Origin of the sequence: Yimella sp. NH-Cas1, from assembly GCF_022359705.1 — a bacterium.
Lineage (GTDB): Bacteria > Actinomycetota > Actinomycetes > Actinomycetales > Dermatophilaceae > Yimella > Yimella lutea.
In genome coordinates this window covers 1,659,424-1,716,250 of the sequence record NZ_JAKSGG010000003.1, presented here as the reverse complement: position 1 = coordinate 1,716,250, position 56,827 = coordinate 1,659,424, and the positions used below count along the sequence as shown (strand labels likewise).

The window sequence follows — 56,827 nt, the reverse complement described above, 5'->3', positions numbered from 1 at the left end:
GTGCGCGTCACCGTCATCGCGGCCGGCTTCGACGGTGGTGCTCCTCAGAAGCGCACCGACGACCGTGCGCTCGGTCAGATCCAGGGTTCGCCGCAGCGGCAGGCTCCGGGACAGGTGAGCCAGCAGGGCGGGCAGCAGAACGCGCAGCAGAACGCGCAGCAGTCGGGCCAGCAGTCGGGCCAGCAGTCGGGCCAGCAGGGTGGTCAGCGGGTGCAGTCGCCGGCCGAGGCGGCCGGCGCGATCCCGGCGGGCCAGCAGTCCGGCGGCGCGCAGCAGGGCGGGCAGCGTCCCCAGCTCGGCCAGGGTGGCCAGCAGGGTCCGCAGGGCGGAGCCAACTCGGGCCAGCAGCGTGACGGTCAGCAGTCGGGTCAGCAGTCGGGTCAGCAGGGTGGAGGGCAGGGCCCGGATGGTCAGGGTCGCCAGCAGCCCGGTCACGTCCAGCAGTCCTCTACCTCGCGCCCGCCGCGTGAGGTGACGTTCGACGACGGTGACGACGACCTGGACGTTCCCGACTTCCTGAAGTGATCACCGCCATTGTTCTGGTGGCGTGAACGACGCGAGGTCGGCGACTGGTTCGTCGACCTCGCGTTCACTGATGTCGCCGGCGGCGTGAGCACCGGCGGATGGAGTTCGCTGAACCTCGCAGGACACGTCGGTGACGACGCGGACGCCGTGGCGACCAATCGCGCTCGAGCGGCCGACGCCCTCGAGCTACCGGCGTCCGCCCTGAACTTCATGGCGCAGGTTCACGGCGCGGATGTTGCGGTGCTGCCGTGCGACCCCGCGCCGAGCGCAGACGCCCAGATCGGGGCCGACTTCGACCAAGCGCTCGTCGTGCTCGTGGCCGACTGCACCCCGGTGTTGCTGTACGCCACCGATCGCCCGCTTGTCGCGGCGGTGCACGCCGGGCGGCCGGGCATGGTTGCGGGAGTCGTCCCGAACACCGTGCAGAAGATGCGTTCGCTCGGCGCCGCCGACCTGCGCGCCGTCGTCGGACCGTCGGTGTGCGGGCGTTGCTACGAAGTGCCGGACGAGATGAGAAGCGTTGCAGCGCAGCAGTTCCCGGCGAGTCATGCGGTGAGTTGGTCGGGCACCGCCGCGATCGATGTCGCCGGCGGCGTGGTCTCGCAGTTGCACGATCTGGGGGTGCCCCTCGACTGGGTGCCAGGGTGCACCCGTGAGGAGCAGAATCTGTTCTCCCACCGCCGTGACCACGGAGCCGGCCGCTTTGCCGGCGTGGTCGCGCTGCGCAGGAACGCCGCATGAGCCGCTCGGCGGAACTCCGCGACAACCTGACGACGGTGCAGCGGCGCATCGCCGGTGCCGCACGGTCGGTCGGTCGCGACCCGGGCGAGGTGGACCTCGTCGTCATCACCAAGTACTTCCCGGTCGACGACGTCCGTCGATTGATCGATCTGGGCGTTCAGCACATCGGTGAGAACAAGGATCAGGAGGCCTCGCAGAAGCTGGCCGACCTGCCGGCTGCGGAACGTGAAGGCGTGCGCGTCCATTTCGTCGGGCAGTTGCAGTCGAACAAGGCCGGCCACGTGTCGGCGTATGCCGACGTCGTCCAGTCGGTCGACCGCGCGAAGATCGTGAACGCGCTGGCCAAGGGCGCAGCCCGCCACGAACGCGATGTGGACGTCATGTTGCAGGTCGACCTCGATGGCACCGACCCCGGACGCGGGGGAGTCCTGGCCGACGATCTGCTCGATCTGGCGCAGTCGGTCGCCGATGCCGACCGCCTGACCCTGCGTGGGGTCATGGCCGTCGCGCCCCGCGGCGGCGACGCCGGAGATGCATTTGCCCGGCTCGCTGAACTCGCCGGCGCGGTGCAGGCGGTGCACCCGGGGGCAGACTGCATCTCCGCGGGTATGAGCGGTGACCTCGAAGCCGCGATCGAGCACGGCGCGACACACGTCCGGGTCGGCAGCGCGATTCTCGGGCCACGCCCGAGCCTCTGACCTGCCCGGCCGGGGCCTGCGCCGGGCGCATGCGAAGTCGTGTCCGCGTGTCGCAGTAGGTAATCCACGGCATCGGTGCGCCGCGCCGGTAGCGTCAGCCGCGACCACACCGGACGACCCAGCGGCTCACCGCTTCAAGGAGCATCTGATGGCAGGCGCACTGCGCAAGACCATGGCGTACCTCGGACTCGCCGAGGAAGACCGTCGCTACAAGGACGAATACGACGAGTACGGCCACGAATACCACGACGGCTACGACGACTACTCCGACTCGGGTTTCGACGTCGAGCACGAGCCCGAGGTCGAGGCGCAGCCTGCTGCGGTCACTCCTTTGCGTAAGAACATCGCTGCGGTCGCGGCGCACCCCAAGGCAGGCGACATGAGCCGTATCAACGCGATCCACCCGCGCACCTACAACGAGGCGAAGGAGATCGGCGAAAGCTTCCGCAACGGAATCCCGGTCATCATGAACCTCTCCGACATGGACGACACCGACGCCAAGCGCTTGGTCGACTTCGCCGCCGGTCTGGTCTTCGGTCTGCACGGCACCATCGAGCGCGTGACGGCGAAGGTCTTCCTGCTGTCGCCGTCGGGCGTCGAGGTGGCCACCACGGGCAGCGACGCCAAGGCCTCGCGCGGTCTGTTCAACCAGAGCTGAGATGATGATGCGGCGGGCCTTGTCCGGGGCTCGCCGCAATCGTCTGGAGTGGTAAGTGGAACAGCTGAGATCCGTACTCGCGACGATTCTGTACCTGTACTTCATCGTCCTGCTGGCTCGGCTGGTGTTCGACTGGATCCAGGTCTTCGCCCGTGAGTGGCGTCCCAAGGGCCCGGTGCTGGTGGTCGCCGAGGGCGTCTACACCCTGACCGACCCGCCGCTCAAGGCGTTGCGCAAGGTCATTCCGCCGCTGCGTCTGGGGCAGGTGCGGCTCGACCTCGCGTTCCTGGTCCTCATGCTGAGTGTGAGTTTGCTGCTCGGTGTCATAAGCTGACCGGCGACGTAATTTCGATCGTCGGTTCGTCGTGCCGTCCCGCGTGCGCACGTATCGACCTGATGGGCCCCAAGAGGTGACCACATGGCGTTGACGCCTGAGGACGTAGTCAAGAAGGAATTCACCAAGCCGAAGGGCTTCGGTAAGAGCGGCTATGACGAGATTCAGGTGGACGACTTCCTCGACGAGATCGTCGTCGAGTTGCGCCGGCTGAACGCCGAGAACGAAGACCTCGCAGCCCAATTGGCCGACTGCCGTCGTTCCTCCGGTCGCCCGGCGAATCTCGGTAAGAGCGATTCCGCGACGTCGGTCCCGGCCGCGTCCACCGATTCGCCGACGCAGGCGACCCCGGTCGTCACCCCGGCCTCATCCGCTCCTTCGCAGGACTCGCAGGCAGCGGCGGCGAAGGTCGCCGGCGCCGAGCGTGAGCTCAAGGATGTCGAGGGCCGTCTGAAGACCGCCCGGGAACAGCTCGCCGAGGCGCAGCGCGACACCCAGGCCGAGCAGAAGAAGCTGCAGGAGTTGCGGGCACAGGTCACGCAGGCCGAGCAGGAGCTGAAGGACGCCAAGGACCGCGCCGCTCAGGCGCCTGCCGCCGCTGCCGCACCGCAGCAGCCCGACGGTGGCGCTCACGGTTTCGCCGGTGGCGCAGCGGGTGGAGCCGCCGGCGTCATCGCGCTGGCCCAGAAGCTGCACGACGAGCACGTGCGCGAGGGCGAGACCACGCGCGACAAGCTCATCAGCGACGCCAAGAACCACCACGACAAGGTGGTCGGCGAGGCCAACGCCAAGCGCGATGACCTGATCAAGACCGGTCAGCGCAAGTACGACGAGTTCATCTCCACCGGTCAGGCCAAGCACGACGAACTGGTCTCCGCGGGTCAGGCCAAGCACGACGACCTGATCAAGACCGGCCAGGCACGCCATGACGAACTGATCAACACCGGTCAGACCCGTCACGACGACCTGATCAAGACCGCGACCGACGAGCGCACTTCAGTGCTGACCGATCTCGGTTCACAGCGCGACGGTCTGAACGCGAAGATTGAATCGCTGCGCGGGTTCGAGAGCGACTACCGCAGCAAGCTGCGCGGCTACATCGAGGGTCAGCTCGACCAGCTCAAGACCGTCGGCCTCGACGACGTCAAGGGCGACAAACAGGGCTGATTGGTCCTCCGTCCGTCGACGGGCAGCCACTCCACGTCGGAGTGGCTGCCTGTTTGCGTTCAGTACCAGCCGGATTCGCTCAATGTTCTGGCGTTTCGGCCCCAAACCTGCGAGTGATTCGCATATTCTCGGGCAATCCGTCGGTGTGGCGGATGTCTCGGTCGCCGGTGGGTGACCCACTCACGAAAGGCCGGCATGACGGCGTCAGACAAGCAGCAGGGTTCACGCGTCGGGTCGCTCCTTCGCAGTGCGGGCGGAGTCGTCGGGCGCGCGGCGGGGGTCGGTCGCGGTCGTGCGGCCTCGAACGGCACCGAGGAAGCACCGACCAAGAAGGCTGTCCCCGCGGCGAAGAAGACCACTGCCAAGAAGTCGGCCGCGAAGACGGCTCCGGCAAAGAGCGCTGCCAAGAATTCGGCTCCTGCCAAGAAGGCGACCACGGCACAGACCACCGCGAAGAAGACGACGGCGGCCGGGTCCGCCGCGTCGGCAGCGAAAAGCACGACCAAGGCTGCACCGGCGAAAGCAGCTGCGAAGAGCACCGCCAAGAAGACCGCTGCGAAGACGACCACCGCCAAGAAGACCACCGCCAAGAAGACCACTGTGAAGAAGGCACCCGCAAAGACCTCGGCGAGCGCGGCCAAGAAGGCGACGAAGAGCGCCCCGGCGAAGGCTGCAGCACACAAGGCGTCGTCCACGACGGCGGCAACCACCGAGGCAGCTGCCAAGACGACGCCCGCCAAGAAGGCGACGGCGAAGGCCGCGACCACCGAGAAGGCTGCGCCGACGAAGGCCACCGCGGCCAAGAGCGCGCCGACGAAGAAGGCCGCGTCCAAGGCTCCGGTCAAGACCGCCATCGAGGCACAGGCCGCGCCGGTGCCGGTGCCCCCGGCGAAGAAGAGCTCCGCGAAGGCGGCTGCCGATCTCGTCGTCCGCGAGGACGAATCGCCGTGGACCGCAGACGAGATCGCCGACGTGCGCAAGGAACTCACCGACGAGATCAACCACTTCGAGCACGAGCTGAAGTCGATCGAAGCCGACATCGCCGGTCTCCTCGACCACGGCAATGTAGGGGCGGGTGACGACCAGGCCGACGTCGGCAGCAAAGCCCTCGAGCGGGAGTACGAGTACTCGCTCGCCCAGACCAACCGTGCGTCGATGGAGCAGGCGGCGCGCGCGCTGGCCCGCACCGATGACGGCACCTACGGTCAGTGCGAAAGCTGCGGCAAGCCGATCGGCAAGCTTCGGCTGCAGGCCTTCCCGCGTGCGACACTGTGCCTGCAATGCAAACAGAAGCAGGAACGCCGCTGAGTCCATCCGTCCGTAGATCCCGCGTGACCCGTCGAGGGTCCGTCGGCCTGCTCGCAGTGGTCGCTGCGACCGGGTTCGCCCTCGACCAGGGCACCAAGGAGTGGGCCCTGGCGGCCCTCGAACCCGGGCAGCCACGAGAGTTGATCGGGACGCTGCTGCAGCTGCGGCTGACGTTCAACCCGGGCGCGGCGTTCTCCATCGGCACGAACGCGACCTGGGTGTTGACGATCATCGCGTGCGTCGTCATCGCGTTCACCATCTACTCGGCACGCAAGCTGCGCAGTCGGGTCTGGGCGCTCGGTCTGGGTCTGCTGATCGGCGGGGCGCTCGGCAACCTGACCGACCGTTTCTTCCGTGAGCCCGGCTTCGGCAAAGGGCATGTCGTCGACTTCCTCGAACTGCCGAACTGGCCGATCTTCAATGTCGCCGACATCTGCGTCGTCACCGCCGCCTGTCTGATCGCGTTGCTGTCGATCCGCGGCATCGGTCTCGACGGCACCAAAGTGACCGAGGATGCGCCGGCCCACAGCAGGCAGGTGTCCGACGATGAGTGAACTCAAAGCGCTGTCGATTCCCGAAGGTCTCGAAGGCGAACGCGTCGACGCCGCAATGGCTCGGATGCTCGGTCTTTCCCGGACCCGTGCGGTCGAACTGGTCACCTCAGGTGCGGTGACCCTCGACCATCGTCCGGTCGCCAAGTCCGACCGTGTGAGTGCCGGTCAGTGGCTCGAAGTCGACATCCCCGCGCAGGTCGACCGCACCCCGCAGGTCAAGCCCCAGAAGATCGACAACCTGCGCATCATCCACGACGACAGCGAAATCGTCGTCGTCGACAAGCCGGCGGGTGTCGCCGCACACCCGAGTGTCGGTTGGGACGGTCCGGACGTCGTGAGCGGACTGGCCGGGGCCGGTTACCGCATCTCCACCTCGGGTGCTCCGGAGCGGCAGGGCATCGTCCAGCGCCTCGACGTCGGCACGTCCGGTCTGATGGTCGTCGCCAAGTCGGAGCGGGCCTACACGGTGCTCAAGCAGGCGTTTCGCGACCGGACCGTCGACAAGACGTATCACGCTCTCGTGCAAGGACTTCCGGACCCTGTCGTCGGTACGATCGAGGCTCCGATCGGTCGCCACCCCAATCACGACTACAAGTTTGCGGTGATGCAGTCGGGTCGCGAGAGCGTGACCCACTATGAACTGCTCGAGGCCTTCCGATCGATGTCGCTGCTCGAAATCCACCTGGAGACCGGCCGCACCCATCAGATCCGGGTGCACTTCTCCGCGCTGCACCACCCCTGCGTCGGCGATCCGCTCTACGGGTCCGACCCCACCGTGGCCAAGAAGCTCGGCCTCGACCGCCAGTGGTTGCACGCGGTGAAGCTCGGCTTCGAGCACCCGGGTTCAGGGGAGTGGGTGACTTTCGAGAGTCCGTACCCTGCGGACCTGCAGCACGCGCTCGAGGTTGCTCGTGGCTGACCTCGGACGCCGAGCGTCACGTGCGACCGCATCCAACGAACGCCTGTCGTAGAAGATTTCACGACTGCTCTGCGTCGTGGCATTCATCTCTGCCGTCCTCGTCGGTGGCTTCGGGGTCATGCAGTTCGCCCTCGGACAACCGGTTTCGGACCTGCTGACCCTCGCCGGCTCGCTACTGGTCGGGTGCTTGTTCCTGTCATTCGTCGCCGTCGTTCACCGCGCCATTGCTGAGCACATCGAAGAGGACCGCTCCTGACCGGGGGACATAACACACGCCTCATTCGTCCCACCGTGCGCGCTGAGGAGGCGGCTGTCGCAGGTCGGACTTAGACTCGTCGCGATGTCCAGCCAGAGCCACACCCGCAGCGATTTCGTCCACCTCCACGTGCACACCGAGTACTCGATGCTCGACGGTGCTGCGCAGGTGAAACCGCTGCTGGCGGAGGTCGATCGCCTCGGCATGCCGGCCGTCGCCATGAGCGATCACGGCAACATGTTCGGCGCCTACGACTTCCAGGGCGCGGCCAAGGATTTCCCCGACGTGAAGCCGATCATCGGCATCGAGGCGTATGTCGCGCCGTCCGACCGGCGCAACCGCAAGCAGGAGTTCTGGGCCACCAGCGGTCAGCGCGACAACAACGTCGACGGCGAGGGTGGCAAGGACATCTCCGGTGGCGGTCGTTACCTGCACATGACGATGTGGGCCAAGAACGCGACGGGTCTGCGCAACCTGTTCGCGCTGAGCTCGCTGGCCAGCTTCGAGGGTTTCTACGGCAAGCCGCGCATGGACAACGAGATCATGGCGGCGCGCTCCGAGGGCATCATCGCCACCACCGGCTGCCCCTCCGGCGCGGTTCAGACCCGGCTTCGCTTGGGGCAGTTCGAGGAGGCCTGTGCGGCGGCGGCCGAACTGCAGGACATCTTCGGCAAGGAGAACTTCTACCTCGAGCTGATGGACCACGGCGTCGACATCGAGCGCCAGGTCCGCGAGAACCTGTTGCGGGTCGCCAAGCGTCTCGACCTGCCGCTGCTGGCCACCAACGACTCCCACTACGTCACCGAAGACCAGGCCGACAGCCACGACGACCTGCTGTGTGTCGGCGTCGGCCGCAACAAGGATGACCCCAGCCGGTTCAAGTTCAACGGGTCGGGTTACTACATCAAGTCGGCCGACGAGATGCGTGAACTGTTCCGGGAGTTGCCGCAGGCGTGCGACAACACGTTGCGCATCGCCGAACAGATCGAGAGCTACGAAGACGTCTTCAAGAACATCGACCGGATGCCGCAGTTCCCCGACGTCCCCGCCGAGCAGACCCAGTCGCAGTACCTGCGCGAACAGATCAAGATCGGCGTCACCGAGCGGTACGGCGACCAGGTGCCCGACGGCGTCTGGGAGCGCATCGAGACCGAGATGTCGGTCATCGAGCCGATGGGCTTCAGCTCCTACTTCCTCGTGGTCGCCGACATCTGCAAGTACGCACGGGACAACGGCATCCCGCTCGGCCCGGGTCGTGGTTCTGCCGCCGGTTCGCTGGTCGCCTACCTGACCCGCATCATCGAGCTCGACCCGCTCGAACACGGCCTGCTGTTCGAGCGGTTCCTCAACCCCGAGCGCATCAGCCCACCCGACGTCGACCTCGACTTCGACGACCGTCAGCGCGACAAGATGGTTCGCTACGTCACTGAGAAGTACGGCGCCGCCTACACAGCGCAGGTCAACACCTTCTCCACCATCAAGGCCAAGGCCGCCATCAAGGACGCGAACCGAATCCTCGGTTTCCCGTTCAGCCTCGGCGACCAGATCTCCAAGGCGATGCCGCCCGACGTCCAGGGCAAGGGCGTTCCGCTGGCCTCGACCTACGACAAGGACCACCCGCGCTACAACGAGGGCGTCGACTTCCGGTCGATGATCGAGGCCCAGCCGGAGGTGAAGAAGATCTTCGAGACCGCGCGCGGCCTCGAGGGCAAGATCCGTGGCACCGGTGTGCACGCGGCCGCCGTCATCCTGTCGTCCGAGCCGTTGCTCGACCTGATCCCGATGCATCGCCGCGACAAGGACGGCACGATCATCACCGGGTTCTCCTACCCTCAGTGCGAGGACATGGGCCTGGTCAAGATGGACTTCCTGGGTCTGCGCAACCTCGGCATCATCGACCAGGCGCTGAAGAACATCGAGGCCAACCGTGGCGAGCAGATCAGCACCGAGACGATCCCGCTGGACGACCCGAAGACCTACGAGCTGCTCGGTCGTGGTGACACGCTCGGTGTGTTCCAGCTCGACGGCGGCGGGATGCGGACGCTGCTGCGGCAGATGGCGCCGACCGGGTTCGAGGACATCACCGCTGTGCTCGCGCTGTACCGGCCGGGACCGATGGCAGCGAACGCGCACACCGATTACGCCGACCGCAAGAACGGTCGCAAGCCGATCGCCGCGATCCACCCCGAGCTGAAGGACGCGCTCGACCCGATCCTGGGTGAGACCTACCACCTGCTCATCTACCAGGAGCAGATCATGGCGATCGCCCGGGAGCTGGCCGGGTACACCCTCGGTGGTGCAGACCTGTTGCGTCGTGCCATGGGTAAGAAGAAGCCCGAGGTGCTGGCGAAGGAGTGGGACAACTTCTCCGCCGGAATGACCGCCAACGGCTACTCCAAGGAAGCCACCCAGGCGTTGTGGGACGTCATGCTCCCGTTCGCGGGCTACGCCTTCAACAAGTCGCACGCCGCCGGGTACGCACTCGTGTCCTGCTGGACCGCCTACCTGAAGGCGAACTACCCGGCCGAGTACGCCGCGGCGCTGCTGACGTCCGTCGAGGACTCCAAGGACAAGATGGCGATCTACCTCGCCGACACGCGCAAGCTCGGCATCAAGGTGTTGCCGCCCGATGTCAACGAGTCGATCGACGACTTCACCGCTGTCGGCGAGGACATCCGTTTCGGTCTGGCCGCTGTACGCAATGTCGGCGGCAACGTCGTCGACGGCATCGTGCAGGCGCGGCAGGAGAAGGGACGCTTCACCTCCTTCGAGGACTTCCTGCGCAAGGTGCCGGCGGTGGTGTGCAACAAACGCACCATCGAATCCCTCATCAAGGCAGGGGCTTTCGACGACCTGCAGCACAAGCGCCAAGGTCTGGTGCACGTGCACGAGACGTATGTCGACTCGCTGGTGGAGGAGAAGCGCAACGAGGCCCACGGCCAGGACAGCCTGTTCGGCGGCTTCGGGGACGACGACGCGGTCACCTTCGCGGCGCTGCCGCCGATCCCCGACATCGAGTGGGACAAGCAGACACTGCTGGCGTTCGAGCGCGACATGCTCGGCCTCTACGTGTCCGACCACCCGCTCTTCGGAATCGAACACCTGCTCGCCCAGCACGCCGACACCCCGATCTCGCGGCTGCTCGGCGAAGACCCGCCCAAGGATCGTTCCCAGGTGACGATCGCCGGACTCGTCACCAGCCTCACCCTGAAGCGCAACAAGAAGGGTGAGTTGTGGGCCATCGCCGAGGTCGAGGACCTCGAGGGTTCGGTCGAGGTGTTGTTCTTCGCCAAGACGTACATGACGGTCTCGACCATGCTCAACACCGACACCGTGTGTGTGATCCGGGCGCAGGTGATGTCGCGCGACGACTCGATCAGTCTCAACGCCCAGGAGATGACCATCCCCGAACTCAAGGGCGACCTGCGCGGGCCCATCGTGCTGACTATGCCGCTCGCCCGGGCCAACAACGGTCTGGCGCTGAAGCTCAAGGGCGTGCTGGCCGAACACCCGGGCGGCACCGAGGTGCACATCCGCCTCGTCCAGCCCGGACGTCAGGTCACGGTGAAACTCGACGAGAAGCTGAAGGTCGCGGCGTCGCCCGCACTCTTCGGCGATCTGAAGGCGCTGCTCGGCCCGACCTGCCTGACAGCCTGAGACAGCAACCGAAAGTCCGCAGAACCCGCGAGGTGACCCGCGAGTTCTGCGGACTTTCGCTGCGGGTTAGCGTGTCCCGGTGACCGATTCTGAGACCCCTCTGCAACCGCCACTGGCCGAACGCATCCCGAGTGAGCGCGTCTTCCACGGCGACGTGTTCGTCGACGACTTCGCCTGGATGCGTGACCACGACGACCCGCGCCTGCTCCCGCACGTCAAGGCGGAGAACGCGTACACCGAGGCGGTCACCGGTCACCTCGCTGCGGGCACGGAGGCCATCTTCGCCGAGATGAAGTCCAGGATCGTCCAGGACGACGTCTCGGTGCCGGTTCTGCTCGGTGACTGGTGGTACTACGCGCGCACGGTCGAGGGGCAGCAGTACGAGATTCATTGCCGCACACCACGATCCGTACACGCCGATCGACCCACACCCGTCCCCGGGACGCCGCTGGCGGGGGAGCAGGTGCTGGTCGACGGCAACGCCGAAGCCGAGGGCGAGGAGTTCTTCGAACTGGCCGCACTGGAGATCGACCGCACCGGGGAACGGATGGCGATCCTGGTCGACCGCACCGGCGGCGAGCTCTATGACCTCGACGTTCGCGAGATCGCGTCCGGACAGGTGCTCGACCACACGGTGAAGCAGGCGAGTCACGATCTGGCGTGGTCCTACGACGGCACGCACCTGTTCTACGTCCGCCGCGACGACGCGTGGCGTGCTCACCAGGTTTGGCGCCACGAACTCGGCTCGAACACCGAGTCCGACGTGCTGGTGCTGGAGGAGGCGGACGAGATGTTCGCTCTCGGCATCGAATCCTCGCGCGACGACAAGTGGCTGGTCATCCAGTCCGGGTCGCAGCTGACCAGCGAGGTCCGACTGCTCGACCTGCGTGACCCGCTCTCCGAACCGCTGCTCGTCGAACCCCGCAAACACGGACTCGACTACTCGGTCGAGGTCGACGGCGACCGAATCATCTTGACGCACAACGGAACTCACGCCGACTTCGCGCTCGCCTGGGCACCGCTGGAAGCTCCGGGCCGAGCGAACTGGAAGCCGGTGTACGAGCCGGCTGCGGGGGAGCGGGTGCTCGGGGCGCTGGCATTCGAGGGCTTCGTGACGATGTTCCTGCGCCGCGGCGGTCTGCCGACCGCCGACCTGCTGTCGAAGGCGATCGCGGGTGAGGAGCCGTACGGCGACCCGCGTCCGATCGACGTGAACGGCATTCCCCGCATCGGCCCCGGTTCGAATCCGAGCTATGACCAGACGACGGTGCAACTCGTCGCCACGTCGCTTCTCACGCCACGCACGGTCGTGGACGTCGATTCCGACGGAGCGAGCTCCGTGCTGAAGGTGCAGGACGTGCGCGGGTTCGACCCGGAGAAGTACGTGGAGGAGCGGGTCTGGGTCACCGCGCGGGACGGCGTCCAGGTGCCGGTCGACATCGCCCGCCGGGCCGACGTCCGCGCCGACGGCACTAACCCCGGATTCATCTACGGCTATGGGTCCTACGAGGTGAGCATCGATCCGGCGTTCTCCGCGCTGCGACTGTCGATGCTCGACCGAGGGGTCGTGTACGCCTTGGCGCACCCGCGTGGCGGCGGTGAGATGGGCCGAGCCTGGTACGACGACGGCAAGATGCTCGCCAAGAACAACACCTTCAACGACTTCGTCGACTGCTCGCGCTGGTTGATCGATCAGCAATGGGTTGCACCGGATCGGCTTGCGGCAGAAGGAGGTTCGGCCGGAGGACTGCTCATCGGTGCTGTCGTCAACCGGGCGCCGGAGGTCTTCCGTGTGGTGCACGCCGCGGTGCCGTTCGTCGACGCCCTCACCACGATCCTCGACCCGACCCTGCCGCTCACGGTCGGGGAATGGGAGGAATGGGGCAACCCGATCGAGGATCCCCGCGTGTACGCGTACATGAAGGGTTACAGCCCGTACGAGAACATCCGTCCCGTGCAGTACCCGGCGATCCTCGCGACCACGAGCATCAACGACACCCGCGTCTCGTTCGTGGAACCGGTGAAGTGGGTGCAGCAGCTGCGCGAGATCACCACCAACGGGGCCGACCGCCCGATCCTGCTGAAGACCGAGATCGTCGCCGGGCACGCCGGCAGCAGCGGACGCTACGACGCCTGGAAGCAGGACGCGTTCGAGATCGCGTTCCTGCTCGACCAGATCAAGGCCCTCTGACACTTTCCTGACGCCGAGTGGCCGGGCTATGAACCAGCGTCCGGGTTATATCCCGGCCACCGGTTCACAGCCCGGCCACTCGGTGCGTTCGGATCAGGCCGTCTCCGCCTCGGACTTGATCTTCGCCAGGGTCTGCTTCATGCCGGTCATCAGGTGGGCCTCGAAGGTCGGCTCGCCGCCGAGCACCTTGTCGATCAGCACCTTCGACAGTTTCGTGGTGTCGTTCGAGACGTCGCGGGTCTCGGTCAGGCGGGTGCCGCCGTCCGCGGTGGGTTCGAGTTCGTAGATCCAGGTGCTGTGGTTCTCGCGGATCTTGAACGCGATCCTGCGCTCGGGCTCGTAAGCGGTGACCTTGCTCTGGGTGGGCCAGACCTTCAGACCCATCCGGTTGATGTTCATCATCGTGGCGCCCTGCTTGATCTTGCCACCGCGCACGATGACCTTCGCCGTGCTCGGGCTCCATTCGGCCATGCGCTTGAGATCGGACACGATCGCCCAGACCCTCGCCGGCGGTGCGTCGATGTCGATCGAGGTGGACAGGTTCGCGGGCATGAACAACTCCTGGACGTCTTCGGGTGATCTGCTCGCGATGTTATGCGCACGAACTGTGCTCGTTGAGCCCGCAGGGGTTCGACGCCCGAGCAGACGAACTGGACGATGTGTTGCGACGACGGGCACGACACGTCGTCACCGACAGCGCCCGAGCGGTGCGCGCCGCGCAACTGCTGTCGGCAGGAGGCCTGCGCAGTGTCGGTTCCCTCTTCGAGGCATCACACCGCTCGATGCGGGACGACTACGAGATCCGCGCCGACCGTCGACCTGATTCAGCGGACTGCCGTCGAATCCGGCGCGATCGCAGCCCGGATGACCGGCGGCGGATTCGGCGAAAGTGTGATTGCAACGGTCGAAAAGGGACGTGGGCCAACGGTTCTGGCGCGCTGCGCAGAGGCATCTCGACTCGCCGGTCATCCGACCCCGACGGCGTTCGTTGCGAGCGCCGGCGACGGTGCCCGCCGCCTGGACTGACGCTCGCCGTCAGCGCTTCTTGGCCGGGATTCGAAGTCCGCCGGCGATCAGCCGGCGGATCAGCTGACCGCCGCTCACCTCAACCGCGCCGGCGGCGACGACCTGCGCGTAACGGTCCTGCGGAATGTCATAGTGGTCACCGTCGAACAGGTGATCCGGAAGACCGACGGACCGCGCGAAGCTGTGCAACTCCGCGTACGACTCGTCACTGACCAGATGCGACCACAGGCGGTCGTACGCAGGCCAGAACGGCGGGTCGATCAGGACGGTCATGGGCAGTGACTTCACCACGTCGGACGCCGCGGCGCAACTACCGGGCCATATGCGGCGCCCTGACTCATCGCTCCTGGAGTGCGGCGCCCAGCTGCTGCGCGTATTCGGCGGCCTCCCCGTCGGTGTACTTCGTTCGTGGCCAGAAGAATCCGCGTAACCCGTCGCCCTTGGTCCTCGGGACGACGTGGCAGTGCAGGTGTGGAACTGATTGCGACACAGCATTGTTCATCGCGACGAACGTGCCCTGTGAGTCCAGGGCCTGCGGCATCCGTGCGGCGATGTGCTGCACGACGTCGAAGAACGGCGGCACCTGGCCGGACGGCAGGTCGGCGAGTGTCTCGTGGTGCTCGTGAGGCACGACGAGCACATGTCCCTTGAAGACCGGGCGGGTGTCGAGGAAGGCGATGGTGCCGGGGGACTCGTGCACGACGAAGGCCGCAGTCTCGCCCGAGATGATCTGGCAGAACACGCAGTCGCTCATCGGGCGAGTATCCCTCATCTGATGGGCAGGTCCACCCGTTCCGCAACTGCGACAGGGCAGTATCTGTGGAATGAACCAACGCGATGTCGAAGGTGCCGCACGTCAGGTCGGTGACTCCAAAGTCGTCGAGTGCGGCGCACGGGTCGGGTTCGCCGCGAGCGGTCTGTTGCATCTGCTGATGGCGTGGATCGCGGTCCGTATCGCGTGGTCGAAGGGCGGCGGCAGTGCCGACCAGACCGGCGCCCTCGGCAACCTGTCCGGTCAGCCCGGCGGGAAAGTGATCCTGTGGGTCCTGGTGGTCGGATTCGTCTTGCTCGCGCTGTGGCATCTGACCGAGGCGGCCACCGGCTCGCCCGGGACGGAGGCCAAGGACCGGGCGAAGGACGCCGTCCAGGACGTCGCGAAAACGGTGTTGTTCATGGGTCTTGCCTGGACCACCTACAAGTTCGCCTCGGGCGGTTCGTCCTCCAGCAGTGGCAACACCCGTGACTTCACCGCGAAGCTGATGCATCAGCCCTTCGGACGCGTCCTCGTGGCCATCATCGGTTTGGTGATCCTGGGTGTCGGTGCGTACCACTTGTACAAGGGCTGGACCGAGAAGTTCCGGGAGGACCTGCAGGGCAACCCCAGTGATGCGGTGATCCATGCCGGTCGAATCGGCTACGTCGCCAAGGGAATTGCACTGGCTATCGTCGGAGGGTTGTTCGTCGTCGGGGGAGCGAAGGGCTCCACGAAGGAGACGACGGGCCTCGACGGTGCGCTGCGCACCTTGCTCGAGCAGCCGTTCGGCAAGATCCTGCTCACCGTCGTCGCTCTCGGCATCGCCTGTTACGGCATCTACTCCTTCGCGTGCGCGAAATTCGCGAAGGTCTGACGAGACCCGAGCAATCCGGGCAGTCATCGGCACAGGCGGCTATGTATCGCCCTGCGGCGGTTGACTCTCGTTGGGCGTGGTTTCTGGCAAGGCATGGGAGGACGTGCTGCGCCCTGGGGATTGCCACCTCACCGACCGGACTGGGCGGGTCCCGAGAGTTTGCGCAGTCAACGTACCCACGCCCACGCTGCGTCCGGACGCGCAGGTCATGACGTGCGCACCCGGATGTGACGAGGGCATCTGTACGCAAGGTGCGCGTCACGCCGCTGAGAGCTCAAAGCGAGCGCCGCCCCCGATGACGGGGACGGCGCTCGCTCGATGTGCAGGTGACCTGACGAATCACAGGTCGTAGTACATCTCGAATTCGTGCGGGTGCGGACGGAAGCGGATCGGATCGACCTCGTTGAGGCGCTTGTAGTCGATCCAGGTCTCGATGAGGTCCTCGGTGAACACGTCGCCCTCGGTGAGGTAGTCGTGGTCGGCCGCGAGCGCGTCCAGCACCTCGGGCAGCGAACCGGGCACCTGCTCGATGTTCGCGTGCTCCTCCGGCGGCAGCTCGTAGAGGTCCTTGTCGACCGGCTCCGGCGGCTCGATGCGGTTCTTGATTCCGTCCAGACCGGCCATCAGCTGAGCCGCGAACGACAGGTAAGGGTTCGCCGACGGGTCGGGGATTCGGAACTCGATGCGCTTGGCCTTCGGCGAGGTGCCGGCGATCGGGATGCGGACGCAGGCCGAACGGTTGCGCGCCGAGTACACCAGGTTGACCGGAGCCTCGTAACCCGGCACCAGACGGTGGTAGGAGTTCACCGTCGGGTTGGTGAAGGCCAGCAGCGACGGAGCGTGCTTGAGCAGGCCACCGACGTACCAGCGGGCGATGTCGGACAGGCCGCCGTACCCCTTCTCGTCGTAGAAGAGGGGCTCGCCGTCCTTCCAGAGTGACTGGTGGGTGTGCATACCCGAACCGTTGTCGCCGAACAGCGGCTTCGGCATGAAGGTGGCGGTCTTGCCGGCCTGGAAGGCGGTGTTCTTGATGATGTACTTGAACTTCATGACGTCGTCGCCGGAGCCGAGCAGCGTCGAGAAGGTGTAGTTGATCTCCTGCTGACCGGCGGTGCCCACCTCGTGGTGCGCGCGCTCGACGTTCAGGCCGACCTTGTCCATGTTGACGCACATCTGGTCGCGCAGGTCGGCCATGTGGTCGACCGGCGGGACGGGGAAGTAGCCACCCTTGACGCGCGGCTTGTAGCCCAGGTTGCCGCCCTCTTCGACGCGGCCGGTGTTCCATGCACCCTCGACGGAGTCGACGTAGTAGTAACCCGAGTGCGAGTTCGTCTCGAAGCGCACGTCGTCGAAGATGTAGAACTCGGCCTCGGCACCGAAGAACGCGGTGTCGGCAATGCCGGTCGACTTCAGGTAGGCCTCCGCCTTCGCGGCGATGTTGCGCGGGTCGCGGCTGTAGGCCTCACCGGTGAACGGGTCGACGATGGAGAAGTTCATGATGAGCGTCTTGCGCTCACGGAACGGGTCGAGGTAAGCCGACTTCGGGTCCGGGATCAGCTTCATGTCGGACTCGTGGATGGCCTGGAAACCTCGGATCGACGAGCCGTCGAACATCTGGCCGGTCTCGAACGCGTCGTGGTCGAACGTCTTGGCAGGCACATTGAAGTGCTGCATCACGCCCGGCAGGTCACAGAAACGAACATCGACGAACTCGACGCCTTCGTCCTTGATGTACTTCAGGACCTCGTCGGCGTTGTTGAACATGGAACCTCCATCTGGAATGTCACAGCCGGGGTATTCCTCGGCCGTTCGACTGAGTCGACCTTATCGGGGCGCGGTTTCCCGGCAGTGACCCGATTGTTTCGCCCGTGTTACGTCTTGGGCCCCGATGAGCCCGAACATTTCGCGGCATCACCGCTGGCTTAGGCTCGGGACGTGGTTGATCGTCGTGATGTAGGCAGCTGGCTGGAGGGTCCCGGAGCGGTCCGCGAGCGGGCCGAGGGTGACTATCCGGGACGCGACCTGGGCTTGCCGGAGTCGGGACCGGGTTCGATCGCCCGCACCGGCCCCCGCGCGATCGCACTGGTCATCGACTGGGCGCTGTGTTCGCTGATCGCCGCCGGTCTCCTCGGATTCAGCTGGGGTGAACCAGGAGCTGGCAGCTTCAAGCCGTTGCTGGTCTTCGTGATCGAGAACATCCTGCTCGTCGGCACGCTCGGCATGACGGTCGGCCACCGGATCATGGGGTTGATGGTGCTGCGGGTGGACGGCGAACGTGCCGGCCTGGTGCCTGCGACGATCCGGACCCTGCTGCTGGCCCTGGTTCTGCCGGCAGTGATCTGGGACAAGGACGAGCGCGGCTTCCATGACCGGATCGCTCGCACGATGATCGTCCGCACCCGCTGAGGCGCTCACCCGCGCTGCAGCTCACCGGAGCATCCGGTCAGAAACGTCGTCACCCCACGACCATCGAGGTCGTGGGGTTACGAACTGCAGCAGGTGTGTACGTCAGCGGCCGCGCATCCCGCGGCGGTCCGGACGCGCGTTGCGCGGGTCCATGCCCGGGGGGATCGGCGGACGCTTCGTGCCGAGCGCGCGCAGGCGCTTGTTGACGGCAGTTACCTCAGCGGTGGTGAGCTTCTTGTCCAGCTTGCCCATGCGCTTGGTGATCTCGCTGACCGCGACGGTGTCGTCGCCCTGGCCCACGCGGTAGATCGTGACCGGAACCTCGGGACCGACGACCCGTTCGACCCGCTTCTTCTCCGAGTTGAGCAGCTTGCTCGCATTGGCCTTCGGACCTTCACCGATGAGCACGACACCGGGGCGTCCGACTGCGCGGAAAACCATTGCGGCAGAACCCATGTCGCGAGGGTTACGGGCACGGCCCGCGTCGGCCGCGACCGGCTCCTGCTCCACGAACCACCCTCGACGCAGCGCACCCAACGCAGCACCGGACGCCCCCGGCTGCCCGTCGAGCTGGCTGTACGCGGCCCGCTCGGCCAACCGGCCGAACACGATCATCATCAGCAGCAGTCCGACCATCAGGCCGATGAAGCCCAGGTAGAACGGGTGTCCCCACGCCAGGCCGATCAGCAGCAGGGGAAGGAAGCCGACGAGGAACGCGAGGGCCATCCACAACGGGATCCGCGGGTTCTGCTTGACGGCGCCCTTGTAGAGGGTAGAGATCTGGCTGAACCGACCCGGCTTGTTGGGGTCCTTGGGCCTGCGTTCGCGGCGCGACTTCTTCGGCGCCTTCGCGGTGGAGGAGGTGGACATGCGGTTCAGGATACTTGCGGGCCGAGCTTGGCCATGAGCGACGCCGCTTCCTGACGGGCGGGCTCGGATGCTGCCTGCGCCAGGTGGCTGAGGTGTTCCGGCACCTCGCGTCCGAGTGCGGCCATGGCTGTGGAGTACAGGCGTCCGGCGCGGTAGGACGAGCGGACCAGGGGTCCGGCCATCACCCCGACGAAGCCGAGGTCACGGGCCACGTCGCTCCAGTGCACGAACTCCTGCGGCTTCACCCATCGGTCGATCGGGTGATGCAGGGGAGAGGGACGCAGGTACTGGGTGATCGTGATGATGTCGCAGCCGGCCTGATGCAGGTCGGTGAGCGCCTGCTCGATCTCGTGCTCCTCCTCGCCCATGCCGAGGATGAGGTTGGACTTGGTGACCAGCTCCTGTTCCTTGGCCATGGTGAGCACCTTGAGCGACTTGTCGTAGGTGAACGCCGGACGGATCCGCTTGAAGATGCGCGGTACCGTCTCCAAGTTGTGCGCGAACACCTCCGGACGTGCGTCGAAGACCTGACCGACCAGGTCCGGCTTGGCGCCGAAGTCGGGCGGGAGGATCTCGACGCCGGTGTTCGGATTGAGTTCGTGGATCTTGCGGATGGTCTCCGCATACAGGCGTGCGGCGCCGTCCGGCTGGTCGTCGCGGGCGACGCCGGTGACTGTGGCGTACCGCAGGTTCATCTGCTGGATGGATTCCGCTACGCGGCGCGGCTCGTCCATGTCGAGTTCGGTCGGGCGACCGGTCGCGATGTCACAGAAGTCGCAGCGACGGGTGCAGACGTCGCCACCGATGAGGAAGGTGGCCTCGCGGTCCTCCCAGCACTCGAAGATGTTGGGGCAACCGGCTTCCTGGCAGACGGTGTGCAGCCCTTCGCTCTTCACCATCGTGTGCAGCTTGGTGTAGGCCGGACCCATCTTCGCGGTGGTGCGGATCCATTCGGGCTTGCGCTCGATCGGCGTCTCGGCGTTGCGGGCCTCGACGCGCAGCAGGCGGCGTCCCTCCGGTGCGATGGTCATCCTCGAACGGCTCCCTCGATCAACAGACAGTCACGCGCGTGGCGGCGGTGACACGGTTCGTACCAGCGTACGCGGCCGGGTTCAGTCGTCTCGCCCGGAATGGGCTACTGCCGCGTAGGCGGCTCGGGTCGAAGCACCTAGCGTTTAGCCCAGGATCGAGTCCAGCCGCTTTTCGACGTAGGGCAGCACCTCGGCGACCGTGAGGTCGCGACCGAGTTCCCGGGTGAGGTTCGTGACACCCGCGTCCGGAATCCCGCACGGGACGATGGTGGTCGACCAGGACAGGTCGCAGTCGCAGTTGAGTGCGAAACCGTGCATGGTCACGTCCCGGCTGACCCGGATGCCTATCGCTCCGACCTTGCGCTCCGGCCTGCCGTCGGACGCCGGGAACCACACGCCGCTGCGTCCCTCGACACGTCCGGCATCCAGCCCGAGATCGCCGCAGACATCGATCATCATCTGCTCGAGCCGTCGCACGTACGCGACCACGTCGATCGGGTCGTCGAGTCGGACGATCGGGTAACCGACCAACTGGCCCGGGCCGTGCCAGGTGATCTTGCCCCCACGGTCCACGTCGATCACCGGGGTGCCGTCGAACGGGCGCTCGTGTGGTTCGGTGCGCTTTCCGGCGGTGTAGACCCGAGCGTGCTCCAGCAGCAGGACGGTGTCCTCGCGGGTGCCGTCGACGACCTGCGCATGCACCTGCTTCTGCAGGTCCCAGGCGTGCTGGTAGTCGACGAGATCGGGGTCGAAACCGACGTGTTCGATGCGCATTGGCTCAGCGTAGAACCGAGCCGGACCCTCGACGTGCGCGGTTCGGTACGCGCGGGTAGGTGGACTGCGTCCATACAGAAGGCGCGGACCGAGAGGCTCACGCTGCAGACAATGAACACCTTCATCGCTGCGACGAAAGAGCGAACCCTCGTGCCGGCTGGTGGCGGTGGCTCGGGTCAGTACGCCGCGGGCGACGTAGGAGTAGATCGTCGCGGGCTGCACGCCGGGCATTTCGGCTGCCTGCGCTGTCGTGATCAACTCGCCGCTCATGGTTCGACCGTAGGGCAGCACTACCGTGTTCGCATGCGCGTTGGAATCGCCGGGTACGGCATGGCAGGACGTGGAATCCATCGAGCGCAGCTGCGAGCTGCCGGGTTCGAGATCGCGGCTGTGGCGACGTCTTCGGCGCAGCGTTCGGATGCGGCGCGTGCCGACGAGCCGGACGCCGTGGTCGTGCCGGATCTGGACGCCCTTCTCGAGGTGTCGGGCTTGGACCTCGTCGTGCTCGCGACACCGAGCGGGAAGCACTTCGAACACCTGATGGCCTGCATGGCGGCCGGCTTCCCAACTGTCGTCGACAAGCAGATCGCGGTCGATTCCTCGGCTGCCCGAGAGGTGGTCGAGGCTGCTGAGGATGCCGGTTGCCCGTTGACGGTTTTCCACAACCGTCGCTGGGACCCGCCGCACCTGACCGCGAAGAAGCTGATCTCGGACGGCGCCATCGGCGACGTCATTCGCTACGAATTCCGTTGGGAGCGTTGGCGTCCCGAACCCAAGGATCGTTGGCGTGAGCAGGCGTCGGCCGCCGACGGAGGGGGACTGCTGCTCGATCTCGGGACGCACCTGGTCGACTCGGCGGTCGATCTCTTCGGACCGGTGGAGTCGGTCTTCGCGACGGTCTCGGCTCACACGACCGTCGCCGAGGATGCTGCGGTGCTCCTGTGTCGACACGCCTCGGGTGTCGTGTCCGAGCTGTCGACCACCTCGCTCGCGGGCGCTCCCGGACCACGGTTGCGAGTGAGCGGGACGAAGGCGGCGTACGTCGTCACCGAGTTCGAGACCGAACCCAACGCCTATCTCGGGTTCGAGAACTCCGAGGGCCACATCGGTTGGATCGCTCGTGGCGAGACCAGGGAACCGGTCCGCGAAGTGCAGGCCTCCACGACCTTCTACCAGCAGGTCGCGGCCGCGCTGCGCAGCGGTGACGTCCAGGCGGCGATGCCGGTGGACCCGTGGGACGCGGTCCACACGGCGCGGGTGATCGATGCGGCCCGGCGCTCGGCCGAGAATTGGCAAGCGGTCGATGTGGCGCGCGGTTGAGGTCGCTCAGAGATCGATCGAGACCACCGCCCGTCGCTTCGAGGGTTCGTGAATGACCGCGAACCCGGGCGAGTCGGTAACGCTGGCAACGACATTCGGCCGCTGATCCCTTCGTGCCGAAGACCTGGTCGAGTTCGGCACAGCTGACCTGGTTCGCCGGGCGAACCTCGACCCGGTCGGTCCTCGCCACGGTCGTCACTCCACGACGAGGTGCTGGTGACCGTCGATGTGCTCGCGGGCGAGGTCGAGGTGGCCGGCGTGCGTAGCCGTTTCGGTGAGCAATCTCAGGACGACTTCTCGCGACGTCTCGAACGCAGGGAAGGGGAAGACATCCGAGCCGGGCCACCACTTCGGGGCACTGTCGAGATCGAGGTCTGCGAGGAGATCGTCGACGCGCATGGTCCAGCGTCGGTAGGTGGCGATCGCATCAGCGCCGCGCGTCACCGGCACCTGCCACCCGTCCTGGACGAGCCCGATCGCTTCCTCGTCGCCGCCGAGAACCGCTGCACCCCAGAAGATCTCGTCGTCGTAGGTGAGGTGGTTGATCATTCGGGCGATCGACCATCCGGACGGTGCCACCGGCTGGAGCAAGTGGTCATGGCCGAGGTCGTCCGTCGTCGCCAGCACGTGTGCTCGCTGGGCATCCAGGTGAGCGAAAAGCAGCGTGCGTTCATCGATCATGCCGCCCAACTTATGGGGCATCGGAATGACTGTCACCGGCGCGACGATTGGTGCCCGAGGGCGTGCTCGATCTTCGAGGTGACCCCGGTGTCGGAATCGACCAACTCCTCGTCTATCGCGGCTTACCGCGCCATGGCTATGGCTTGGACCGCTTGTAAACCTCCGTGGACGGGAAATGTGGTCGGCTTTGCGTCGATCTTGCCGTTGTTTCGGCGCGGGTGAATTCGTACCTCAGTCCCCGGCTCAACCAGCGATTGTGGCGCGCCGGTTACCTTCCAGCGGTGGCGAGGGTTGCGAGTGTCAGTCGCCCGGTTCAATCAGCGATCGTGGGGACCCGATTACCTACCGGGGCGATATCGCGCCTGTCAGTCCCACGGGCTCAATCAGCGCAGGGGGCGTCCGAGCGGGCACGGGTGCGATTGCGCCACACCGCCCCGGCGAACACCGCGCTCATGGCTGTGAAGTACGCCGTGTGATACCAATCGTGATCGAGCGCTGATGACACGGCGCCCACCGCCGTGAACAGCATGGCGAGCGCACCCAGCACCAGCAGGAATCGCCACGTGCGGGGGCCGACGCCGAGGAACTCACTCACCGTCACATCATCACTGCTCGGGCCAGGGTGGTGTGGATAACTTCCGACGGCGTTGTCGATCGGTGGCACGGTGTCGGCATGGACGAGCTCATGGACGGCAGCGGGAAGCCGGTGATTCCCGGTTACGAGGTGATCGACCGGCTGGGCGCCGGGGGATCGGGCGAGGTCTGGGTGGTGCGACGTCCGGACGGAATTCGTTTGGCAGCCAAACTGATTCCCTCGTCTCACGAGCGCACCGTCGGGGAGGAGGACTTCCTGCGCAGACTGGATCACGATCATGTGGTCCGGTTGCGCGACACCGTGCGGGAGGAAGGCGGGGACGAACGCACCGTGCTCATCCTCGATCTGGCCGAAGGTGGATCGTTGGCAGATGCGATCGAAGCCCGGCGCACCCTCACCCCAGGTGAACTGGTGACCGTGCTGACCCCGATCGCGCGAACCCTGCACGACCTCCACGGCTCCGGACTCGTCCATGCCGACATCTCGACCGGCAACATCCTGTTCACCGACGCCGGCAAACCGTTGCTGGCAGACCTCGGCGTCGCCAGGCTGGCCGGCAGCTATGACGACACCACCTGGGCCACGGATGCGTGGGCCGCGCCCGAGGTACTCGCGGGACAGCCCGCGGGACCGGCGTCCGACGTCTACGCACTCGGCGCGGTGGCTTGGGCCTGCGTGACCGGCACTCCGCCACCGCCGTTGCTCCAGCGCCCCGACCTTCAGGGTGTGGCATCGCACCTGGATGGGTCGGTCATCGAGTTGATCGACGAGGCGATGTCGTTCGATCCGGAAGAACGTCCCAGCGCAGGCGAATTCGCGCTGCGCCTGTGGCGATGCGCCGAAGCGCGACCGGCGCCGGTGGCCGGCAGTCGAGGATCGCGCCGAGCAGCAGACGCCCAAGAACCGGTGCTGCTCACGCGCCGGATGATCCGTGCGGCCAAGGCCGTGGAGGATGCCGAGACCGAACTCGAACCGTCTCTGCGGTCACGGCTCGCCTCGAAGCTTCCCGCGCGGCACGCGCTGGTCACCGGAGCGGGTGCGGCACTGGTTACCTCGGTCGTCGCGACGGGAGTCTGGGCGCTCGTGCCCGACGAACCGACGTACGCCACCGGCCACGTCGATCCGTCCACGCCGACTTCTGCGCCGCCGGCGGTCCAGCAGCCGTCGGCTGCCGCTCCACCCGCCGCGAAGCTTGTCCCGAAGCCGGTCCCGAAGCCGGCTGTGGCGCTCAAGACCCCGTCCCAGATCGTCAGCGACCTGGTGGCGGCTCGAGCGAGGGCATGGAACCAGGAGGACCCCCAACTTCTGGTCCATGCCCTCGCCCCGAATTCACCCGCGGACAAAGCAGATCGGACCGCACTCGCGACGGCGCAGAGGCAGGGTGCCGATTACGGGCAGGTGAGGTTCGACGTGGGGCAGGTCTCGGTCACCAAGAGGTCGGCCAGCCGGATGACGGTGATCACCACGGTGCAACGATCCGACTACGTGGTCACCACAGCCTCCGTCACACATGACCGACCGGCCAACTCCCAGCGCGTGACTCTCGAACTGGTGCGGTCGGGTCAGTCATGGTTGATCCACTCGTGGCGATGAACAACCCGTCCGGCAAACGCGAAGGCCGGCCCCGTCGCCGGGACCGGCCTCAAGCGGGTGCTGCTCAGACCTCGAAGGCGCCCTCTTCCAAGCGCTCCTTCATGTGCGTCAGGAACCGCGCAGCATCGGCGCCGTCGACGATGCGGTGGTCGTACGACAGGGCCAGGTAGACCATCGAGCGGATCGCGATCGTCTCGCCACCGTCACCGTCCGGCACCACGACCGCACGCTTGACCACCGAGCCGGTGCCCAGGATGCCGACCTGCGGCTGGTTGATGATCGGGGTGTCGAACAGCGCACCACGGCTGCCGGTGTTGGTGAGGGTGAACGTGCCACCGCCCAGTTCGTCCGGCGTGATCTTGTTGCCGCGGGTACGGTCGGCGAGGTCGGCGATCTTGCGCGACAGACCGGCGATGTTCAGGTCGCCGGCGTTCTGGATGACCGGGACGAACAAACCCTTCTCGGTGTCGACCGCGATGCCGAGGTTCTCCGCGGGGTGGTACACGATCGAGTCGTCCTGCACGCTCGCGTTGAGCTGCGGGTACGCCTTGAGTGCCTCCACCGCCGCCAGCGCGAAGAACGGCATGAAACTGAGCTTGACGCCTTCACGCTGCTGGAAACCGGCCTTCGCCTTGTCACGCAGACGCGCGATCTTGGTCACGTCGACCTCGACGACCGTGGTCAGCTGGGCCGAAACCTGCAGCGACTCCACCATGCGCGTCGCGATCAGCTTGCGCATACGGGTCATTTTCTCGGTCGTGCCGCGCTTCGGCGAGACCGCAGCCGGAGCCGACTGGCCACCGGACGCGGCGGGTGCCGGTGCGTCCTGCGAAGCGGCCGGAGCCTCTTGCTGCTCGGGCGCCTTCGCGGCCTCCGCGGCAGCCTGGACATCCTGCTTGCGGATGCGTCCACCGACACCGGACCCCTTGATCGACGACAGGTCGACTCCGGCCTGCTCGGCAAGCTTGCGCACCAACGGGGTGACGTACCCGGCGTCACCGGCGGTCGAAGCGGGCTTCGCGTCGGTGCTCTCCGGCTTCTTGTCCTGCTTGGGAGCCTGCTCCTGCTGCTGTGCGGCTTCCTGCTTCTGCTCCTTGACCTCGTCCTCCTTGCCGGGGGCGGCCTCGGGCTCGGGAGTCTCTTCCTTGTTCTCGGCAGCAGCGGCGGCCTTGTCCTGCGTGTCGCCCGACTCCTCCTGTGCCTTCGGCTCTTCCTGGGCGTCCTGCTTCGGCTCCTCGGACTTCTCCTCGGACTTCGCGGGCGCCTCGTCCTTCTTGGGCTGGGATCCGCCGGCTTCTCCGCCGACGACGGCGAGGTCGGCGCCGACCGGAACGGTCTCGTCCTCCTGCACCAGGATCTTGGTCAGCTTGCCCGCCACGGGGGAGGGCACCTCGGTGTCGACCTTGTCGGTCGAGACCTCGAGCAGCGGCTCGTCGACAGCGACGTCATCGCCCTCGGCCTTCAGCCAGCGGGTGATGGTGCCTTCGGTGACCGACTCGCCCAGAGCCGGCATCTTGATGGTCTCGCCGCCCTCGACGTCGCCATCACCAGAGCCGCCGGACGACTCCGACGACGACTCCGACGAGGAGTCGGACTCGGCCTGGTCGGCGCCCTCTTCCTTGGCCGTCTCCTCGGAGGCCTCTTCCTTGCCCTCGGCTGCCGCGGCTTCCTCGGAGCCGGCGGACGAGTCGTCCGACTTCTCCTCGGTCTTCTCCTGCGCCTTCGGCTCTTCCCTCTCCTCGCCGGAGTCGGAGGAGTCGGACGAGCCGGATGCCTCACCGTCGCCGATCACTGCGAGGTCGGCGCCGACCGGAACGGTCTCGTCCTCCTCGACCAGGATCTCCTGCAGGGTGCCGGCAACCGGCGAAGGGATCTCGGTGTCGACCTTGTCGGTCGAGACCTCGAGCAACGGTTCATCGACGGCCACCTCGTCGCCGACACTCTTCAGCCATCGGGTGACGGTGCCTTCCGTCACGGATTCGCCGAGTGCGGGCATCGTCACGCGTTCAGACATGTGTGCAGTCTCCTTGTGTTGGGTGGCTCAAGTCCATCTTCGTCTCATGCATGCGCATGCAGGGGCTTTCCGGCCAGTGCGAGATGCGCTTCGCCGAGAGCCTCGTTCTGGGTGGGGTGGGCGTGGATCATCGACGCGACGTCGTCGGGCAGTGCCTCCCACCCGACGATCAGCTGCGCCTCGCCGACCTGTTCGCCCATACGGGCGCCGATCATGTGGACGCCGACCACGGCGCCCTCCTTGGCGCGGACGAGCTTCACGAAACCCTGCGTCTGCAGGATCTGGCTCTTGCCGTTGCCGCCGAGGTTGTACACGTAGGTGCTGATCTCGCCGTGCTCGGCCTTCGCCTGCTCCTCGGTCAGGCCGACCGAGGCGATCTCGGGGTCGCAGTAGGTGACGCGCGGGATGGTGCTCTCCACGAGCGGGGCAGGCTCGAGACCGGCGATGTCCTCGGCCACGAAGATCCCCTGGGCGAGACCCGCGGTGCGCCAACTGCAGACCGGGGACGATGTCGCCCACCGCGCGCACGGACTCCACAGTGGTGCGGCAGCGCTCGTCGGCCACGACGAATCCGCGGTCGACCTTCACGCCGGCCTCCTCGTAGCCGAGCCCGTCGGTGACCGGGCCGCGGCCGACGGCCACCAGCAACAGGTCGGCATCGATCGTTTCACCGGACTCCAACTGCACGCTCACGCCGTCGTCGCTCGCCGTGGCAGCGGCGAACTTCACACCGGTCTTCGAGGTGATCTTGCGCTTCTTGAAGGAGCGTTCGAGCTGCTTGGAGATCGCTTCGTCCTCGGCCGCGACCAGGCGGGGCAACGCCTCGACGATGGTGACCTGAGCACCGAAGGAGTTGAACACCGAAGCGAACTCGACGCCGATCACGCCGCCACCGAGCACGACGACCTTCTCCGGGACGAAGTCGAGCGTCAGGGCCTGGTCGCTGGTCATGATCCGCGGCCCGAGCTCGAGACCGGGCAGGCTCTTGGCGTACGAACCGGTGGCGAGGACGACGTGCTTGCCGGTCAGTGTGCGGTCGCCGACGGTGACCGTGGTGGGGGATGACAGGCGTCCCTCACCCTCGACGTAGTCGATGGCGGCCGACTTCACCAGGCCCTGCAGGCCCTTGTGCAGACGGGAGATGACGCCGTCCTTGTACTTGTGCACGCCCGCCATGTCGATCGATTCGAGGGCGGTATTGACCCCGAACTTCGCGCCTTCGCGTGCGGAGTCGGCGACCTCGGCGGCATGCAGCAGCGCCTTGGTCGGGATGCAGCCGCGGTGCAGGCAGGTGCCGCCGAGCTTGTCCTTCTCGACCAGCGCGACACTCAGACCCAGTTCGGCGGCCCGCAGCGCGCATGCGTAACCGCCGCTGCCTCCGCCCAGGATCACGATGTCGTAGGTCTGGTCGGTGGATCGCGCCATTGGCTCGTAGCTCCTCACGGGGTTGCGCACAGGGGACCGCGTCGAGATCGTCGACGCCGACAATCTTGGCACTGCCGCCGAATTCGCCGAACAGGTGGTTGTCAACTGGAGAGTAATCACTGGAACGGGTGCCACGTCCGTGCGAGAGTGTTCCGACACGGGAGACCTTGCGCGATGGTCTTCCAGCCGAGCAGAAGGAGTGGACATGTCAGGCGACAAGCCGTCACCCAGCGATGAGATGAAGGCGAAGTTCCGCGAGGCCCTCGACAAGAAGAAGGCGCACGGCGGACGGGACGTGTCCGATCACTCGGCGCACTCCAAGGTTGCCGGCACGCACGACGCCGAGACCTCGGGGACGCAGCAGATGTTCCGCCGCAAGTCCGGCGGCTGACAGACCGGGCAAACAGGCCGAAACAAGGAAGGACGCGCCACGGATGTCCGTGGCGCGTCCTTCGTCGTTCGGAAAACAGCGATCAGGCGCGTCCCTCGGCCAGCGCCACCAGCGTGCGGACGCTGTGTCCGGTGGCTCCGACGGGGGTGTAGCCGTAGGCGCCCGCCTCGTTGTACGCCGGACCGGCGATGTCGAGGTGAGCCCATGGCAGCTGCGCGCCGGACGTGTCGTCACCGACGAACTCGCGCAGGAACAACGCGGCGGTGATCATCCCGCCCATGCGCTCGCCGGTGTGCTTCACGTCGGCGACGTTCGACTTCATCGGCGGACGCAGTTCGTCCAGCAGCGGGATCGGCCACATCGCCTCACCGGCGGTGGCGGCAGCGTTCAACACCTCGTCCCGCACGCCGTCGACGTTGGACAGGACGGCCGTGGTGCGCGGACCGAGCGACAGGACGGCGGCGCCGGTGAGGGTCGCGACATCGACGACCAGGTCGGGGTCGGCCTTCGAGGCGAAGCACAGACCGTCGGCCATGACCAGGCGGCCTTCGGCGTCGGTGTTGATGATCTCGACGGTCTTGCCGTTCGGCATGGTCACGACGTCACCAGGGCGCTGGGCGTCCGAGCCGGTGAGGTTCTCGGCGAGGCACAGGTAGGTGGTGACCGCGATCGGCAGACCGAGCGCCGCGATCGCAGCGGTCGCCGCAGCCACCGATGCGGCTCCCGCCATGTCGCATTTCATCGTCACCATGCCGGTCGCCGGCTTGATGCACAGGCCACCGCTGTCGAACGTGATGCCCTTGCCGACGAGCGCGATGTGCGCCTTGGCCTTGGCCGGCTTGTAGGTGAGGGTGACCAGGCGCGGCGGACGCGACGAACCGCGTCCGACACCGACCAGGCCGCCGCAGTTCTGACGGGCGAGCGCCTTCTCGTCCAGCACCTGCACCTTGACCTCGGTGCCGGCGAAGTGCCGCTTGGCCTCGGCCGCGAAGGAGGCCGGGTAGAGGTCGAGCGGGGGCATGTTGACCAGGTCGCGGGCCCAGGCCTGCTCGTCGGCGAGGATCTGTGCGCGCTTCACCCCGGTCTTGGTGGTGGACGCCTTCGCGACCGACGAGGACACGGACGCCTTCGCCAGCGGCTTGGGCTTGGCGCCGGTGGCGCGGTAGGAGGTGTACTCGTAGGCGCCGAAGCGCAGACCCTCGACGGCCGCGACCGTCAGCGCCGCGGTGTCACTGGGGAAACCGAAGGACGCGTGGGCCACGTCCGGCAGGGCGCGAGCGGCCGAACCGGCGGCGCGACGGACCGCCTCGACGTCGGTGTCGACCGGCTCGTGGTCGAGACCGGACCCGGCTGCGACGACGTACCCGCTCGTGCCGGCGATGCCGGTCAGCTTCACGATCTCGTCGGCCGTACCGGAGGCGCCGAGGACGGAGAGCGCCTGGTTCACGGACTCGGCCACCGCCGGGTCGAGGTTCGCGCCGGAAACGCTCGCCTTGCCGTCGACGGCGAGGGTCATCACGACCAGGACGGGCGCCGAGACCTTGTCGGCGGGACGGTCGGTCAGGGTCACTGTGGTCACGGGTGAGTGTCCTCTCGGAGTACTTCTACGGTGGTGTTGTCGGCGTACTGCTCGGTTGCCCACCCGCGACAATACGCGGGCGAACCACCGGTAGGTTCGCCCCATGAGTGACGCATCCTTGAAAGCTTCCCCGTTGCACGACCGCCACCAGGCGCTCGGCGCGAAGATGGCCGACTTCGGTGGCTGGCAGATGCCGATCGAGTATCCCGGCGGCGGAGTGCTGCGCGAGCACACCGCGGTCCGTGAGGCCGTCGGCATCTTCGACGTCAGCCACCTCGGCAAGGCGCTGGTGAAGGGTCCCGGCGCGGCCGACTTCGTCAACAGTTGCTTCACCAACGATCTGCGCAAGATCTCCCCGCCGAAGGCCCAGTACACGATGTGCTGCGACGAGGAGACCGGCGGCGTGGTCGATGACCTCATCCAGTATCTGCGCAGCGACGACGAGGTTTTTCTGGTCCCGAACGCGGCCAACACCGCCGAGGTCGTGCGCCGTTTGAACGAGAAGCTGCCCGAAGGCGTCACGGTCACCGACCAGCACACCGAGTACGGCGTCATCGCCGTCCAGGGTCCCAAGTCGTTCGAGGTCGTCGAGGCGCTCGGCCTGCCGACCGACCTGGAGTACATGTCGTTCGCCGAGGCCGACTGGAACGGCAAGCCCGTCATCGTGCTGCGTTCCGGATACACCGGCGAGAAGGGCTTCGAACTCGTCCCGCGCTGGCAGGACACTCCCGCCGTCTGGGACGCCCTCGTCGAGGCGATGGAGCCGTTCGGTGGTCTGCCGTGCGGGCTCGGCGCCCGCGACACGCTGCGCACCGAGATGGGGTACCCGCTGCACGGCAACGATCTGTCGATGGACATCACCCCCAACATGGCGCGCTCCGGCTGGGCCGTCGGGTGGAAGAAGGACGCGTTCTGGGGCAAGGACGTGCTCGAGAAGCAGAAGGCCGCGAAGGACTACCGCCTCACCTGGGGTCTGCTGGTCACCGGCCGCGGCATCCCGCGTGCGCACTGCGAGGTGAAGGATTCCGACGGGAAGGTCATCGGTGAGGTCACCTCCGGCACGATGTCACCGACGCTGAAGCAAGGCATCGCGCTCGCGTTGCTCGACCGCGACATCACCGAGGGCACCCAGGTCACCATCGACGTCCGCGGCCGCGGCGTCGAGGCGAAGGTGGTCAAGCCGCCGTTCGTCCAGGTCGAGACCGACTGAGCACGTCAGTACGAGAAATCCGCGCACCCGCAACCGGGTGCGCGGATTTTTTCGGGAGGTCAGTGGATGGCGGGAGCGTCCGACAGGTCAAGGACGCGTCCGGCGATCACCACATGCGTTCGCCGGCTGGCCTGGCTGATGATGGTGTTCACCCGACCGAGGCACTCCTGGTAGACGCGGGCCTGCGGGTCGGGCGACAGCGGCGAGAAACCGACCTCGTGCGAGACGGCGACGGCGTCGTACGGGGCGTCCGACCAGAGCGCGGCCAACTCGTACGCAGCCTGCTCGATCCGTTCGAGTGATTGCTGCGGGTCGTCCCAGGTCTGCCACTCGTTGAGCAGACCGACCACCCAGGTGCCCAGGCAGTCGACGAGTACCGGGTTGCGGGTGCGCAGGATCGCTCGGGTGACGTCGAGGGAGTCGGTGACGTTCCAGGAGTCGCTCACGTGCACCTGTTCGCGCGGACCGTGGATATGCGCCGCCCGTCCCGAACGTGCTGCCTCGCCGCCGGCGTTGATGACGGTGACCGCCCCGTCCGCAGGTAGGAAACGCCGCGCGTACTGGGCCTTGCCGCTGCGCGTTCCGCCGAGTACGAGTGTGGTCGTCATTCGTTCCCCTCCTGAGTGCACCGGTCGCGGGCTGCGTCGTACAGGGTACTTCCGGTGGTGCAGCCTCCGGCAAAGGCCTGCGTCAGCACGCGGGTATATGTCGTGTCCCGACTGACAGCTCGGGCATCCCTGTGAAACACTGACGGGACGTACGCGGGCCAACCTCGCGTTTCGAATCTCACGGAAGTGCGCCGCCACCCCGGCGATCGACCGCTCAACAGTCCGGCTCCCAAGCCGGTGCTCATCGACGAGCCGATCTTCGAAGGTGGAGACCTTTGTCTGCTATGACTCATCCCTCACGCCCCGATACCTCTGGACCCGTGTTCGCCGCCCACGAGGGCGGCAAGCTGGAGTCCGTTCCGAGCAAGCCCTTGCGTGACCGCAAGGACCTTGCTCTGCTGTACACCCCCGGCGTTGCCGACGTGTGCCGCGCCATCGCCCAGGACCCGCAGTTGTCGTTCGAGTACACGACGCGACGCAACACCGTCGCGGTCGTCACCGACGGCACCGCGGTGCTGGGTCTCGGTGACATCGGGCCGGTCGCGGCCCTGCCGGTGATGGAGGGCAAGGCGGTGTTGTTCAAGCACTTCGCGAACGTCGACTCCGTGCCGGTATGTCTGGAGACGGGCACCGTCGAGGAGATCGTCGAGGCCGTCGTCCGCCTGGCACCGACCTACGGCGGCATCAACCTCGAGGACATCTCGGCGCCTCGCTGCTTCGAGATCGAGCGCCAGCTCAAGGAGCGCCTGGACATCCCGGTGTTCCACGACGACCAGCACGGCACCGCGATCGTCGCGTTGGCTGCGCTGATCAATGCCGCGAAGGTCGTCGGACGCGAACTGTCGAGTCTGCGCGTCGTCATCGGTGGTGCGGGCGCGGCCGGTGTCGCGATCGCGAACATCTTCCGGCGGGCCGGCATCGACGACCTCGTGGTGTGCGACTCGCGCGGGATCATCGAGCCGCAGCGCACCGACCTCACCGACATCAAGCGCAAGCTCGCCGCGACGACCAACCCCCTCGGGTTGCGCGGCAAGCTCGGCGACGCCCTGCTCGACGCGGACGTCTACGTCGGCGTCTCCGGTGGCACTGTGCCGGAGTCGGACGTGGCCAAGATGGCCGACAACTGCATCATCTTCGCGCTCGCCAACCCCGATCCCGAGGTGCACCCGACGGTCGCGCAGAAGTACGCAGCGGTCGTCGCCACCGGCCGGTCGGACTTCCCGAATCAGATCAACAACGTGCTCGCGTTCCCGGGACTGTTCCGCGGCGCGCTCGACTCCGGGGCTCCGCAGATCACCGAGGCGATGAAGATCGCTGCGGCAGAAGCGATCGCGTCCTTGGTGGACGAGCCGTCCGCGACCGAGATCGTGCCGAGTGCGTTCGATGACCGCGTCGCCCCGACAGTCGCCAAGGCCGTCGCCGACCTGGCTTGAGACACAACGAAATCCGGGTGAGCCTCAGCGGCTCACCCGGATTTTGCATGTGTGGGGTTCTAGCGGCGTCCGCCGCCGAGGAGATCGCCCAGGATGTCGCCGAGTCCGCCCGGCAGGCTCGACCCGCCGGCCTGACCGCCCTGTCCGCCGGCCATGCCGCCCAGGATGCTGCCGAGGATGTCGGCGAGTCCGCCACCACCCGGTTGGCTCTGACCCGCGTCCGGTGCGGACTGACCCGGCTGCTGCGGTGCGGGCTGACCGCCGCCGAGTCCGCCGCCGAGTCCACCTCCGAGTCCACCTCCGAGTCCACCTCCGCCGAGCACCTTGCCGGCGATGTAGTTCAGCACGATCGGCGCGAGGATCGGCAGCAGCTTCTTGATCAGGTCGCTGCTCGCCCCACCCTCGAGCCCGCCGAGGCGGTTGGCTACCTCGTCCTGGTTCGGACCGAAGACGTGGCTGACGATCTTCTGACCCTCGCGCGGGTCCACGGCGTCCAGTGAGGGAGTAGTGCCCTGGTGCTCGCCGAGGGCATCGAGCAATGACTGTGCGCCGCGTTCGTCCTGGGCGTTGACCTGCATGCCACCGAGAAGGGTGGGGATCAGTTGCTCGGCCGCCTGACGGGTGCTCGCCTCATCGGCGCCGATCTGCTGCGCGAGGCGGTCCATCGGGAGCTGGGAGAGGATGTCCTGGCGTGCGTCCATGGAAACTCCTGGTCCGGTGTCGTCGCCGTCGACGACGTTCCGAGCAACCCTAGTGCGCTGCCACCCGTGTGGGTAGCGCGAACGTTTACGGTCGATTCATGAACGAATGGACGTGGACCTACACCGGTGGCGAGCAGGACGCATCCGCCGCCTTTCCGACGCAGGCCGAGGCCGAGGCGTGGCTGTCGGAGAGTTGGCAGGAACTCGCCGACCAAGGCGTCACCGCGGTCACCCTGCGGCAGGGTGAGTTCGACGTGTACGGCCCGATGCCGTTGTCGCAGAACTGATTACCCAGACGCCAGGGGTATCGAGATCCGCGCGCGTCAGGACGCCCGTAGATCCCGAGACCCCGCGCGCCTGATCAGTCGAGGAAGATGTCCAGCTCGAGCTGGTCGTCGGTGCCGCCGTACTGCAGCAGGTCGGTGACGCCCTCCTCGCGCAACACCTCTTCATCGATGAAGAAGTTGCCGGTGCACTCGCGCGGGTCGCGCACCAGGATCGCGTGTGCGGCGTCGGCGACGATCTGCGGGGAGCGGCTCTTGGTCATCGCCTCGTCGCCGCCGAGCAGGTTCTGGACGGCTGCAGTTGCGATGAGGGTGCGCGGCCACAGGCTGTTCGCCGCGATCCCGGCGCCGCGCAGTTCCTCGGCCAGGCCGAGGGTCACCAGGCTCATGCCGTACTTCGCCATCGTGTAGCCGAGGTGCCGCCCGGCCCACTTCGGGTCGAGGTTGATCGGCGGCGAGAGGGTCAGGATGTGGGCGTGCTCGGAGCGCTGAAGTTGGGGGAGCGCCGCGGCTGCGAGCAGGTATGAGCCGCGAGCATTGATCTGGTGCATGAGATCGAACTTCTTCATCGGCAACGAACTCACCGGTGACAGGTCGATGGCGCTCGCGTTGTTGACGACGATGTCGATGCCGCCGAACCGCGACACCGCCTGCTCGACGGCCGATCGGACGGAGTTCTCGTCGCGGACGTCGCCCACGACCGCCAACGCCTGGCCACCGGCCGCCTCGATCTCGGCGGCAGCGGTGTGAACGGTGCCCTCGAGTTTGGGGTGCGGTTGGTCGGTCTTGGCCAGCAGGACGACGTTCGCGCCGTCCTGCGCTGCCCGCAGTGCGATCGCGAGCCCGATGCCGCGGCTACCGCCGGACATCAGGATGGTGCGTCCGGCGATGGTGGTGCTTGCCATGTGAGTCTCCTTGGCGTTCAGCGGTTCTCTTCGAGAACTCGGTTCAACAAATGTCCGCCCGGCCGGAGGCTCGGACTCAGCGGGGAGCTTCGCCGCGCTTGACCTGCGGGCGCGGCATGCGCGACAGGCGCATCTGGAAAGCGCGCATGATCGCGTAGGACTTCGAACCCTTCGGCGGGTCCTCGCCGAACCGGGCACGGATCTTCTTCTTCAGGCGCAGCCACAACAGGACGCAGTCGACGATGCCGACCACGATGACCAGCCAGACCAGGATCAGCGAGGCGATCTGGAAGTTGCGGTTCGGGATGACCGTCATCACCAGCACGATCAGCATGAGCGGGAGCAGGATTTCGCCGATGTTCCAGCGGCTGTCGACCGTGTCGCGGATGAACCGTTTGATCGGACCACGGTCGCGCTTGGGCAGTGCGCTCTCTTCGCCGCGGGCGAACGCGTCCTTCTGCCTCATCCGCTCGAGGCGTGCTTCCTGTTTGGCGTTCTTCTTGGCGGCATCACGGTCGGCCGGTACCAACGGCTGACGGCGGGCGGCCTGCTGATCGCGGCGCTTCGGGGTCGGCCGGCCCTTCTTGCCGGGGACGCCGTTCTCGCTCACCGACTCCCGGATCTCGTGATCCTCGACGGTGGGCTGCTGGGATTCCTTCTTACGGCCGAACACAATCCACGATCTTACGGTGCGTTCGACGATGCGCCCGACCACACCCGCAAGTCCAGGTTCGTGGCGCTGACCTCGCCGGACCGCGGACTTCCGGGCGGATACGGTGGAAGGGTGACCACTGATCGAGTCGAATCCCTGCGTGACCGCGTCCGAGAACTCATGCCGCAGGTGCGTGCCGATCTCGAAGCCCTGACCCGCATCCCGAGCGTCTCGCTCGATTCCTTCGACCAGGCGCAGGTCGAAAAGAGCGCGGACGCCGTCGCCGATCTGCTCAGAGCCGAGGGGTTGGAGGTGCAGATCGTCCGCGAGGGTGGGCGTCCGGCGGTCATCGGACGGCTGGCCGCACCCGAAGGCGCTCCGACCATCACCCTGTACGCCCACCACGACGTCCAGCCACCCGGTGACGACAAGGACTGGGATACTGCGCCGTTCGAGCCGACCGAACGTGACGGACGTCTGTTCGGCCGTGGTGCAGCCGACGACAAGGCCGGCGTGATGGCGCACCTCGCCGCGATCCGCGCCCACGACGGCAAGCCGCCGGTGGGGGTCAACGTGTTCGTCGAGGGTGAGGAGGAGATCGGCTCCGACTCGCTCGCGACGATCCTCGACAAGCATGGCGACCTGCTGCGCGCCGACGCGATCGTGCTCGCCGACTCAACCAACTGGGAGGTCGGTGTCCCGGCCCTCACCACCACCCTGCGCGGGATGGTCCGTGTCGCGATCCAGGTCGAGACCCTCGACCACGCGATCCACTCCGGTATGTACGGCGGTGCCGTCCCGGACGCGATCACCGCGCTCGTCCGTATCCTTGCCGGGTTGCACGACGACCAAGGAAACGTTGCGGTGCAAGGACTTTCGCAGGGGCTGGCCGCCGAACTCGATTACGACGAGGCTCGTCTGCGAGCCGAGAGCGGTCTGCTCGACACGGTCTCGCCGATCGGTTCGGACTCGATCCTGTCGAGGCTGTGGACCAAACCAAGCATCACCACGATCGGCATCGACGCGCCGTCCGTCGACACCGCGTCCAACACGCTCGTGCCGTCGGCGCGCGCCAAGGTCTCGATGCGCCTGGCGGCCGACGAGGACCCGCGGCACGCCTATGACCTGCTGCGACAGCACATCGAGAAGACGACGCCCTGGGGCGCGGTCGTCGAGGTGAGCCTGGACGACGAGGGCGCCGGTTTCGCCGCGGACGCGCAGGGGCCGATCTACGACATCGCCCGCAGTTCGTTCCAGGACGCGTGGGACGGACAGGAGCCGGTAGACATCGGGGTCGGCGGATCGATCCCGTTCGTGGCCGCGTTCGCCGAGAAGTTCCCGGATGCGGCGATCCTGGTGACCGGCGTCGAGGATCCCGACTCGCGTGCCCACGGAGCCAACGAGTCGCTGCACCTGGGCGAGTTCGAACGCGTCTGCCTGGCCGAAGCTTTGTTGCTGGAACGACTTGGAGGTCGTGATGACTGAACGCAAGGGATACATCGAGAGCACCTACGAGCGGGACACCCGCTACATCGGCGACCGCATCCTGGCCGACACCGACAGTGACCTCGCCCGTGAGATCAAGGACGCGGGCGTCGAGGTGTGGCCGGTCGAACCCGGCCGCTACCGCCTGGTCGCCGCGCGCGCCTGCCCGTGGGCGAACCGGACCATCATCGTGCGGCGGTTGGTCGGTCTGGAGGACGTGCTGTCGATGGGTCTGACCGGCCCGACCCACGACTCCGACAGCTGGACCTTCGACCTCGACGAAGGTCAGGTCGACCCGGTCCTGGGCATTCCCAAGCTCAAGGACGCGTACGACAAGCGCGAGCCCGGCTACCCGCGCGGCATCACCGTCCCCGCAATGGTCGAGATTGAGTCCGGCAAGGTCGTCACCAACGACTTCCCGCCGATGACGCTCGACTTCTCCACCGAGTGGACGCAGTACCACCGCGAGGGTGCGCCCGACCTTTACCCCGAGGCGCTGCGCGAAGAGATGGAGCCGGTGATGCGGCGCATCTACACCGAGATCAACAACGGTGTGTACCGGTGCGGATTCGCGGGGGAGCAGAGCTCGTACGAGGAAGCGTACGACCGGCTGTTCACCGCCCTGGACTGGGTCAGCGAGCGCCTGGCGGACCAGCGGTACCTGATGGGCGACACGATCACCGAGGCCGACGTCCGGCTGTTCACCACGCTGGTCCGCTTCGACCCCGTCTACCACGGCCATTTCAAGTGCAACCGACAGAAACTGACCGAGATGCCGATCCTGTGGGCATACGCGCGCGACCTGTTCCAGACGCCCGGTTTCGGCGACACCGTCGACTTCCAGCAGATCAAGCAGCACTACTACGTGGTGCACAACGACGTGAACCCGACGGGCATCGTCCCCAAGGGGCCGAACCTGCTCGGCTGGGGCGAGCCGCACGGCCGCGAAGGACTCGGTGGCAGCCCGTACGGCGAAGGCACCGCCCCGGGTGAGGTGCCTGTTGCGGAGCGCGTGCCGGTGGCGCACAACCCGTTGCTGGGTGACGACGGACAGCTCCTGGTGCGAACCCCGGGGGCCTGACACAGCTGACCCACAGTCGGATCACATCGGCACTCAACGCGATTCATCGACGTTGAGCGGTTCGTGAACGACCTTCTCGACCGGATCGCCGCCACGACGCCGCCCGACCGCACGATCCTTCTCGTGTGCGCCGCGGTGGCGCTGGCGGCGTTGCTGGTGCGGGAGGTCTCTGCCCTGACCCGTCACCTGGTGACCCTGATGCACGAGGGCGGTCACGCGTTCGTCGCGATCGCCGCGGGGCGATCTCTGCACGGCATCCGCCTGCACTCCGACGCCTCGGGCGTCTCGGTCTCCCGCGGCCGTCCGTCCGGCGCGGGCATGGTCGCCACCCTCTTCGCCGGATATGTGACCCCTGGCCTGGTCGGGCTTGCCGGCGCGTACGCGGTGCCGAACGGATGGTCGAACGCCTACCTGTGGGGTGTGGTCCTGCTCTGTGCAGCGATCCTGCTGCAGATACGCAACCTGCACGGCCTGTGGGTGGTGCTCGCGTTCGGCGTCGGGCTCGGGTTGATCACCTGGTTCGGCACGGACCTCGTGCGGTCGACGGTGACGGGCACCCTGGCCTGGTTCCTGCTGCTCAGCGGACCCTGGGGGATGGTCGGCCTGTGGAAGGCGCGCCGACGCGACCGTAGCCGCACCGACGTCGACCAACTCGCCGCGATCACGCCCGTTCCCGCTGTCATCTGGTGGACGCTGATGCTGCTGGTGACCGTGGCGACCGGCGTCGTCGGCGGTCTGCGGTTGACCGCCTGAGTCACCCGTTGAACGGTCGGCTCTGCCGTGCGGTGGAATAGCGGTCATGCGAGTACTCGTGGCACCCGGACCGTTCGGCCGGCTCGGAGCGGGTGAGGCTGCATCGGCGATCGCCAACGCCTGGCGAGAGGCGAGCCCACACGTCGAGGTAGTGACCGCACCGCAGGCGGACGGCGGCATCGGAACAGCCCAGGTGCTCGGCTCCGCGCAGCACGCACAACCGATCGTGGTCGACGCCGAGGCAGCCGCGGTTGCGGCCTTCCTGTCTGCGGACCGCTCGCGAGCCTGGATCGACTCGGCCGAGGCGGAGGCTGCCGGGGGAGAAGACTCCGCGCCGCTCGGTGCTGCGGTGGCCTCGCTGCTCGCCGACGGCGTGCGGACGCTGGTCATCGGACTCGGCGGTGTTCGCAGTCTCGACGGCGGCCGCGGATTCGTTCGGGCTCTTGCCGGGTCGGCGGACGCGGACGGTGTGCGCCGGGCCCGTGAGTTGCTCGCCGACACGACGGTCACCGCCGTCGCGAACACAGACCGGCAACTGCTCGGCTTCCACGGGGCGTGTTACCCGGCTATAGCGGAACTGGGACTCGACAAGACCGACGCCCAAGCCGCCGAGCAGGCGATGGGCGAGTGGCTGGACGTCGTCCGCGCGGCAATACCCGCACGGCGAGACCTGTTGCAGGGCAGGCCGATTCGCCCGGAGAAGGAGCGGGGGGCCGGTGCGGCCGGTGGTTTGGGTTTCCTGTTGTTCGCGCTGGGCGCACAGCTGGTCGCCGGTCCTACCTACGTCGCGGGGCAGACCGGCCTCGCCGAGAAGATCACGCACTGTGACCTCGTGGTCACAGCGACCCAGGTCTTCGACTGGCGGGTGCTCGAACACAGCGTGCTGGCCGAGGTGACCTCGGCCGCCGCTACGGCAGCGACCCCGGCCGTGGTGCTCGCAGACGAGGTACATGTCGGCCGCCGGGAACAGATGTCGCTCGGTGTCCAAGGTGCGTACTCGGTCAACAAGTCCGGCTGGATGCGTCCCGTACCCGTGTCGGCGGCCGAGCTCGCCGAATCACTGCCGGGTCTGGCTCGCCGAGTGGCGGGCACGTGGACACCACCCCCGAGAACCGACGTACCCTAGGTACGTCCGAACGAACGGGAAGATTCTGGCCGACCTTCTCGTTACACACCCCGGACGCCTGGACCGGCGCCGAAACCGGCGGTTCAGCCCGAATGCACTCGCCCGCAAAGGAAATGTGAGACATGAGCATCGACAGCAATGCGACCGAGGCCCAGACCGACACGCAGACGGAAACGCACGGTGTGGAGCTGACCGATGTCGCCGCGGCCAAGGTGAAGAGCCTGCTCGAACAGGAGGGTCGCGACGACCTGCGCCTCCGTGTCGGCGTGCAGCCCGGCGGCTGCTCCGGCCTGATCTACCAGCTGTACTTCGACGAGCGCACCCTCGACGGTGATCTCGTGCGCGACTTCGGCGGTGTCGAGGTCGTCGTCGACCGGATGAGCTCGCCGTACCTGCTGGGTGCGACGATCGACTTCGCCGACACCATCGAGAAGCAGGGCTTCACGATCGACAACCCGAACGCCGGCAGCAGCTGCGCGTGCGGTGACTCCTTCAGCTGAGCCGCTTCCACAGCAAGCATCGAGCCCCGGACACCCTCGCGGTGTCCGGGGCTCGGTCGTTTTCTCACATCCTCGGCGGGAGCAACGCGGGTTCGGTACCGGTGAGCGGTGGCAGGCGCCACCCGAGGTCGAACGTGCCTGTTTCGGCATCCGCGACGAACCGGAAGCGGTGCGGCGATTCGATCGCGATCACATCGGCGACGAATCGGGTCGGCGTCTGCCACCCACCGCGTGCCAGCACGGGCATCGACGCGCCGTGCGGGAAGGTCCACGTCGTCTGCGTCCAGGTGTCCGCAGTGACGGTGAGTTCGAAGGCGCCGACAGGTGCCTCCAGCGCGACGGTGGTCCGGCCGTCCGCCACGCTCACCGTCGCGTCGCTCCAGTGCTCAGGGAACCGTCCCGCACCCGAATACGGATCGACCTGCGCGCCGATGAGTTCGGCTCGGACCCAGCGGTGTTCGCCGGCGGGTGCGTCGAACGGATCCACTTCGTCAATGTCGAGTGTCAGGGTCGACAGTCGATCGGCAAGCGTCGCATCCGCCTCCGGATCGCCGGGGCGGTCGATCGCCGGCAGCACGTGCTCCCACAGCAGGTCGAGGATGCGCTGCATGTCAACCGTCTCGGCCGTCATGGCGACCACCGTCCGTTGCTGGGGAAGAACGATCGCGAACTGCCCGAACGCACCGTCACCGCGATAGCCGTGCCGGGCGCACCACAGGCCGAACCCGTAGCCCTGATCCCAGTCCGGGTCGGCCTGCGGATCACGGTTGGACGGCCCGAACGGCACTCGTGCGCGGCGCACCCAGTCAGCCGACAGGATCCGATCCCCGCGCCAGACGCCCTCGTCGAGGTAGAGCTGAGCGAGCTTGAGCAGCGCATCGGTCGCCGCGTGAATTCCGGTGAACCCCAAGGCATTTCCGGCAGCATCCGTCTGTGTGATGACCCGGCCGATGCCGAGTGGATCGAGCAGCCGAGGACGCAGGTACGGCAGCAGGCCCTCGCCGCTGACGTGGGCCACGACGCGCGACAGCAGGTAGGTGGCGACCTGGTTGTAGGCGAAGGTAGACCCCGGTTCGTGGTCGAGTCGGGTACGCAGGATCAGGTCGATCCAGTCGACGTCCGCCGACTTCCCGTCGGCGGCGAACGCGCCTTCGGTGCCGCGGCGCCAGGCATCGTCGTCGTGACCCACCGTCATCGACAGACAGTGCGCGATCGTGACGTCGAACCACGCCGGGTCGATCCGTGATCGGTCGGTCTTGAGCAACCACCACGGCAACTTCTCCAGCACTCGATCACGCAGGTCGAGTTCGCCCGCGTCGACCAGCAGGCCGACCGCGGTGGCGGTGAACATCTTGCTGCAGGAGTAGAGGAGATGGACGCGGTCGGCGGTGTAGGGCGACCAGTGCCCCTGCGCGATCAACTTTCCTTCACGCGCGATCATCAGCGAGTGCAGGTCGCAACCGGCCCGTTCGGTGGCGTCCACGAACCTGTGGATCCCGGCGGCGTCGACCCCGACGGACGACGGTGGTGCGGTGGGGAAGGCAATCGCGTGAGTCACGCGCCCACGCTATCCAGACCAGCCTGTCCACGCCCGGATTCTCATCACGAATGGGCCGGCCGGTAGGTTGCAGGCCATGAAGATCGCCGTCACCGGTTCCATTGCCACCGACCACCTGATGACCTTCGACGGTCGCTTCGCCGACTCGCTGGTGGTCGAGCAGCTCGACAAGATCTCGGTGAGCTTCCTGGCGCAGGACCTGCAGATCCGCCGCGGTGGCGTGGCAGCGAACATCGCATTCGGTATGGGCAACCTCGGTGTGCGTCCGGCCCTGGTCGGTGCGGTGGGTGAGGACTTCGCCGACTACCGATCGTGGCTCGAGCGCCATGACGTCGACTGCAAGTCGGTGCACACGTCCGAGACCAAGCACACGGCGAGGTTCGTGTGCACCACCGACAACGACATGGCCCAGATGGCGACCTTCTACGCCGGCGCGATGACCGAGGCGCGCGAGATCGAACTGGCGCCCGTCGCGGCTCGCCTCGGTGGCCTCGACCTGGTGCTCATCGGCCCCAACGACCCCGAGGCGATGCGCCGCCACACCAGCGAGTGCCGCAACCGCGGCATCGACTTCGTCGCCGACCCCTCGCAGCAACTCGCGTTCGGTGACGGACCGCTGATCCGCGAACTCATCGACGGCGCCGCCTACCTGTTCACCAACGAGTACGAGGCGCAATTGGTCCAGCAGAAGACCGGCTGGAGCGCGGACGAGGTGCTCGGTCGGGTCGGCGTACAGGTGATGACCAAGGGCAAGGACGGCGCCGTCGTGCTGCGTCACGGCGAAGAGCCCATCGAGGTCGGTGTCGCGGGGGAGCGCACCAAGGCCGATCCGACCGGTGTCGGGGACGCCTTCCGCGCCGGTTTCCTGTGCGGTCTGGCCTGGGAACTCCCCCTCGAGCGGTGTGCTCAGGTGGGCTCGATGCTCGCCACCTACGTGGTGGAGACCGTCGGCACCCAGGAGTACGAGCTGAAGCACGCCGAGTTCCTCGACCGTTTCGAGCAGGCGTACGGCGCCGACGCCCGTGCCGACATCGAGGCGCACCTGAAGAAGGCTTGAGTCGGGCCCGGTCAGTCCGATGCCGGCAGAACTCCCGCCCTCGCGGTACGACTTCGAGGTCGACATCCCGCCGCACTCCGGTGACTTCGTCATCGGTGGTGCGGATCTCGCCCCTGCCACGTTGGTGGACGCCTACCGGCACGGGTTCTTCCCGATGGGCATGAGTGAGGGGGGCGCGCCGCCGATGGGTTGGTGGTCACCCAGCCCGCGCGGCGTCCTGCTGCACGGCGACCACCATGTGTCCCGGTCGCTGCGCCGAAGCCGGCCGCAGTTCGAGATCACCGTCGACGCCGCGTTCGACGAGGTCGTCGCCGGCTGCGCCGACCCCTCCCGCTCGGGCGCCTGGATCACCGACACCATCGCGCAGGCCTACGGACGTCTGCACGCACTCGGTCGGGCGCACTCGATCGAGGTCTGGTCGAAGCACGGCGACCTGGTCGGCGGGTTGTACGGGGTGTCCGTCGGCGGGCTGTTCGCCGGGGAGTCGATGTTCCATCGGGTCACCGACGCCAGCAAGGTCGCGCTCTGGGCGGCGGTCGATCTGGTGTTCGACGACGCGGGGGAGAACCGCCTCTTCGACGTGCAGTGGCAGACGCCGCACCTAGCCAGGCAGGGCGTCCGATCGGTGTCTCGTGAGCGGTACCGGGCGTTGCTCGAAACAGCGCTCTTGCAGCCTCCGCCCGCCGGTTTCGTGTGATCCGCACCGATCCCGGCGGGAGCGTCCCAAGCAGGACGTGCCGGATACGCATCGATCCGGTGACAGGACAGGCCGAGCGGTCCACCCTGGCCGCGCAAACGAACGAGGTTGGGATATGGTTTCAGCGTGCCTGGAACCAAGACAAACCCCTCCGTGGGGTCTTCACGTCAGCGGACGCGGACGCACATGATCCGCGCGGTCGGCCTCGGCGGCGCAGCGCTGCTGCTCAGCGGGTGCACCGAATACCAAGAGCGGGGCTTCCTGCCCAAGGGCGTCACCGAGCTCTCGCCGGAGATCACCGACTTCTGGGTCGCGACCTGGGCGTGGGCCATGGGCGTCGGTGTTTTCGTGTGGGCGCTGATGTTCTGGTGCATGGCGCGCTACCGCCGTAAGAAGACCGACACCGGTCTTCCGCCGCAGATCGCCTACCACGTGCCGATCGAGATCCTCTTCACGGTCGTGCCGATCCTGATGGTCGCGGTGCTGTTCGGCAAGACGGTCGAGATCGAGAACAAGATGCTCGACACCTCCCAGAAGCCCGACGTGACGGTCAACGTCGTCGGCAAGCAGTGGAGCTGGGACTTCAACTACGTCGACGAGAAGGCATACGACGTGGGCACCCAGGCCGTCATGGACGGCAAGCCGGGCGCGGAGAAGACGATCCCGACGCTCTACCTCCCCGTGAACAAGCGGGTCGAGTTCGTGCTGACTGCTCGCGACGTCATTCACACCTTCTGGGTGATCCAGTTCCTGCAGAAGATGGACATGATTCCGGGCCGGGTGAACAAATTCCAGGTCACCCCGTCCGAGATCGGCACCTACAAGGGCAAGTGCGCCGAACTCTGCGGCGCCTACCACTCGCAGATGCTCTTCAACGTGAAGGTCGTCAGCGAGGCCGACTACAACAAGCACATCCAGTCGCTCAAGGACCGTGGCTACAACGGATTCTTGTCCAACTCGATGGCGCGCAAGGGCTCGACCTTCGCACCGGGTGAGCAGCAGTACCTGCCCGCCGGGTTCGACCAGGACGACGTCGTGGAAGGAACCAAGTAATGGCAACCACCACTCCGGTCGGAGCCCAGCTCGGGGGCGACAGCCCCAAGGGTCCGCCGCAGCGTCACCCCGGCCGCACCGTGGTCAAGTGGATCACCTCCACCGACCACAAGGTCATCGGCAACCTCTACTTCATCTCCTCCTTCCTGTTCTTCCTTCTCGGTGGCGTGCTCGCCCTCATGATCCGCGCAGAGTTGTGGGCGCCGGGTCTGTCGGTCGTCGACAACCCCGAGCAGTTCAACCAGTTGTTCACGATGCACGGCACGATCATGCTGTTGTTGTTCGCGACGCCGCTGTTCGCCGGCTTCGCCAACGCGCTGGTGCCGCTGCAGATCGGTTCTCCGGACGTCGCGTTCCCGCGCCTGAACATGTTCGCCTACTGGCTGTACCTGTTCGGCGGACTGATCGCCGCGTTCGGCTTCCTGACCCCGCAGGGTGCGGCCGCCTTCGGTTGGTTCGCGTACGCCCCGCTGAGCAACTCCACCTTCAGCCCCGGTCTCGGCGGAAACCTCTGGGTCTTCGGCCTCGGCCTCGGTGGTTTCGGCACGATCCTCGGTTCGGTCAACTTCATCACGACGATCGTGTGCATGCGTGCGCCCGGTATGACGATGTTCCGCATGCCGATGTTCACCTGGACGGTGCTGATCACCTCGATCCTGGCGCTGATCGTGTTCCCGGTGCTGGCCGCCGCGATGTTCGGCCTCGGCATGGACCGGGTGTTCGGTGCACATGTCTTCGACCCGGAAACGGGTGGAGCGATGCTCTGGCAACACATGTTCTGGTTCTTCGGGCATCCAGAGGTCTACATCATCGCCCTGCCGTTCTTCGGGATCATCTCCGAGATCCTGCCGGTGTTCAGCCGTAAGCCGATCTTCGGCTATAAGGGTCTGGTCATGGCCACCGTCGCCATTGCCGCTCTGTCGGTGAGCGTCTGGGCCCACCACATGTACGCGACCGGGCAGGTGCTGTTGCCGTTCTTCGCGGTGATGACGATGCTCATCGCCGTCCCGACCGGTGTGAAGTTCTTCAACTGGATCGGCACCATGTGGGGCGGATCGATCACCTTCGAGACTCCGATGTTGTGGGCGCTCGGCTTCCTGGTGACCTTCTTGTTCGGCGGTCTAACCGGTGTCATCCTGGCCAGCCCGGCCCTGGACTTCTCGCTGACCGACTCCTACTTCGTGGTCGCGCACTTCCACTACGTGATCTTCGGCACCGTCGTGTTCGCGATGTTCGCCGGCTTCTACTTCTGGTGGCCCAAGTTCACCGGTCGGATGCTGGACGAGACCCTCGGCAAGATCCACTTCTGGTTGCTGTTCATCGGCTTCCACATGACCTTCCTCATCCAGCACTGGCTGGGTGTCGACGGCATGCCGCGCCGGTACGCCGACTACCTGCCGGAGGACGGCTTCCAGTTCATGAACCAGGTTTCGACCGTCGGTTCGATGATCCTGGGCGTCTCGATGCTGCCGTTCTTCTACAACGTGTGGAAGACCTGGCGCACCGCTCCGATGGTGGAGACCGACGACCCGTGGGGCTACGGCGCCTCGCTGGAGTGGGCGACCTCCTGCCCGCCGCCACGTCACAACTTCGACCGCATCCCGCGGATCCGCTCGGAGCGTCCGGCGTTCGACCTCAACCACCCCGAGGCCGCACCGCCGTCCGTCTCGGCATCGAAGAAGGTTCTGGCGGACATCTCCGCCGGACGGGAAGGTGACGTGCGATGAAGACCGAAGCAAGGCTCTTCTACGGGATCGGCATTTTCATCCTGCTGGTGTTCGCGATCTACACCTTCTTCACCATGCGGGACGCTCGAGGTATCGAGCCGGTCGGTGTTGCCGGCCTGCTGCTGACCGCCGGTCTGTGTTTCATGTGCGGCTTCTTCTTCTCCCTTTCCGGCAAGAAGAGCGACCCGCGTCCGGACGACGACCCCGACGGCGAGATCTCGGACGTCGAAGGTGACTTCGGCTTCTTCGCGCCGCACTCGTGGTGGCCGCTGATCCTGGCTTTCGGGTGCGCGCTGGTGATGTTCGGTGCCGCCGTCGGGTGGTGGATCGTCATCATCTCGATGCCGGTCCTGGTCATCGGTGCGATCGGTTGGACCTTCGAGTTCTTCCGCGGTGAGGACTCCGTCTGACGCACGCACAAGACAACACGACGAGCCCCGGCCCACTCGGCCGGGGCTCTCGCGTGCGGTGATGCTCAGCCCCAGCCGAGTTCGTGCAGACGGTCGTCGTCGATGCCGAAGTAGTGGCCGATCTCGTGCAGCGTGGTGACGCGGATCTGTTCGATGAGGTCGGCCCGGTCACGGCTGTGCCGGGTGAGCGGGCCCTGGAACAGGAAGATGCGGTCGGGCAAGGAGCCGTACCTGTAGCTGTCCATGCGCTGGGGCAGCGGGATACCGACGTACAGGCCCAGCAGCTCGGCGTGTTCACCACGTTGTTCGTCCGTCGGCTCGTCCTCGATCAGGATGACGACGTTGTCCAGGCGGTCGAAGAGGTCCTGCGGGATCTCGTCGAGGGCATCGGCGACGGCGTCCTCGAAGTCCGCGCGGGACAGCGGGACGGTCACGTCAACTGGCGTGGCTGACGCGTCGCCTGGAAGGCGCCGTCGACAAGCTTGGGTACGCCGTTACTGGCGTTCAGCTGACCGATGAGGTTGACGTCGTCGCCGTAACCCTTGGAGATGAGCTCGATGCCACTGCTGATGGTCTTCAACCGGCCGGCCAATGTACGTTTCACCGCGCGGTACGCCTCCACGGCGACCTCAGCTTCGGGGGAGCGAGCTTCGGCGGGCAGCCCGCACAGGATGGCGCCGGCGCCCCAGAGATCTTCGCTGGCGACGCGCATCGTGCCGTCGGGCCAGCGTTCGCCGGCCGGCACGACCAGCACTTCGCCGCCGTTCTCCAGGTGCGTGGCGGCATGCTCGCAGACTGCACGCGCATTGCGCAGGCAGCCCACGACGACCTCAGCCCCGGTCTCTGCCAGGGCAGCGCTGATCGTCGAGCCGTTGGGGGAGGGAAGCACCAGGGCCTTGAAGGGTGCTGCGGCCAGGATCGAGGCGGGGGACAGCGACAATTGTCCGGGCGGATCTCCGACCCCGCGCTCATGCCGTTGACTGGCCAGCACCGCTCCGGTCTTCTCGGCCAGACGGGCGGCACCGGAGTCGCGCCATCGGTACGGGTAGACGACCGCGCCTCGATCGGTTGCCAGCGAGACGCAGGTGCTGAAACTGCACACGTCCACCACGACGGCGAGCAACGGTGCCTTCGCCTCGAGGGCCATGTGCCGCGCGCCCGAGCCACCCCAGACACAACGAACCGGCCAATGACCTTGCAGGAGAGCGGGATTGTCCGCATTCTTCATAGGTGATCAGCCGGTTCGTCGGTGTGGTTCGGTGACAGGGTGCGAGATCAGTGGGTGTCGCTGGTCTCGCGGTCGTCGGTGTCGCGACGGTTGTACGCGCTGTGCTCGCCGAGTTCCTGCGCGGTACCGACACCGGAGAAGTGCCCGAAGGACGGCTTCTTGGTGGCGGCGATCGCAGCCTGCTCCAGTTCGGCTTCGCGGCCGTGCGTGTGGTGCTCGGCTGCGAGCTCGGCCGGGGTCACCGGCTCGATGCGGTCACTGAAGTAGAAGTTCGACAGCTTGGCGCGCAGCTTCTCGCCCTTGGTGCCCTTGCGGCGCACACCGTTCGCGTCGACGTCCGGACCGGCCTCGACCGGGCGGTAGGACTTGTACGACACCAGCGGCCAACGCTTGTACTCGTCGATCGGCTCGTGGGCCTCGAAGAAGCGACCGTCGGCCGTGCGGACGATACGCCCGGTCTCGCGTCCGTGCAGGACGAGATCGCGGTCGCGACGCTGCAGACTCAGGCAGATCCGCTTGGTCACCCAGAAAGCGATGATCGGGCCGAGGAACACCATGATGCGGAAGAACCAGGTGATGTCGTTGATCGACAGATGCAGCTTGATCGCCATCAGGTCGTTACCGGCTGCGAACAGCAGGATGAAGTAGAACGTGATGAACGCCATGCCGATGCCGGTGCGCGTCGGGTTGTTGCGCGGGCGGTCGAGCAGGTGATGCTCCTTGGTGTCACCGGTGACCCAGCGCTCCAGGAACGGGTAGATACCCATCGCGGTCCACATCAGTGGGATGAGCAGCACGGCGCCGATCATCACGTTGAAGCTGTAGGTGTGGCCCAGCAGGTTGAATTCGAGCCAGCCCGGTAGCAGTCGCAACGCGCCGTCGGCGAAGCCCATGTACCAGTCGGGCTGCGAGCCGGCAGTCACCTGCGTCGGCTCGTACGGGCCGTACAACCAGATCGGGTTCATGGTCACCAGTGCGGACACCAGGGCGATGACACCGAACACGATGAAGAAGAAGCCACCGGCCTTGGCCGTGTAGACCGGCATCAGCGGGAAGCCGACGACGTTCTTCTCGGTGCGACCCGGCCCGGGGTACTGGGTGTGCTTGTGCACCATCACCAGCAGGATGTGCGCGGTGAACAGGCCGATCAGAAGCGCCGGCAGCAGCAGCACGTGGACGGTGTACAGGCGGGGGATGATCGCCTCACCCGGGAAGCCGCCACCGAACAGGCCGTAGGCGATGTAGGTGCCGATGACCGGGACGCTGAGGATGAAGCCCTGGGCGGCGCGGACACCCGTACCGGACAGCAGGTCGTCCGGCAGCGAGTAGCCGGCGAAGCCCTCGATCATCGCGAGCATGAACAGCAGCAGTCCGATGACCCAGTTGATCTCACGCGGCTTGCGGAAGGCTCCGGTGAAGAACACACGGAACATGTGCAGCATGATCGACACGAGGAAGATCAGCGCGCCCCAGTGGTGCATCTGACGGATCAGCAGACCACCGCGCACGTCCATGGAGATGTCGATGGTGGACGCGAAGGCCTCCGACATCGGCACGCCCTGCATCGGCACGTAGGAGCCGTCGTAGACCGTGTGGCCCATGCTCGGCACGAACCAGAAGGTCAGGAAGGTGCCGGTGATCAGCACGACGATCATCGAGTACATCGCGATCTCGCCGAGCATGAACGACCAGTGGTCCGGGAAGACCTTCTTCATCAAGAACTTGGCAGCCTTCGCAGCGCCGGTGCGCTCGTCGACCCAGTTGCCGATCGCGCCGGCCGGGCCGCCGCTCTTCTTCGGGGCGTCGGTGCGATCGTCGGTGCGCAGGGCGTCCGCAGGACGGTGTGCAGCGGTACTCATGCAAGCTCCCAGAAGCTCGGGCCGACAGCGTCGGCGAAGTCGCCGTCGGCGACCAGGTAACCCTCGTCATCGACCGAGATCTTCAACTGTGGCAGCGGACGCTTGGCCGGGCCGAAGATGACCTTGCAGTCCTCGGTCATGTCGAAGGTCGACTGGTGACACGGGCACAGCAGGTGGTGCGTCTGCTGTTCGTACAGGCCGACCGGACAGCCGACGTGGGTGCAGATCTTGGAGTAGGCGACGACGCCCCCGATGCCCCAGTCACGCTGTTTCTGCGACTTGATCTTGTTCTCGTCGAGGCTGACCAGGATGACCGAGGACTTGGCCTTTTCGTTCAGCGGGTGCTCGGTCTCGTTCACGCCTTCGGGCAGCACGTGGAACACCGAACCGAGAGTGACATCGGACAGACGGATCGCGGTGCCGGCGGGGTCGCGCATCAGGCGACGGTTCTTGCCGTTGAGCTTCTTGCCCCAAAGGGTGACCTCGAGGTCGTTGCGCGGCATCGGACCCATCGAGCCCAGCAGCTGCAGGCCGAGGGGGAGTGCGAACAGGCCGAGTGCACCGCCCATCGTCATCTTCAACAGCGGACGACGCGTCAGGTGGGTGGACTCGCCCGCGTCGGCGAGGGTCTTCACGACGCTGTCGCGGGTCTCGTCGTCCGAGCGCAGCGGGTGGCGCTCCTCGACGACTTCCTCGTCCGACATCAGCGTCTTGGCCCAGTGGATGGCGCCCAGGCCGATGAACAGGATCGACAGACCGAGCGTCACGCCGAGTGCGGTGTGGCTCGCGCCCACCTTGCCGCTCAGCGGCAGCGTGACAGTGGCGTCCTGGCCGATCGCGAAGTAGCTCACGATGAACAGCAGCGTGAACAACATCGACAGACCGAACATCGTGACGACCTGGAGTTCGGAGCGCTTCGCGGCCTTCTCGTCGTGGTCACCGTGACGGTGGATGTGCGGGGGGAGTCCCGGGTTCTCGAAGTTCTCCGGGGTGTCGGCGGCCCCGTGCGACGCGACCGCGGTGCCGTGGCTGCCGTGCGCGTCGTTCGAGTGCCGTGCGACTTGGTTCGTCACTGCGGGATCCTCCTGCGGAGTGGGGTCTGTCATCACGCCGCCTTCTTGCCCAGCCAGACGGCGAAGCCGATGAGGATGCCGATGAAGATGGTCCAGGCGAACAGGCCGTCGGCGACCGGGCCCAGGTTGCCGAGGCTGTGGCCGCCCGGCGATGCCTCGGTCTCGATGTACTTCAGGTACGCGATGACGTCCTGCTTGTCCTTCGGCGACAGGTTCGTGTCGTTAAAGACCGGCATCGACTGCGGGCCGGTGAGCATCGCCTCGTAGATGTGCTTCTCGCTGACGTTCATCAGCGGCGGCGCGTACTTACCGCGGGTCAGAGCACCACCGGAACCGGCGAAGTTGTGGCACATGGCGCAGTTGACGCGGAACAGCTCGCCACCCTTGGCGATGTTGCCGCCACCGGAGGTGTACTCCTTGCTCGGAACGGCCGGGCCGTCACCGAGGGAGGCGACATAGGCGGCCAACGCGTTGGTTTGCTTCTGGTCGAACTGCGGGGTGGCTCGTCCGGCCTGGACACCGGGCTGCTGCATCGGCATGCGGCCCGTGGCCACCTGGAAGTCGACGGCTGCGGCTCCGACACCGACCAGCGACGGGCCGTTGGGGCCACCGGCGGCGGAGATGCCGTGGCAGCTGGCGCAGTTGGACAGGAACAGCTGCTTGCCCTCGGACACCTGGTCGGCGGACGCGACGCTCGCGTTGGAGGCGTCGGCGTTCTTGGGGGCGAACAGTGCGTACAGGCCACCGGTGAGCACCAGGCCGAGCAGAAGCACGACCAGGAGTGCGGCGGGATGCCGGCGGCGGGCGGCGAGGGAACTCACGAGGCTTTGTCCTGTCGTCGAGCGGTCGGAGCGGTCGGGGGAGTCGTCACTGGAGCAGGTAGATGGTCGCGAACAGCGCGATCCACACCACGTCGACGAAGTGCCAGTAGTAGGAGGTCACGATGGCGCCGGTGGCCTGGTGGTGGGTGTAGCGGCGCGTGGTGAAGGTGCGGCCGATGATCAGCAGGAAGGCGACCAGACCGGCCGCGACGTGGACGCCGTGGAAGCCGGTGGTCATGTAGAACATCGAGCCGTAAGCGTCGGAGTCCATCGAGATGCCGTGGCTGAACATCTCGGAGTACTCATACACCTGACCGGACACGAAGATCGCGCCGAAGACGTAGGTGAGGGCGTACCACTCGCGCATGCCCCACTTGCCGACCTGGAGCAGGGAGCCGGTGCGAGCGGGCTGGCCGGCCTCGGCCTTGAAGACGCCGAGCTGACACCAGACCGAGGAGATCACCAGGATCAGGGTGTTGACCGTCGCGAAGGGGACGTTCAGGGCTTCAGTGCGATCGGCCCATAGATCCGGCGCAACGGCGCGAATCGTGAAGTACATCGCGAACAGACCGGCGAAGAACATCAGCTCGCTGGAGAGCCACACCATCGTTCCGACGGCGGTCATGTTCGGCCGGGTCACCGCGGGGCTGGTACCGGGGGAGCTCGAGTGAGCAGTAGTTGCTGTCGCCACGGCGCCATTATGTCCCCATTGGGTCCGACGTGCGCCATCGACCCCCCGGTTTCGTGAACTTCCCGTGACTCAACGAGCATCAGGCGGGTTGAGTGCCCGCGCCGTTGCGGGGATTTGGTGCGGCACAAGCGAATGCGGCCGTGATGGGGTTGTGATCTGCGGTTCGTTGTGGTCGGGCGCGAACGAGCACCGACCGTGAGGTCGGTAGCATCAACGACATGAGTTCGAACGTGCCGGTTCCCGCGGCCGAAGCCGCCCGGTCGGAGCAGTCCTCCGGCCCGCGTCAGTTGACCGTCCTGCTCTACAGCGACGACAGCGCGACCCGCGACGCAGTGCGCGTCGGTGTCGGTCGCCGTCCGGCTCGCGACGTGGAGATCGTCGCGTGGCGCGAGTGCGCCACCGCCCCGGCCGTGATCGAGGCGGTCGAGAGCGAGACGTACGACCTGCTCATTCTCGACGGTGAAGCCGCTCCGGTCGGTGGCCTCGGGCTCACCCGCCAGCTGAAGAACGAGATCGTGAACTGCCCGAAGGTGCTGGTGCTGACCGGTCGAGCCGCGGACGGTTGGCTCGCGTCCTGGTCGCAGGCGGAAGCAGCCGTGCCGCACCCCATCGATCCGCTCGTCCTCGCGAACGCGATTGCCTCCGTCGCTCGACAGGGCTGAGCCGGTGACGGCACCGCTGACCTGGCCGATCATCCTCAACTCGCTGCTGGACGGCGACGATCTCTCGCTCGATCAGACGTCCTGGGCGATGAACGAGATCATGTCCGGCAATGCATCGCCCTCCCAGCTCGCGGGCTTCCTGGTCGCGTTGCGCGCCAAGGGTGAGACCGTCGTCGAACTTCGGGGGTTGGCCGACGTCATGGTGGCGCACGCGCAGCCGATCAGCGTCGAGGGCGACACCCTCGACATCGTCGGTACCGGTGGCGACCGGGCACACACGGTGAACATCTCGACCATGTCGTCGATCGTCTGCGCCGGCGCAGGCGCCAGGATCGTCAAGCACGGCAACCGCGCTGCGTCGTCGTCGTCCGGCGCGGCCGACGTCATGGAGGCGCTCGGCGTCCGTCTCGACCTGACTCCGGCTCAGGTCAAGAAGGTCGCGGACGAGGCCGGGATCACCTTCTGCTTCGCCCAGACCTTCCACCCGAGCATGCGTCACGCCGCGGCGACCCGAAGGGAAATGGGCGTCACGACCGCGTTCAACGTGCTCGGACCGATGACCAATCCGGCCGACCCGAAGTACCGGGCGGTCGGCGTCGCCGACCCGCGGGTCGCCCCGCTGGTCGCCGGAGTCTTCGCCGAACGTGGGCAGAACGCCGCAGTGTTCCGCGGCGACGACGGCCTGGACGAACTGACGTTGTCGACGACGTCCACGGTGTGGTGGATTCACGACGGTGAGATCAGCGAGCACTCGATCGATCCGGAGAATCACGGCCTGCAGCGGGCACCGCTGGAGGCGCTGCGCGGGGGCGACGGCATGCACAACGCGCAGGTGGTGCGCGAGGTCATGGACGGCTCGACCGGACCGGTGCGGGACGCCGTGTTGCTGAATGCAGGCATCGCCCTTGCGGTGGTGGAGTCGGGAAGCGGTGGACGCTTCGGCGCCGATTCCGACCTGGACGGTGCCCTCTCGCGGGGCATCGGCGCCGCCGAGAGGTCGATCGACAGCGGCGCGGCCAAAGCCGCCTTGGAACGTTGGATCAACTCCACGCAGAACGCCTGACCCCAGGCGTCACCAGACGTCACCAGACGTCGGTGCTGCGGCTACTACTCGTCGAGGCCGAGTGCGAAGGCAGCTCCGAGGTCGTCCGAGGAGTACGTGCGGAACGCGATGTGGGTGCGTGAGTCGAGTACCCCCTCGACCTTGTTGAGGCGATCGGCGATCACGTCGGCGAAGTCCTCGTGGCGTGCGACCTTCGCGACCGCGATGAGGTCGACATCGCCGGTGACCGAGTAGACCTCTGCGATGCCCTTGATCTCGGAGATCTCCTGGGCGACCTCGGGGATGCGGTGGACGTCGGCGGTGATGAGAACGATGGCTGAGATCACCCGGCCACCCTATCGCCGGCGTCGGCGCGGGTGCCCTGCGCCAAGGACATCTGCTTCTCCAATCGGGTTCTGGTGCCGGCGGCCCCGTTGATCGGGCACACCCACACTCCGTCGGTGTGCACGATCCGAACTCCCGGCTGCTCGAGCCAGTGCAGCACCTTCTCGGTTTCTTCGGTGAGCGCGGCCGGAGCCGGTGCCACCGGCGCGGCGACCACCTCGGCTGTTTCGCGCAGTGCTGCGATGTAGGGCATCGGATCTGCGCCGCGTGGGCTGAGGGTGGTGCCGGCGAATCGGCCGTAGCGCACGCAGACCACCTCCCATCCTCCGACCGCACCGGGGCGTGCTGCGACGACCTCTGGGGTGCGGGCGAGCGGATCGAGTCGCTGGGCGCGTGCCGCGCCCCGGACGAACGAAAGCATCCGGTCGCGCACGTCAGCCGCATCCTCGTACCGGCTCTGATCGCTGAGGCGTTCCATCCGTTCGGTGAGTACGTCGACGACCGGGCGTGCGTCGGTGGTCAGCAGCCGTTCGGCGTCGGCAGCGATGTCGGCGTACTCGTCGGTGGACTGCTCGCCGATGCACGGCGCCCCGCACTTGCCGAGATCGAAGAGCGCGCAAGCGGTGGACCCGCCCCGAGCCGACAACCGTTTGGTGCACTGGCGCAGCGGGATGACGTCGTGGACCGCGGTGACGGCCTGTTCGGCGGCGGTCCTGGAGTTGAACGGGCCGACGTAAGAGCGGGCATCGGCGCGGACCGTGGAGACGACGGACAGCCGCGGGAAGGGTTCCTGGGTCAGCTTCACCCACACCGCCCGCTCCGGATAGCGCGAACGGCGGTTGAACCGCGGCTTGTGCTGCGCGATCAGCCGAAGCTCACGCACCTGCGCCTCGAGTGCGGTCTGACACACGACGGGAGTGACCGACTCGGCCAGACCGACCATCTCGCGCATCCGTCGGCGCTTCTCGCTCTCGGTGAAGTAACTGCGTACGCGCTTCTTGATGTCGACGGAGGTGCCGACGTACAGGGCGTGACCGTTCGCGTCCTTGAACACATAGACACCCGGAGCGGACGGCAGATCGTCGGCGATCACCCGCTTGCGCCGTTGCTGCGGGCTGACCCGTTTGCTGTAGGTCTGGAGTTCTTCGAGCGTGTGAACGCCGAGATTGCCGACTCGTCCGGTCAGCGCATGCAGGACGTCGACGGTTGCCCGCGCGTCGTGCAGCGCTCGGTGATCGGGAGTGGTCGCGGCGCCGAACAGATGGGCGAGCGTGCCGAGTTTGCGATTGGGCGCCTCGTCGGAGGTGACGAGTTGGCGAGCCAGGTGCGCGGTGTCGACCACGGCCGGCCGCGGCCACACCGCGCCGGTGTCACGACAGGCGGCCTTGAGGAATCCGACGTCGTACGGCGCATTGTGGGCGACGACCACGCAGTCACCGAGGAAGTCCAGAAAGGGGCCGAGCACGGCGTCGATACGGGGCGCGCCGGCGACCATCGCATTGCTGATGCCGGTCAGTACGGACAC

General features: G+C 66.7%; 56 protein-coding genes and 1 pseudogene (2 of these 57 running past the window's edge). 32 read left to right on the top strand and 25 right to left on the bottom strand.

From position 1 onward, the window contains the following. From ftsZ to MF407_RS08565, 12 genes are all read left to right on the top strand, one after another. Positions 1–525: the final stretch of a cell division protein FtsZ gene (gene ftsZ, locus MF407_RS08620; RefSeq protein ID WP_239702033.1), read on the top strand. It extends 906 nt beyond the left edge of the window; the window shows 525 of its 1,431 coding nt (coding positions 907–1,431); its start codon lies off the left edge, out of view; it ends in the stop codon at positions 523–525. A gap of 9 nt (positions 526–534) precedes the next feature. Continuing rightward, positions 535–1,266: a peptidoglycan editing factor PgeF gene (gene pgeF, locus MF407_RS08615; protein WP_239702032.1), complete on the top strand. Its 732-nt coding sequence runs from the start codon at positions 535–537 to the stop codon at positions 1,264–1,266. Further along, the gene (locus tag MF407_RS08610) at positions 1,263–1,964 is read left to right on the top strand and encodes a YggS family pyridoxal phosphate-dependent enzyme (RefSeq protein WP_129624068.1); all 702 of its coding nucleotides are present in this window, start codon (positions 1,263–1,265) and stop codon (positions 1,962–1,964) included. Before pgeF ends, MF407_RS08610 begins: the two co-directional genes overlap by 4 nt. 148 nt (positions 1,965–2,112) lie before the next feature. Continuing rightward, positions 2,113–2,622: a cell division protein SepF gene (locus tag MF407_RS08605; RefSeq protein ID WP_239702031.1), complete on the top strand. Its 510-nt coding sequence runs from the start codon at positions 2,113–2,115 to the stop codon at positions 2,620–2,622. Between the two features lie 55 nt (positions 2,623–2,677). Next, positions 2,678–2,956, top strand: coding sequence for a YggT family protein (locus MF407_RS08600; RefSeq protein WP_129624066.1), 279 nt, complete (start codon positions 2,678–2,680; stop codon positions 2,954–2,956). Positions 2,957–3,040: 84 nt separating this feature from the next. Next, positions 3,041–4,123 (top strand): DivIVA domain-containing protein, encoded by a 1,083-nt coding sequence (locus tag MF407_RS08595; protein WP_239702030.1) that lies wholly within the window; start codon positions 3,041–3,043, stop codon positions 4,121–4,123. 195 nt (positions 4,124–4,318) lie between these two features. Next, entirely contained in the window at positions 4,319–5,431 is a 1,113-nt protein-coding gene (locus MF407_RS08590; RefSeq protein ID WP_239702029.1) for a TraR/DksA C4-type zinc finger protein, read from the top strand. A gap of 23 nt (positions 5,432–5,454) precedes the next feature. Continuing rightward, entirely contained in the window at positions 5,455–5,985 is a 531-nt protein-coding gene (gene lspA / locus MF407_RS08585) for a signal peptidase II (protein ID WP_239702028.1), read from the top strand. Then, a complete protein-coding gene (locus tag MF407_RS08580) occupies positions 5,978–6,904 on the top strand; it encodes an RluA family pseudouridine synthase (protein ID WP_205744622.1) in 927 nt (308 codons plus the stop codon). Before lspA ends, MF407_RS08580 begins: the two co-directional genes overlap by 8 nt. 76 nt (positions 6,905–6,980) lie before the next feature. Beyond that, positions 6,981–7,160, top strand: coding sequence for a hypothetical protein (locus tag MF407_RS08575; RefSeq protein ID WP_239702027.1), 180 nt, complete (start codon positions 6,981–6,983; stop codon positions 7,158–7,160). A gap of 84 nt (positions 7,161–7,244) precedes the next feature. Further along, on the top strand, positions 7,245–10,817 hold the full coding sequence (gene dnaE / locus MF407_RS08570; RefSeq protein WP_239702026.1) for a DNA polymerase III subunit alpha: 3,573 nt from the start codon (positions 7,245–7,247) through the stop codon (positions 10,815–10,817). A gap of 79 nt (positions 10,818–10,896) precedes the next feature. Then, positions 10,897–13,008, top strand: a complete 2,112-nt coding sequence (locus tag MF407_RS08565; protein ID WP_239702025.1) for a S9 family peptidase — start codon at positions 10,897–10,899, stop codon at positions 13,006–13,008. Positions 13,009–13,101: 93 nt separating this feature from the next. Here MF407_RS08565 and MF407_RS08560 read toward each other — a convergent pair whose 3' ends face one another. The 3 genes from MF407_RS08560 to MF407_RS08550 all read right to left on the bottom strand — a co-directional run bounded on the left by MF407_RS08560 (position 13,102) and on the right by MF407_RS08550 (position 14,806). Next, entirely contained in the window at positions 13,102–13,560 is a 459-nt protein-coding gene (locus tag MF407_RS08560) for an SRPBCC family protein (protein WP_129624059.1), read from the bottom strand. 483 nt (positions 13,561–14,043) lie between these two features. Continuing rightward, complete coding sequence (locus MF407_RS08555) at positions 14,044–14,307, bottom strand: DUF4031 domain-containing protein (protein ID WP_141928078.1); 264 nt, start codon at positions 14,305–14,307, stop codon at positions 14,044–14,046. 64 nt (positions 14,308–14,371) lie between these two features. After that, complete coding sequence (locus tag MF407_RS08550; RefSeq protein WP_129624056.1) at positions 14,372–14,806, bottom strand: HIT family protein; 435 nt, start codon at positions 14,804–14,806, stop codon at positions 14,372–14,374. Positions 14,807–14,858: 52 nt separating this feature from the next. Between MF407_RS08550 and MF407_RS08545 the strand changes: the two genes are divergently transcribed. Then, the gene (locus MF407_RS08545) at positions 14,859–15,662 is read left to right on the top strand and encodes a DUF1206 domain-containing protein (RefSeq protein WP_239702024.1); all 804 of its coding nucleotides are present in this window, start codon (positions 14,859–14,861) and stop codon (positions 15,660–15,662) included. Positions 15,663–16,001: 339 nt separating this feature from the next. Here MF407_RS08545 and glnA read toward each other — a convergent pair whose 3' ends face one another. Beyond that, positions 16,002–17,426: a type I glutamate--ammonia ligase gene (glnA, locus tag MF407_RS08540; RefSeq protein ID WP_129624054.1), complete on the bottom strand. Its 1,425-nt coding sequence runs from the start codon at positions 17,424–17,426 to the stop codon at positions 16,002–16,004. A gap of 171 nt (positions 17,427–17,597) precedes the next feature. On the opposite strand from glnA, the gene MF407_RS08535 reads away from it, so the two are divergent. Continuing rightward, the gene (locus tag MF407_RS08535) at positions 17,598–18,068 is read left to right on the top strand and encodes an RDD family protein (RefSeq protein WP_129624053.1); all 471 of its coding nucleotides are present in this window, start codon (positions 17,598–17,600) and stop codon (positions 18,066–18,068) included. A 102-nt stretch (positions 18,069–18,170) separates the two neighbouring features. Here the strand turns inward: MF407_RS08535 and MF407_RS08530 are convergent, their stop codons facing one another. From MF407_RS08530 to lipB, 3 genes are all read right to left on the bottom strand, one after another. Next, on the bottom strand, positions 18,171–18,938 hold the full coding sequence (locus tag MF407_RS08530) for a DUF4191 domain-containing protein (RefSeq protein ID WP_129624052.1): 768 nt from the start codon (positions 18,936–18,938) through the stop codon (positions 18,171–18,173). A 5-nt stretch (positions 18,939–18,943) separates the two neighbouring features. Further along, positions 18,944–19,969: a lipoyl synthase gene (gene lipA, locus MF407_RS08525; protein ID WP_129624051.1), complete on the bottom strand. Its 1,026-nt coding sequence runs from the start codon at positions 19,967–19,969 to the stop codon at positions 18,944–18,946. A 144-nt stretch (positions 19,970–20,113) separates the two neighbouring features. Then, positions 20,114–20,974 carry a lipoyl(octanoyl) transferase LipB gene (gene lipB / locus MF407_RS08520; protein ID WP_275578544.1) on the bottom strand — a complete coding sequence of 287 codons (861 nt, stop codon included), beginning with the start codon at positions 20,972–20,974 and terminating at the stop codon, positions 20,114–20,116. 72 nt (positions 20,975–21,046) lie between these two features. Here lipB and MF407_RS08515 point away from each other — a divergent pair, with 72 nt between their 5' ends. Then, the gene (locus tag MF407_RS08515) at positions 21,047–22,063 is read left to right on the top strand and encodes a Gfo/Idh/MocA family oxidoreductase (protein ID WP_239702023.1); all 1,017 of its coding nucleotides are present in this window, start codon (positions 21,047–21,049) and stop codon (positions 22,061–22,063) included. A gap of 195 nt (positions 22,064–22,258) precedes the next feature. Here MF407_RS08515 and MF407_RS08510 read toward each other — a convergent pair whose 3' ends face one another. Both MF407_RS08510 and MF407_RS08505 read right to left on the bottom strand, forming a co-directional pair. Continuing rightward, complete coding sequence (locus tag MF407_RS08510) at positions 22,259–22,765, bottom strand: DUF664 domain-containing protein (protein WP_239702022.1); 507 nt, start codon at positions 22,763–22,765, stop codon at positions 22,259–22,261. A 358-nt stretch (positions 22,766–23,123) separates the two neighbouring features. After that, positions 23,124–23,339, bottom strand: coding sequence for a hypothetical protein (locus tag MF407_RS08505; RefSeq protein WP_239702021.1), 216 nt, complete (start codon positions 23,337–23,339; stop codon positions 23,124–23,126). Positions 23,340–23,417: 78 nt separating this feature from the next. Here MF407_RS08505 and MF407_RS08500 point away from each other — a divergent pair, with 78 nt between their 5' ends. Further along, a complete protein-coding gene (locus MF407_RS08500; protein WP_239702020.1) occupies positions 23,418–24,932 on the top strand; it encodes a protein kinase in 1,515 nt (504 codons plus the stop codon). Between the two features lie 64 nt (positions 24,933–24,996). On the opposite strand, the gene sucB is transcribed toward MF407_RS08500, so the two are convergent. Together sucB and lpdA are read right to left on the bottom strand one after the other, a co-directional pair. Further along, a complete protein-coding gene (gene sucB / locus MF407_RS08495) occupies positions 24,997–26,946 on the bottom strand; it encodes a 2-oxoglutarate dehydrogenase, E2 component, dihydrolipoamide succinyltransferase (RefSeq protein WP_129624045.1) in 1,950 nt (649 codons plus the stop codon). A gap of 44 nt (positions 26,947–26,990) precedes the next feature. Continuing rightward, positions 26,991–28,371 (bottom strand): annotated as a pseudogene (gene lpdA, locus MF407_RS08490) (dihydrolipoyl dehydrogenase). A 205-nt stretch (positions 28,372–28,576) separates the two neighbouring features. Between lpdA and MF407_RS08485 the strand changes: the two are divergent. Continuing rightward, the gene (locus tag MF407_RS08485) at positions 28,577–28,762 is read left to right on the top strand and encodes a DUF5302 domain-containing protein (RefSeq protein WP_129624043.1); all 186 of its coding nucleotides are present in this window, start codon (positions 28,577–28,579) and stop codon (positions 28,760–28,762) included. 82 nt (positions 28,763–28,844) lie between these two features. On the opposite strand, the gene MF407_RS08480 is transcribed toward MF407_RS08485, so the two are convergent. Then, positions 28,845–30,341, bottom strand: coding sequence for a leucyl aminopeptidase (locus tag MF407_RS08480; RefSeq protein ID WP_129624042.1), 1,497 nt, complete (start codon positions 30,339–30,341; stop codon positions 28,845–28,847). Positions 30,342–30,444: 103 nt separating this feature from the next. Between MF407_RS08480 and gcvT the strand changes: the two genes are divergently transcribed. Next, complete coding sequence (gene gcvT / locus MF407_RS08475) at positions 30,445–31,551, top strand: glycine cleavage system aminomethyltransferase GcvT (protein ID WP_129624041.1); 1,107 nt, start codon at positions 30,445–30,447, stop codon at positions 31,549–31,551. A 59-nt stretch (positions 31,552–31,610) separates the two neighbouring features. On the opposite strand, the gene MF407_RS08470 is transcribed toward gcvT, so the two are convergent. Further along, complete coding sequence (locus tag MF407_RS08470; RefSeq protein WP_129624040.1) at positions 31,611–32,159, bottom strand: bifunctional adenosylcobinamide kinase/adenosylcobinamide-phosphate guanylyltransferase; 549 nt, start codon at positions 32,157–32,159, stop codon at positions 31,611–31,613. Between the two features lie 284 nt (positions 32,160–32,443). Between MF407_RS08470 and MF407_RS08465 the strand changes: the two genes are divergently transcribed. Continuing rightward, positions 32,444–33,592 (top strand): NADP-dependent malic enzyme, encoded by a 1,149-nt coding sequence (locus MF407_RS08465; protein ID WP_129624039.1) that lies wholly within the window; start codon positions 32,444–32,446, stop codon positions 33,590–33,592. A gap of 59 nt (positions 33,593–33,651) precedes the next feature. Here the strand turns inward: MF407_RS08465 and MF407_RS08460 are convergent, their stop codons facing one another. After that, a complete protein-coding gene (locus tag MF407_RS08460; RefSeq protein WP_239702019.1) occupies positions 33,652–34,293 on the bottom strand; it encodes a DUF937 domain-containing protein in 642 nt (213 codons plus the stop codon). Positions 34,294–34,391: 98 nt separating this feature from the next. On the opposite strand from MF407_RS08460, the gene MF407_RS08455 reads away from it, so the two are divergent. Then, positions 34,392–34,580, top strand: a complete 189-nt coding sequence (locus tag MF407_RS08455) for a hypothetical protein (RefSeq protein WP_129624037.1) — start codon at positions 34,392–34,394, stop codon at positions 34,578–34,580. A gap of 74 nt (positions 34,581–34,654) precedes the next feature. Here the strand turns inward: MF407_RS08455 and MF407_RS08450 are convergent, their stop codons facing one another. Then, entirely contained in the window at positions 34,655–35,482 is an 828-nt protein-coding gene (locus MF407_RS08450) for an NAD(P)-dependent oxidoreductase (RefSeq protein WP_129624036.1), read from the bottom strand. 76 nt (positions 35,483–35,558) lie between these two features. After that, positions 35,559–36,155 (bottom strand): DUF3043 domain-containing protein, encoded by a 597-nt coding sequence (locus MF407_RS08445; protein ID WP_239702018.1) that lies wholly within the window; start codon positions 36,153–36,155, stop codon positions 35,559–35,561. A gap of 111 nt (positions 36,156–36,266) precedes the next feature. Between MF407_RS08445 and MF407_RS08440 the strand changes: the two genes are divergently transcribed. From MF407_RS08440 to erpA, 5 genes are all read left to right on the top strand, one after another. Continuing rightward, a complete protein-coding gene (locus MF407_RS08440) occupies positions 36,267–37,619 on the top strand; it encodes a dipeptidase (RefSeq protein WP_255407400.1) in 1,353 nt (450 codons plus the stop codon). Continuing rightward, on the top strand, positions 37,612–38,700 hold the full coding sequence (locus MF407_RS08435) for a glutathione S-transferase C-terminal domain-containing protein (RefSeq protein ID WP_129624035.1): 1,089 nt from the start codon (positions 37,612–37,614) through the stop codon (positions 38,698–38,700). The genes MF407_RS08440 and MF407_RS08435 overlap by 8 nt, the downstream gene beginning before the upstream one ends. Positions 38,701–38,763: 63 nt before the next feature. Further along, entirely contained in the window at positions 38,764–39,453 is a 690-nt protein-coding gene (locus MF407_RS08430; RefSeq protein ID WP_239702017.1) for a M50 family metallopeptidase, read from the top strand. Positions 39,454–39,499: 46 nt separating this feature from the next. Further along, positions 39,500–40,579: a glycerate kinase gene (locus MF407_RS08425; protein ID WP_239702016.1), complete on the top strand. Its 1,080-nt coding sequence runs from the start codon at positions 39,500–39,502 to the stop codon at positions 40,577–40,579. Between the two features lie 122 nt (positions 40,580–40,701). Next, complete coding sequence (erpA, locus tag MF407_RS08420; RefSeq protein WP_129624032.1) at positions 40,702–41,079, top strand: iron-sulfur cluster insertion protein ErpA; 378 nt, start codon at positions 40,702–40,704, stop codon at positions 41,077–41,079. A 64-nt stretch (positions 41,080–41,143) separates the two neighbouring features. Here erpA and MF407_RS08415 read toward each other — a convergent pair whose 3' ends face one another. Next, positions 41,144–42,637 carry a serine hydrolase domain-containing protein gene (locus tag MF407_RS08415; RefSeq protein WP_239702015.1) on the bottom strand — a complete coding sequence of 498 codons (1,494 nt, stop codon included), beginning with the start codon at positions 42,635–42,637 and terminating at the stop codon, positions 41,144–41,146. 76 nt (positions 42,638–42,713) lie between these two features. Between MF407_RS08415 and MF407_RS08410 the strand changes: the two genes are divergently transcribed. From MF407_RS08410 to MF407_RS08390, 5 genes are all read left to right on the top strand, one after another. Continuing rightward, positions 42,714–43,694, top strand: coding sequence for a carbohydrate kinase family protein (locus tag MF407_RS08410; RefSeq protein ID WP_239702014.1), 981 nt, complete (start codon positions 42,714–42,716; stop codon positions 43,692–43,694). A 19-nt stretch (positions 43,695–43,713) separates the two neighbouring features. Continuing rightward, complete coding sequence (aat, locus tag MF407_RS08405; protein WP_239702013.1) at positions 43,714–44,391, top strand: leucyl/phenylalanyl-tRNA--protein transferase; 678 nt, start codon at positions 43,714–43,716, stop codon at positions 44,389–44,391. A 186-nt stretch (positions 44,392–44,577) separates the two neighbouring features. Beyond that, complete coding sequence (gene coxB / locus MF407_RS08400; protein ID WP_239702012.1) at positions 44,578–45,444, top strand: cytochrome c oxidase subunit II; 867 nt, start codon at positions 44,578–44,580, stop codon at positions 45,442–45,444. After that, complete coding sequence (gene ctaD / locus MF407_RS08395; RefSeq protein WP_239702011.1) at positions 45,444–47,171, top strand: cytochrome c oxidase subunit I; 1,728 nt, start codon at positions 45,444–45,446, stop codon at positions 47,169–47,171. Before coxB ends, ctaD begins: the two co-directional genes overlap by 1 nt. Continuing rightward, on the top strand, positions 47,168–47,581 hold the full coding sequence (locus MF407_RS08390) for a cytochrome c oxidase subunit 4 (RefSeq protein WP_129624027.1): 414 nt from the start codon (positions 47,168–47,170) through the stop codon (positions 47,579–47,581). Before ctaD ends, MF407_RS08390 begins: the two co-directional genes overlap by 4 nt. A 65-nt stretch (positions 47,582–47,646) precedes the next feature. Here MF407_RS08390 and MF407_RS08385 read toward each other — a convergent pair whose 3' ends face one another. The 6 genes from MF407_RS08385 to MF407_RS08360 are packed head-to-tail and all read right to left on the bottom strand — an operon-like array spanning position 47,647 to position 53,187. After that, positions 47,647–48,015, bottom strand: a complete 369-nt coding sequence (locus MF407_RS08385) for a metallopeptidase family protein (RefSeq protein WP_239702010.1) — start codon at positions 48,013–48,015, stop codon at positions 47,647–47,649. Beyond that, positions 48,012–48,809 (bottom strand): 2-phosphosulfolactate phosphatase, encoded by a 798-nt coding sequence (locus MF407_RS08380; RefSeq protein WP_239702009.1) that lies wholly within the window; start codon positions 48,807–48,809, stop codon positions 48,012–48,014. Before MF407_RS08380 ends, MF407_RS08385 begins: the two co-directional genes overlap by 4 nt. Positions 48,810–48,856: 47 nt before the next feature. Next, complete coding sequence (locus MF407_RS08375; RefSeq protein ID WP_239702008.1) at positions 48,857–50,668, bottom strand: ubiquinol-cytochrome c reductase cytochrome b subunit; 1,812 nt, start codon at positions 50,666–50,668, stop codon at positions 48,857–48,859. Beyond that, the gene (locus MF407_RS08370; RefSeq protein WP_239702007.1) at positions 50,665–51,741 is read right to left on the bottom strand and encodes a Rieske 2Fe-2S domain-containing protein; all 1,077 of its coding nucleotides are present in this window, start codon (positions 51,739–51,741) and stop codon (positions 50,665–50,667) included. Before MF407_RS08370 ends, MF407_RS08375 begins: the two co-directional genes overlap by 4 nt. Positions 51,742–51,773: 32 nt before the next feature. Continuing rightward, entirely contained in the window at positions 51,774–52,562 is a 789-nt protein-coding gene (locus MF407_RS08365) for a c-type cytochrome (protein ID WP_129624022.1), read from the bottom strand. 46 nt (positions 52,563–52,608) lie between these two features. Beyond that, the gene (locus MF407_RS08360; protein WP_129624152.1) at positions 52,609–53,187 is read right to left on the bottom strand and encodes a heme-copper oxidase subunit III; all 579 of its coding nucleotides are present in this window, start codon (positions 53,185–53,187) and stop codon (positions 52,609–52,611) included. A 284-nt stretch (positions 53,188–53,471) separates the two neighbouring features. On the opposite strand from MF407_RS08360, the gene MF407_RS08355 reads away from it, so the two are divergent. Together MF407_RS08355 and trpD are read left to right on the top strand one after the other, a co-directional pair. After that, positions 53,472–53,915, top strand: a complete 444-nt coding sequence (locus MF407_RS08355) for a response regulator transcription factor (protein WP_129624021.1) — start codon at positions 53,472–53,474, stop codon at positions 53,913–53,915. Positions 53,916–53,919: 4 nt separating this feature from the next. Beyond that, the gene (gene trpD, locus MF407_RS08350) at positions 53,920–54,978 is read left to right on the top strand and encodes an anthranilate phosphoribosyltransferase (RefSeq protein ID WP_239702006.1); all 1,059 of its coding nucleotides are present in this window, start codon (positions 53,920–53,922) and stop codon (positions 54,976–54,978) included. A 44-nt stretch (positions 54,979–55,022) separates the two neighbouring features. Here trpD and MF407_RS08345 read toward each other — a convergent pair whose 3' ends face one another. Together MF407_RS08345 and MF407_RS08340 are read right to left on the bottom strand one after the other, a co-directional pair. Then, entirely contained in the window at positions 55,023–55,304 is a 282-nt protein-coding gene (locus MF407_RS08345; RefSeq protein ID WP_129624019.1) for an Lrp/AsnC ligand binding domain-containing protein, read from the bottom strand. Continuing rightward, positions 55,301–56,827: the 3' portion of a DEDD exonuclease domain-containing protein gene (locus MF407_RS08340; protein ID WP_239702005.1), read on the bottom strand. It continues 213 nt past the right edge of the window; the window shows 1,527 of its 1,740 coding nt (coding positions 214–1,740); the start codon falls outside the window, past its right edge; the stop codon is at positions 55,301–55,303. Before MF407_RS08340 ends, MF407_RS08345 begins: the two co-directional genes overlap by 4 nt.

Coding starts and splice junctions, on each gene's coding strand:
- dnaE (WP_239702026.1), top strand. CDS start 7,245: ATGTCCAGCCAGAGCCACACCCGCAGCGATTTCGTCCACCTCCACGTG.
- MF407_RS08465 (WP_129624039.1), top strand. CDS start 32,444: ATGACTCATCCCTCACGCCCCGATACCTCTGGACCCGTGTTCGCCGCC.
- MF407_RS08590 (WP_239702029.1), top strand. CDS start 4,319: ATGACGGCGTCAGACAAGCAGCAGGGTTCACGCGTCGGGTCGCTCCTT.
- MF407_RS08605 (WP_239702031.1), top strand. CDS start 2,113: ATGGCAGGCGCACTGCGCAAGACCATGGCGTACCTCGGACTCGCCGAG.
- sucB (WP_129624045.1), bottom strand. CDS start 26,946: ATGTCTGAACGCGTGACGATGCCCGCACTCGGCGAATCCGTGACGGAA.
- coxB (WP_239702012.1), top strand. CDS start 44,578: ATGATCCGCGCGGTCGGCCTCGGCGGCGCAGCGCTGCTGCTCAGCGGG.
- MF407_RS08510 (WP_239702022.1), bottom strand. CDS start 22,765: ATGCCCCATAAGTTGGGCGGCATGATCGATGAACGCACGCTGCTTTTC.
- MF407_RS08555 (WP_141928078.1), bottom strand. CDS start 14,307: ATGACCGTCCTGATCGACCCGCCGTTCTGGCCTGCGTACGACCGCCTG.
- MF407_RS08425 (WP_239702016.1), top strand. CDS start 39,500: ATGCGAGTACTCGTGGCACCCGGACCGTTCGGCCGGCTCGGAGCGGGT.
- glnA (WP_129624054.1), bottom strand. CDS start 17,426: ATGTTCAACAACGCCGACGAGGTCCTGAAGTACATCAAGGACGAAGGC.
- MF407_RS08410 (WP_239702014.1), top strand. CDS start 42,714: ATGAAGATCGCCGTCACCGGTTCCATTGCCACCGACCACCTGATGACC.
- MF407_RS08610 (WP_129624068.1), top strand. CDS start 1,263: ATGAGCCGCTCGGCGGAACTCCGCGACAACCTGACGACGGTGCAGCGG.
- MF407_RS08485 (WP_129624043.1), top strand. CDS start 28,577: ATGTCAGGCGACAAGCCGTCACCCAGCGATGAGATGAAGGCGAAGTTC.
- MF407_RS08375 (WP_239702008.1), bottom strand. CDS start 50,668: ATGAGTACCGCTGCACACCGTCCTGCGGACGCCCTGCGCACCGACGAT.
- MF407_RS08360 (WP_129624152.1), bottom strand. CDS start 53,187: ATGACCGCCGTCGGAACGATGGTGTGGCTCTCCAGCGAGCTGATGTTC.
- MF407_RS08545 (WP_239702024.1), top strand. CDS start 14,859: ATGAACCAACGCGATGTCGAAGGTGCCGCACGTCAGGTCGGTGACTCC.
- MF407_RS08470 (WP_129624040.1), bottom strand. CDS start 32,159: ATGACGACCACACTCGTACTCGGCGGAACGCGCAGCGGCAAGGCCCAG.
- MF407_RS08500 (WP_239702020.1), top strand. CDS start 23,418: ATGGACGAGCTCATGGACGGCAGCGGGAAGCCGGTGATTCCCGGTTAC.
- MF407_RS08390 (WP_129624027.1), top strand. CDS start 47,168: ATGAAGACCGAAGCAAGGCTCTTCTACGGGATCGGCATTTTCATCCTG.
- MF407_RS08435 (WP_129624035.1), top strand. CDS start 37,612: ATGACTGAACGCAAGGGATACATCGAGAGCACCTACGAGCGGGACACC.
- MF407_RS08530 (WP_129624052.1), bottom strand. CDS start 18,938: ATGTCCACCTCCTCCACCGCGAAGGCGCCGAAGAAGTCGCGCCGCGAA.
- MF407_RS08455 (WP_129624037.1), top strand. CDS start 34,392: ATGAACGAATGGACGTGGACCTACACCGGTGGCGAGCAGGACGCATCC.
- MF407_RS08560 (WP_129624059.1), bottom strand. CDS start 13,560: ATGCCCGCGAACCTGTCCACCTCGATCGACATCGACGCACCGCCGGCG.
- lipA (WP_129624051.1), bottom strand. CDS start 19,969: ATGACCATCGCACCGGAGGGACGCCGCCTGCTGCGCGTCGAGGCCCGC.
- MF407_RS08460 (WP_239702019.1), bottom strand. CDS start 34,293: ATGGACGCACGCCAGGACATCCTCTCCCAGCTCCCGATGGACCGCCTC.
- ctaD (WP_239702011.1), top strand. CDS start 45,444: ATGGCAACCACCACTCCGGTCGGAGCCCAGCTCGGGGGCGACAGCCCC.
- MF407_RS08380 (WP_239702009.1), bottom strand. CDS start 48,809: ATGAAGAATGCGGACAATCCCGCTCTCCTGCAAGGTCATTGGCCGGTT.
- MF407_RS08450 (WP_129624036.1), bottom strand. CDS start 35,482: ATGGCAAGCACCACCATCGCCGGACGCACCATCCTGATGTCCGGCGGT.
- MF407_RS08595 (WP_239702030.1), top strand. CDS start 3,041: ATGGCGTTGACGCCTGAGGACGTAGTCAAGAAGGAATTCACCAAGCCG.
- MF407_RS08355 (WP_129624021.1), top strand. CDS start 53,472: ATGAGTTCGAACGTGCCGGTTCCCGCGGCCGAAGCCGCCCGGTCGGAG.
- aat (WP_239702013.1), top strand. CDS start 43,714: ATGCCGGCAGAACTCCCGCCCTCGCGGTACGACTTCGAGGTCGACATC.
- lipB (WP_275578544.1), bottom strand. CDS start 20,974: ATGCCCGGCGTGCAGCCCGCGACGATCTACTCCTACGTCGCCCGCGGC.
- MF407_RS08580 (WP_205744622.1), top strand. CDS start 5,978: ATGAGTGAACTCAAAGCGCTGTCGATTCCCGAAGGTCTCGAAGGCGAA.
- MF407_RS08550 (WP_129624056.1), bottom strand. CDS start 14,806: ATGAGGGATACTCGCCCGATGAGCGACTGCGTGTTCTGCCAGATCATC.
- gcvT (WP_129624041.1), top strand. CDS start 30,445: ATGAGTGACGCATCCTTGAAAGCTTCCCCGTTGCACGACCGCCACCAG.
- MF407_RS08515 (WP_239702023.1), top strand. CDS start 21,047: ATGCGCGTTGGAATCGCCGGGTACGGCATGGCAGGACGTGGAATCCAT.
- erpA (WP_129624032.1), top strand. CDS start 40,702: ATGAGCATCGACAGCAATGCGACCGAGGCCCAGACCGACACGCAGACG.